Raw genomic sequence first — 55,456 nt, forward strand, 5'->3', positions numbered from 1 at the left:
GTCCGCGGACTGGGTGGCCGTGCGGCGGGCCGGTTTCGACCCGTCGATCGTGTCCATCTCGGTGTAATTCTTGAACCCGCGCCGGTAGTGCTGCCAGGTCTCGGGCGTCAGCTTGGCGGCCGCGCTCTTCGTCCTGGTCTCGTCGTCGGCGTCGGTGAAGAACGCGCCGTGCGAACAACAGCCGTCCTGCGCGCGGCCCGCGATGATGCCGTGACACGCGGACCCGAAGACGCAGGTCCAGCGGGACAGCAGCCAGGTCAGGTCGGCGCGGACCACGTGCTGGTCGTCGGCCGGGTCGGTGAACTCGATCCATTCGCGAGGGAAGTCGAGTTCGACCTCTCGGGCGCGGGCGGCGGCCGCGTCATCCATCACGATGCGAAGCTGGGTGCGGCGACTCACCTGGCACAGCGTACGCGCGTCTGCCCTGCACAACCGCGCAGCGGGGCCCTTCCGTGCAGGACAGTGGCGGTGGTGACTGACCGGACTACCCTTTGCTACGTGACTTCGGATGTCCCCGTGCTCCTGTCCAGTTCCTCGGTCTTCCCCGAGCCGACCTCGGCTGCGTTCGAGATGGCGGCCACGGTGGGTTACGACGGCGTGGAGGTCATGGTCTGGACCGACGCGGTCAGCCAGGACGCCGGTGCACTCCAGGGCCTGGCCAAGCACTACGGCGTGCCGGTGCTCTCGGTCCACGCGCCGTGCCTGCTGGTCACCCAGCGGGTCTGGAGCCCGGACCCGTGGGAACGGCTCAACCGCGCGGCCGAGCTCGCCGAGTCGCTCGAAGCCCCCACGGTCGTGGTGCACCCGCCGTTCAGCTGGCAGCGGGACTACGCGCGCAACTTCGAGCCGGGGCTGGCCAAGGTGCAGGCCCGGCATCCGGACATCACTTTCGCGATCGAGAACATGTTTCCCGTACGCATGGCGGGGCGGAATTTTGTGCCCTACACCCCGGGATGGGATCCGACGGAGGTCGGCTTCGACGCGTACACGCTGGATCTGTCGCACTGTGCGGCCGCGCGCATCGACTCGATGGAGCTGGCCGACCGGATGGGTGCCGGTCTCAAACACGTGCACCTCGGTGACGGCACCGGCGAGGGGCGCGACGAGCACCTGGTGCCCGGGCGCGGCACGCAGCCGTGCGCCGAGCTGCTGCAGTCGCTGTCGGCCCGCGGGTTCCGGGGCTCGGTGGCGCTCGAGGTCAGCACCCGCAAGGTGGCCAACCGCGAGGTTCGCGTTCAGGACCTGCGCGAGTCGCTCGAGTTTGCCCGGCGCCACCTCGCGCCGACCCCATCGGGAAGCCAGGCGTTCTCTAGGCCGGCGTGAGTGTTGCCGCGCGCTTACGGGCGCGGTGGGCGGCGACGTGGGAGCGGGTCGCGCAGCGCTCCGAGCAGAAGCGCCGGCAGTTGTTGGACGACGTGTCCAGATAGACGTTGCCGCAGCGCTCGTCCGCGCAGATGCCGAAGCGCGCGCTGCCGTATTCGCACAGCCACACCGACAGGCCCCAGACCGCGCCGGCCAGATATTCCGCGCTGACCAGGGCGCCGCGCCCGGTGACGTGCATGTGCCAGTCCCCGGCGTCGTGCCCGGAGATGCGGGGCTGCACCGGGTAGGCCTCGAGCAGGGAGTTGAGCTCGGTGACGGCCTCGGCGTCGCGGCCGCTCGTGCCGTACTCGAAGACGTCGCGCAGCCGTCGCTGGGCCCGGCGCAGCGCTGCCAGGTCCTTGTCAGTGACCTCGGCGCCCATCCAGGCCAGTTCCCCGTCGAACATCGCCTTGAGCCCATCGAGGTCGTCCAGGCCGGCGTTGACGAGGTCGACGGCCGTACGCGCGTACGCATCGAAGTTCACCCGACAACCGTAGCCGCCCCCATCCGTTACGAACACGGTCGAGACATGGTTACCGCGACCCGGAGCGGCCCGGGTTATACGCTCGGCACATGCTCCGATCCGTCTTTCTCGCCGCCGCCGGGTCGTCCCGGATGGAGCGGCTGATCTCCTCGGTCCCGGTCAGCAAGGGGATCGTCCAGCGGTTCGTCGCGGGGGCGGGGGCCGACGACGCGTTGCGGACCAGCCGGGTGCTCGCCGACGACGGCCTCGCGGTCAGCCTGGACCACCTCGGTGAGGACACCCTGACCGCCGAGCAGGCCGCCGCGACCAGGGATCAGTACCTGCTGCTGCTCGGCCGGCTCAAGAGCGCAGGACTGACCCCGGCGGCCGAGGTGAGCCTCAAACTCTCGGCGGTCGGCCAGAAACTCGACGACAAGATGGCGTACGAGTACGCGAGCGCGATCTGCGCCGCCGCGGCCGAGGCGGGAACCACGGTGACCCTCGACGCCGAGGACCACTCGACCACCGATTCGACGCTCGAGATCCTCTCCGAGCTGCGCAGGGACTACCCCAGCACCGGTGCTGTCCTGCAGGCCTACCTGCGGCGCACCGAGGGGGACTGCCGCGAGCTCGCCACCGCCGGGTCGCGGGTGCGGCTCTGCAAGGGCGCCTACGCCGAGCCCGAATCGGTCGCCTACCAGTCGGCGCTGGACGTCGACAAGGCGTATGTGCGCTGCCTCAACATCCTGATGTCCGGTGCGGGCTACCCGATGGTCGCCACGCACGACCCGCGGCTGATCGCGATCGCGGAGGACCGGGCACGCTGGTTCGACCGTCAGTCGGACGAGTTCGAGTTTCAACTGCTCTTCGGCGTACGCCCGGAGGAGCAGACGCGGCTCGCCGCGGCCGGCCACACCGTGCGGGTCTACGTACCCTACGGCGACCAGTGGTACGGCTACCTGATGCGCCGCCTCGCCGAGCGTCCCGCCAACGTCGCGTTCTTCGGCAGGGCCCTGACAAGCAAAAAGTGACCCCTTTGGGCGACTTCGTGCGCGTGGCGGCTTGACTTCTCGGGTGCGATTTCACGGAACGTAGCGCGATGGTCACAGAGGTCTCGATACCGTACTGATGACACGCGCGCCCGTCAGCCACGTCGCGACAGTCCAGCCGTGGTGAGGGCGCCTGCGAAAGGATCGGTGCGAGGAGATGACGGGTCCAGCAACCCAGACGGAGGAGCGCCTCGCTGAGGTGCGCTTCCTCACCGTCGCCGAGGTCGCCGCGCTCATGCGGGTCTCCAAGATGACCGTGTATCGGCTGGTGCACGGCGGCGAGCTCAGTGCGGTACGGGTGGGCCGGTCGTTCCGGGTGCCCGAACACGCGGTTCACACGTACCTGCGTGGGGCGTTCTCGCAAACCGCCTGAGGCGTGCCCGAGGGCGCTCAGCAGGGGCCGTGTTGGTCCCACGCGGGAGGGGCGGCTACGCTGGTGCGGTTCGCCCCGTGATAGCTCGTGTGCGTTTGGCGCCGCGGCTGAGGGGCAAACCGCTAGCAGTCCGGTCGGTGCGTGTTTTCACGCGCGCCGCGGCCGGCCCCACATGGTTTCGAGAGGCATGACGTATGGGCTCCGTGGTCAAGAAGCGTCGCAAGCGTATGGCGAAGAAGAAGCACCGTAAGCTGCTGCGCAAGACCCGCGTTCAGCGTCGCCGTCTGGGCAAGTGATGACCGGCCGGGCGATCTGCCCGGCCTGCTCACTTGCCGATCCCGGCTCGGCCGCACCGGTTGCCATCGGTGTTCCGGCAGAGCCGTCACCAGGCTGCGTTGCTGTCTAGGCACAGCCGTTCTCGACCGAAGCCGCACGTGAGAGGCGCGCCCGTGGTCTCGTCCGAAGCCGCGGCCCCGCCGCGGGTCGTCGTGGTCACCGGGGTCAGCCGCTTCCTCGGAGCCCGCGTCGCGTCCCGGCTCGCCGCCGACCCCCGGGTCGATCGCGTCATCGGCCTGGATCCGCACGAGCCGCCTGCTGCCCTCGCGGGCCTGCTGGCGGACGTCGAACTGATCCAGGCCGACGCGCGGGCCGCCACCGGGGTCGTCGCCGATCTCGGCGCTGAAGCGGTCGTGCATCTCGCGGTCACGAGCGCGCCCGACCCGCAGCACGGCGGTCGCGCGGCCATGAAAGAGCAGAACGTCATCGGGACGATGCAGCTGCTCGCGGCCGCGCAGAGTGCCGGTCGGCTGCGCAAGCTGGTCGTGCGCTCGTCCACGGCCGCCTATGGCGCGTCCTTTCGCGACCCGGCCGTCTTCACCGAGGACACCGAGCCCCGCGCGGTGCCGCGTGGCTCCTTCGCGCGCGACATCCTCGATATCGAGGGCTACGTGCGTGGCTTCCGGCGCCGCCGCCCCGAGGTGGCCGCCACCGTCCTGCGATTCGCGCCGTTCATCAGCGAGACCGCGGACACCACCCTCACCCGCTACTTCGCGCAGCCGATGGTGCCGACCGTGCTCGGTCGCGACGCCCGGCTCCAGTTCGTGCACGTCGACGATGCGCTGGAGATCCTGCACCGCTCGGTCATCGAGGACCATCCCGGCACGTTCAACGTCGCCGGTGCCGGGGTCCTCGCGCTCTCCCAGGCCGTTCGCAGGGCCGGTCGCATCTCCGTGCCGCTGCCCGAGGGCACGCTCTCCTCGCTCGCCGCGGTCGCCCGCTCGGTCGGTGTCGGCAAGATCGGCCTCGACCAGGTGGACCTCTTCGTGCACGGCCGGGTGGTCGACACGACCCGGCTCGTCAAGGAGTTCGGGTTCACACCACGCACGACCGCGGCAGCTTTCGACGACTTCATCAAGGGTCACAGCAACGGGTCGTCGCTGACCGCCGACCGGCTCGAGGCGGCCGAACGCGCCATCCTGGACGGCGTTCGGCAGCTCCGGGCGGCGGCGTCCTCCGGGGGTGCCGAGTCATGAGTCAGGACGAATACCACAAGGCGCTTCCCGGGCATGCCAACTTCGCGCTGCCCCGGGAGAAGCCCTACAAGCCCCTGAACGGCAAGCGCCCGATTCCCGAGAAGCCTTCGCCCGTCGTCGAGGAGCCCCCGGCGCCGGATCCGGTGGACGTGTGGGATCAACGGGTCGCCGGCGGGCTGGCCTTCCTGCGGCGGCGACTCGCGGGTGCGTACGAGGTGGACGAGTTCGGTTTCGACCGTGAACTCAACGACAGCGTCTTCCAGCCGATGCTGCGGGTGCTCTACCGCGACTGGTTCCGCACCGAGGTGTTCGGCGTCGAGAACATCCCCGACACCGGTGGCGGGCTCCTCGTCGGCAACCACTCAGGCACGCTGGCGCTCGACGCGCTGATGCTGACCACCGCCCTGCACGACAAGCACCCACGTCAGCGGCACCTGCGGCTGCTCGGTGCCGACCTGGTCTTCCGGATGCCGGTGCTGTCCGAGCTCGCCCGCAAGGCCGGCGCCACGGTGGCCTGCAATCCCGACGCCGAGCGCCTGATGAGCGATGGTGAGCTGGTCGGCGTCTTCCCCGAGGGCTTCAAGGGCATCGGCAAACGCTATTCGGAGCGCTACAAACTGCAGCGGTTCGGCCGGGGCGGCTTCGTCTCCGCGGCGCTGCGCACCGGCACCCCGATCACGCCGGTCGCCATCGTCGGTGCGGAGGAGATCTATCCGATCCTCGCCGACCTCAAGCCGCTGGCCCGCCTGCTCGGCATCCCGTACTTCCCGGTGACCCCGACGTTCCCGTGGCTCGGCCCGCTCGGGCTGGTCCCGCTGCCGAGCAAATGGCTGATCGAGTTCTGCGAGCCGATCCCGACCGCGCACCTCACCGAGTACGCCGACGACCCGATGGTGGTCTACAACCTCGCCGACCAGGTCCGCGAGACGATCCAGGCCACTCTGCACACATTGCTGGAAAAACGGCCGGATCCGTTCGGGCGCTAAACCGGTACAATAGACACTGAGGGGCGGCCCCGACTCTTGAAGTCGGCACCGCCCCTCGCCATGTTTTGGTGGGTGTGTCAGTCCTTGCCGAACAGGTTCCCTAACAGGCCACCGAGCAGACCCTTGTCCTCCGCCGCCGGCGGAGTGACGGGGTCCTCGGAGACCATCGGTTCCGGGTCGGCCGAGACGCTCTTGGACGGCTCGGCCTCTTCCGCTTCCTCGGCGACCGTGGCCTTGCCGCCGGTGGTCGCCGTCGGCTCAGCGGTCGGATCGTCGGTGGCCTTCGGGCCGGACTTGCTCTTCTTCTTGTCGTCCGTGGTGTCGCTGTCGCCCTTGGACGACGACGATTTGTTCTTCTCGCCACCGGTGCTCTGCGTCTGGGTCTGGCCCTGACGGCGTTCGCCCGAGGACGACGAGGTCTCGGAGCCCGCCTTGCAGGAGCTCAGCGAGGGCCCGAGGGGGTCGCTCGGCGCCAGTTCGGCGTCGCAGGCCAGGCCGTCCCGGATGTGCTCCGAACGGTCCTGGACCCGGTCGAGCAGATCCAGCGACGCCAGCGCCCGTTCCCGGTTGGCGTTGTCCAGCCGTTCGAGGGCCGGGGTCAGGACGCGGCGTTGGGTGTCCACGAACGAGTCGACGTAGTTGAGGCCGGTCGGGTCCTCACGGGTCACGGCCGAGGTCGTGAGCAGCTTGACCCCCTGCGTGGCGTCGGCGTCCATGTCGGCCAGCGCGGCCGGGAACTTCACGTTGTCCCCGTCCATCGAGACCGCCTCGGAGAGCCGGTTACGGGCGAACGTCAGCGACAACTGCCCACGGGTGATGTCCGAGCCGGCCATCGCCAGCTGGGCACGTTCGGTGGAGCGCTTGACGCCGTAGAGGGCATCACCCGGCGAGGCGTTCTCGCTCGCCGCGGAGATCCCCGAGACGGCCATCGCCCCGGCGGCGACACCGATGACGATCGCGCCGCGGGCCCGGATGCGTCGCCCGCCCTGCCCCAGCAGTTTGCGGACAGGTGCGGTGGCCTCGGGCTCGTCATCGGTGGTCGCCGCGCCCTCCCCGATCCCGTCGCGTTCTGCCGTGGCGACCAGCATGGCCCGCAGCCCCATCCGGAACTCCGGTTCCACCTGGACCCCGGGTCGTGGCGCGGAGAGGCGGTGCCCGATGGCGACCAGTTCGGCGAGCTGTTCGTCGGCCCGGCCCCGGGTGTGGTGGCGACGGCCCGCGCTCGTCTCGTCGAGAAGCTCCGCGAAGCGCTCGGCGCTCCGGCGATCCAGGAAATCGAACTTCACCGGGGGCACCCCCCTTCGCTCGTGACTGACCCGCCGACGACGGTGTCAGCGGGCGCGACAGAACTGGCGGACCGTTGGTCCACCACGGGTCGCACCCGGACAAACGCTTGACGGGCAGGGGCGGTTACGGGTGGAACCGGCGTCGTTGAGGCCGTAGAGATCGACAAGGTCAGGCTTCCCATCACCACTGGAACCCTTCGGGCAGCAGCCGGGCCAGCGCTCGGACGGCCCGGTACTGCAGGGCCTTGATGGCGCCTTCGTTCTTGCCCATGGTCTGTGCGGTCTCGGCGACGGAGAAGCCCTGCAGGAAACGGAGCACGATGCACTCCTGCTGCTCGGGATTGAGCTGCTTCACCGCCGTGAGCAGCGCCACGTTGGTGATGTGGTCGACGACGGCCGCCTCTGGGCTACCTTCTGGTCCACGATCTTCGCGATCGGCGTCGAGCACGTCGCCGGTGGTCACCTCGAGCCGGTAACGCCCCGACTTGAAGTGGTCGGCGACCAGGTTGCGGGCGATGGTGACCAGCCAGGCGCCCAGGTCACGGCCCTGCCAGGTGAAGCTGCCGATGCGTTTGAGCGCCCGCAGGAAGGTGTCGGAGGTCAGGTCCTCGGCGAGTTGGCGGTTGCCGACCCGGAAGTAGACGAAACGGAAGACGGTGTCGACGTAGCGGTCGTAGATCAGCCCGAAGGCGGCCGAGTCGCCGCCCTGGGCCCGCTCGACGAGTGCCCAGACCTCCGCGGCCGCGTCGCCGGGGTCGGGGCGGGCGGGATATTTCGGTGGTTCCGACTCGCTGGGCGGGCCGGTGGTGCTCTGGGTCGGGACGACGACGGTCTGATCGGCGTCGGTGGCGCTCGCCCGGCGCTCAGGCCCGGGTTGCTGCGGTGTTTGCGGCCGGCCGGGGGCGACTACACGGCCGCCCTTCGAGTTCCCGGTGCCGGGCAGATGCCGGCTCGGTGACTCGTTGATGTGGGGCCGGTTCCGGGTCCGCTTGGGTCCGTCGCCCCGGATGGCATTGGCGACGCCCTTGCCGAGCGCGCTCAGTTTCTCCGGCACGCTCGGATAAGCCGCGAAAATGTCGCGATTGAACGGATCGCCGGCGTACACATGACTCACTGCGCCTCCTTGACCCGGCGGGCCGTCGTTGAGGGGGTGGCCGAAAGGCCGTCCACAACAAAACGGGGTGAAGCGGCCAGGAACTTGGCAGGCCGACCTCACCCACGGATGTGGACTCCGTTACACAGGGGCGAAGTATTGCCGCATCTGTGCACACCAAGTCGCACAGTGTGTGCGTTGGCCGAAAATAGTACGAAGTGGCGCAGACCGGGCGGAGTGTCCGTCTGTCACGATGAACGACGCACTGGCGGCGGCCGCCGGCCGGATCTGCGTCACAGCCGGCGTCCGGGACATGTGCCAGACTCGGGCGTCGTGGGAGACCTCTCCGCGAGCCCGGCACCCGATCCGGTCCGGGCCGCCGCACGACAGACGCCCGACCGGCCCGCACTCATCGCCGGTGACACCGTTCTGACCTGGTCCGAGCTGGACGAACGCGTCGAAAGTGCGGCGCGGCACCTGGCCGTGGGCAGTGTGCCCGGCGATCGGATCGCGATCGTTCTGGGCAACACGCTCGGCTTCGCCATCGCCTACTTCGGCACGCTCAGGGCCGGGCGGGTGGCGGTTCCTTTGAATCCCGCGTACGCCGATGACGAGCTCGCATTCGCGCTTGCCGACAGCGGGGCGGTTCGCGTTGTCGTGGCGAACGCAGGACGGGATTTTGTGCGTTTGTCGGATGTGGAGCGCGTACGAGAAGAATCGCTGGAGCGGGGCGGACCGCCACTCGCGACGCCCGGGCCGGCCACCGATGATCTCGCGGTTCTGCTCTATACGTCCGGGACCAGTGGGCGGCCGAAGGGTGCCATGCTCACGCACCGGGCACTTTCCGCGAACAACGAGCAATTATCGCGTATCGAGCCGCCGGTTATCGGAGCCGACGACGTGGTGCTGCTCGCCATTCCGTTCTTTCATGCCTACGGCCTCAATACCGGGCTCGGCGCCGTTGCCCAGCATGGCGCCTGCGGTGTTCTGGCGGAGCGTTTCGATCCCGCCGAAACGCTCGCGCTGATCGCAGAACACCAGGTCACAGCAGTTATCGGGGTTCCTTCCATGTATGCGGCCTGGTCGTTGATGCCCGATGTCGACCTCAGTTCTGTGCGCACCGCTGTCTGTGGCGCGGCGCCGTTGGACCCGGCCGTGGCGGCGCGCTTCACTCTGGCGACGGGCAAGGGCATTCTCATCGGGTACGGCTTGACCGAAGCGGCGCCGGTCCTGACGACCACGGCAGTGAGCGACCGGGCGAAAGTCGGTTCGATCGGGCGTCCGTTGCCGGGCATTTCGCTGCTTCTCCGATCGGCGGACGGTGCGGTTCTGTGGCGCGACGGCGTCACCACCCCGGCGGAGGACGACGAACTGGAGCTCGACCTGGCTTCGGAGGGCACCGATCCCGGCGAGATCGTGGTGCGTGGCGCGAATCTCTTCTCGGGTTACTGGCCCGGCGGCGAGGACGGTCCTTCCTCCGACGGCTGGTGGGGGACCGGTGATATCGCCTATGCGGACGCCGGCGGTGACCTCGTCCTGGTCGACCGGATCGGCGAGCTGATCCTGATCAACGGCTTCAACGTGTATCCGGCCGAGATCGAGCGCGTCCTCGACGCCCATCCCGGAGTGCTCGAAGCCGCGGTGATCGCCGTGCCCGACGAGCGCACCGGCCAGGCGCCGTACGCATATGTAGTGCCCGCTCTCGACCCCGCACCCACCCCGGCCGAGCTGCACGCCTACCTCGGGACGCAGCTGGCCCGGTTCAAACTGCCGGCCGGCATCGAGCTGGTGAGTGAGTTGCCGCACTCCGCGATCGGCAAAGTACGCAAAGGAGCCCTCCGATGACCCCGTCCGACCACCCCGCCACCGCCCTTGACCGGACTGAAGCGCCCCCTCGTCTTACCTTGATCAGCCGCGCCGGCTGTCACCTCTGCGAGGAGGCCGAGCAGGTGCTCGACCGGATCGCGCCCGAGGGCTGGACTAGGGTGGAGGTCGAAGGCTCGATCGAGCTGGAGCGTGACTACGGCGACCGGGTGCCGGTGGTGATCCTCGACGGCAAGGAGCACGGCTACTGGCGGGTCGAGGAGGAGCGGTTGCTCCGGGATATGGCTAGACCTCCGGGTGCCCCTCGGCTGTAACGTCACGGCCGTGGCTCGAAATCATCTTGTCTGGGACTGGAACGGCACCCTGCTCGACGACCTCTCGCTGGTCGTCGCCTCCACCAATGAGACGTTCGCCAGAGTCGGCGGCCGCAGCGTGGACTCCGACGAGCATCGCTCGCGGTTCCGTCGCCCGGTCGCCGAGTTCTACGCCGAGATCCTCGAGCGGGCGATCAGCGACGACGAGTTCGAGGAGCTCGACCGGATCTTCCACGACGCCTACCGGCTCGGCCTGACCACCATCCCGCTCGCGGCCGACGCCGAGGCGGCGATCAAGGCCTGGGAGGGCACCCAGTCGCTGCTGTCGATGTGGTTCCACAGCGAGCTGATCCCGGCGGTCGAGTCCCGTGGCCTGGCCGGCGTCTTCGCCCGCATCGACGGCCGCCCCACCGAGGTCGACGGCGGTCTCAAGGCGGCCCATCTGGCCCGGCACCTCGCCGAGCTGAAGATCCAGGGCCCGGATTGTGTGCTGATCGGGGATTCCATCGATGACGCGGACGCCGCGGTATCGGTCGGCGCGGCCGCCGTGCTCTATACCGGCGGTTTCACCGACCCGAATCGGCTGCGCGCATCGGGCGTTCCGGTCGCGGACTCGTTAATGGAAGCGGTGTTGATCGCCAAGGCACTGTGATACTCGTCGTCGGCATCGCGACGTTGTTGGCAGTGGGGCCTCGGAAGCGGTAATACTCGGAGGGATGTCGGCGTGCGAGTAGCACGCTGACTCGATCTTTGTCCAGTTCCGCTATCAAGATCGCGATTTGTGCACGCCTTCACAAGCGCCTACTCTGTGACTCCGACGAGCCCCGCTACCACAGCCGGTCAATCCGGGCCACAGAGGGCTCACCGCAGGTTCGCCACCTTGTCGGCACGGAGTCAGATGAGTCAGCAGCGTCATGGAAACACGCCCGGCAACGCCGGCGCAGTGCCCGCCTTCCCGGATCTGCCGGAAGCGACGATCGCGCGACTGCCGGAGTACCTTCGCGCTCTGCACAACCTCGCGGAAGCCGGCTCCGACACGATCTCCAGCGAGGGTCTCGCCGCCGCGGCGGGAGTCAACTCGGCCAAGCTCCGCAAAGACCTGTCCCACCTCGGGTCCTATGGCACCCGTGGCGTCGGTTACGACGTCACCCTGCTGATCGACCAGATCGAATACATCCTCGGCCTCGACCAGCGCCGCGCCGTCGCCCTCGTGGGCGTCGGAAACCTGGGCCACGCGCTGGCCGGCTACGACGGTTTCGCCAGTCGCGGGTTCCGCATAGTCGCTCTCTTCGACGCCGATCTCGAGCAGGTCGGCAAAGCGATCAACGGGCTGACCGTGCGGCACGTCGGCGAGCTGCGCCGTGCCGTCGTCGAGGACGGCATCACCATCGGGGTCATCTCGACCCCGCCGAGCGCCGCGCAGGGCGTCGCCGACGATCTGGTGGCCGCGGGGGTCACCAGCATCCTCAACTTCGCACCCTGCGTGCTGTCGGTCCCGGCCGGTGTCGACGTCCGCAAGGTGGATCTCGCCATCGAGCTGCAGATCCTGTCGTTCCACGAACACCGCAAGGCCTCGCTGACCGCCCTGCCTGGCGGGCTGGTCGGCGAGGGCGGTAACCAGGAGGCGGTCGGATCGTGAACCTGCTCAGCGTCGGCGCGTCCCACAAGACAGCCGGAGTCGGCACCCTCGAGCGTCTCTCGATAGCCGGCCCGGACATTCCCGCCATCCTGCAGAAACTCGTCGCCCAGCCGTATGTCGGCGAGGCGGTCGTCCTCTCCACCTGCAACCGGGTGGAGGTCTACGCGGCGGTCACCGGCTTCCACGGCGGTCTCGGCGACGTCTGCAATGTGCTCGCCGAGGAGTCCGGCATCGGGGCCAACGAGCTCGCGAGCCATCTCTACGTGCACTACGACGAGGCGGCCGTGCGCCACTCGTTCCGGGTCTCCTCCGGGCTCGACTCGATGGTCGTCGGCGAGGCACAGATCCTCGGCCAGCTGCGTGACGCCTACCACGCGGCGACCGAGGCCGACTCCGCCGGCAGGCTCCTGCACGAGCTCATGCAGCAGACGCTGCGGGTCGGCAAGCGCGCACACGCCGAGACCGGCATCGACAAGGCCGGTCAGAGCGTGGTCAGCGCTGCCCTCGAGGTCGCGGCCGACGCGTTCGGCGGTGACCTGAGCGGTCGCAAGGGTCTCGTGATCGGTGCCGGCGCGATGGGTGCCCTCTCCGTGGCGACCCTCACCCGCTCCGGCGTCGGCCCGCTGAAGATCACCAACCGCGGCGCCGACCGCGCCGCCCGGCTCGCCGAGGCATATGGCGCCACCGCGGTCCCCTTCGACTCCCTCGACGAGGCGCTGGACGAGGCCGACCTGGTGGTTTGCGCCACAGCGTCGACCGAGCCGGTGCTCACCGCGGAGCGCCTCGCGGGCCGCTCACGGCAGCTCGTCGTGCTCGACCTGGCGGTGCCGCGCGACGTCTCACCAGAGGTCGCCGCGCTGCCCAATGTGACCGTCGTCGACATGGACGGGCTCGCCGCCAGCCGCCGCGCGCTGCCGGCCGCCGCTGACACCGCCGCGGTCGAACAGATCGTGAGTTCCGAGGTAGATCAGTTCCTGGGCTGGCTGCGCGGTGCCGAGATCGCGCCGACCGTCGCCGCCCTGCGCACCCGCGCCGACGAGGTCGTCAGCGCCGAGCTGCGCAAGCTGTCCTCGCGCCGTCCGGAGTTCACCGACGAGCAGCGCTCCGACGTGGCCCGCACCCTGCACCGCGTCGTCCAGCAACTGCTGCATTCGCCCACCGTCCGGGTCCGGCAACTTGCGGCGGAGCCCGGCGGCGACCAGTATGCGGCCCTGTTGCGTGAGTTGTTCGACCTCGACGTCCCGCATGCGACCCAGGCGGACGCCGTGCCGGAGATCGGAGGGAAAGCGTGACCACCCCGCTACGTCTCGGCACCCGTGGCAGCAAGCTCGCACTCGCCCAGAGCCAGATGGTGGCCGACGAGCTGACCAAGCGCACCGGCACCCCGGTCGAGCTGGTCCGCATCATCACCGCCGGTGACCGCTCGGCCGCTCCGGTTGCGGAGCTGGGCGTCGGAGTGTTCGTCTCCGCGCTGCGCGACGCGCTGCTCAACAATGAAATCGACTTCGCGGTCCACTCGTACAAGGACCTGCCGACCGCGTTACTGCCCAGCCTGCACATCGCGGCTGTGCCCGAGCGGGAGGACCCGCGCGACGCGCTCGTCGCCCGTGACGGCAAGACCCTCACGGAGCTCTTCGCGGGGTCGACCATCGGCACGGGTGCGGTGCGCCGAATCGCGCAATTGCATGCCTTGGGCCTACAGTTGCAGGTCACGCCGATTCGCGGCAACATCGACAGCCGAATCGCGCGGGTGCTCGGCCCTGAGGCCGACCTCGACGCGGTCGTCCTGGCGAGGGCCGGCGTGATGCGTCTCGGCAGGGCCGCCGAGATCACAGAGACGCTGGATCCGATGCTCATGCTGCCCGCACCCGCCCAGGGTGCGTTGGCCGTCGAGTGCCTGTCCGGCAACACTGACCTGGTCGAGCTGCTGGGGGCACTCGACCACGCACCGTCCCGCTTCGCCGTCACGGCGGAACGGGCGATGCTCGCCAAGCTCGAGGCCGGGTGCTCCGCCCCGGTCGCGGCACACGCCGAGCTCGCCGAAGGTGAGCAAGGCGACGAGATCTACCTGCGCGGTGCGGTGATCAGCCCGGACGGGACCCGAGCTGTCCGGTTGTCGCGCACCGGTACGCCCGCCGCCGCGGCGGAGATCGGCAAGGCGCTCGCCGCCGATCTCCTCGAGGCCGGCGCCGACACCCTGATGGGGAGCACAGAATGACCACCCGCACCGCCCGCAACCGCGCCGGACGCATCGCGTTCGTCGGCGCCGGACCCGGCGACCCGGGGCTGCTGACGCGCCGGGCCCACGACACCCTCGCCGAGGCCGACCAGGTCGTGTACGACCGAGGTGTGCCCGAGTCGCTGCTCGCGGCGATCAAGGCGGAGGCCAAGGACGACACCCAGTTCAGCCCGGCCGAAGGGGCACCCGGCGACGTCGCCAAGGTGCTCCTCTCAGCCGCGAAGTCCGGGCTGTCCGCCGTCCACCTCGTGGCCGGCGACCCCTTCGGCCACGAGTCCGTGGTCCACGAGGTGCAGGCCGTCGCCCGCACCGCGGTGCACTTCGAGGTCGTGCCGGGCCTCGGCCAGGCGGAGGGCGTCGCCACCTACGCGGGCGTCCCGCTGCCGGCCGTGCGCACCGTCGCCGACGTCGACGACGTCACCGCCCTCGACTTCGACGCCCTCGCCGCGGCCGCCCTCAAGGGCTCCTTCGCGGTAGCCGTGGACGCCGGCGACCTCGCCGCCGTCCGCGACGGCCTCCTCGCCTCGGGCGTCGAGCCGGGCACCCCCGTCGGCGTCACCGGCGACGGCACCGGCGAAACGCAGTACACCACCACCTCCACGGTCGACAGCTTCGTCGCCGCAGCCCTCGGCTTCACCGGCCGCGTCGTCCTCACCGTCGGCGGCGACGTCGCCGAGCGCGACAAGCTCAGCTGGTGGGAGAACCGCCCGCTCTACGGCTGGAAGGTCCTCGTCCCGCGCACCAAGGAGCAGGCAGGCGCGATGAGCGCCCGGCTCCGCGCGTACGGCGCCATCCCGTGCGAGGTCCCCACCATCGCCGTCGAACCCCCGCGCACCCCCGCGCAGATGGAACGAGCGGTCAAGGGCCTCGTCGACGGCCGCTACGCCTGGGTCGTCTTCACCTCGGTCAACGCCGTTCGCGCAGTCTGGGAGAAGTTCGCCGAGCACGGCCTCGACGCCCGCCACTTCGGCGGCGTCAAGATCGCCTGCATCGGCGAAGCCACCGCCGACGCCGTCCGCGACTTCGGCATCCAGCCCGAACTCATCCCCGCCGACGACCAGTCCAGCGAAGGCCTCCTCGCCGAGTTCTCGCCCCACGACGAGATCCTCGACCCGGTAGGCCGCGTCCTGCTCCCCCGAGCCGACATCGCCACCGAAACCCTCGCCGCCGGCCTCATCGAACGAGGCTGGGAAGTCGACGACGTCACGGCCTACCGCACCGTCCGCGCCGCCCCGCCGCCGGCCGACATCCGCGACGCCATCAAGTCAGGCGGCTTCGACGCGGTCCTCTTCACCTCATCCTCCACGGTCCGCAACCTCGTCGGCATCGCAGGCAAGCCCCACGCCCGCACCGTCGTCGCGGTCATCGGCCCGAAAACGGCCGAAACAGCCACAGAATTCGGCCTCCGCGTCGACGTCCAGCCTCAGCACGCCTCGGTCCCCGACCTCGTCGAAGCCCTCGCTTCGTACGCGGTGGAGCTCCGCGAGAAGCTCGCAGCAATGCCCGCCAAGCAGCGCCGCGGCTCAAAGGTCCAGGGCCCCACAGCCCTCCGCTTCCGCTGACGGTTTCGCCTGACCGTTTCGTCTGATCGTTTCGCCTGACCGTTTCGTCTGATCGTCGTCCGCTGGGCGATCGGGCGATGGCATGATCTGCGGTCCCGCCTCGGCGGGCCGCTGAACGGCTGAACCGGGCTGGTGTCTGTTCGCACCGGCCCATTCCCGGGCTGGTGTCTGTTCGCACCGGCCCATTCCCGGGCTGGTGTCTGTTCGCGCCAGCTCGGCCCGGGCTGGCGCTCTTCGTGCCAACCCATCCCCGGGCTGGTGTTCTTCGCACCGGCCCGGCCCGTCGGGCAGCTCGCCGGGTTCTTCGGTTTCTTCGGGTGAGCTCGCTGGTCTGCCGGCCTTGCGCGCGGCAGACTTTGCTGGTCCGGTCGTCAGCCTTCACTGGCGACCTGGTTTGTCGCCGACCTGCTGGGGCCGGTTTGGTTTATCGCCGACCTGCTGGGGCCGGTTTGATGCTTCGCCGGCCCACTGCGGCCGACCTGGCTGAGGGAGAGAGCATGTCGTACCCCGACATTCGCCCGCGCCGGCTTCGGCGTTCGGCTGCCATGCGCCGCCTGGTGGAAGAGACCCGCGTCTCGCCCGCCGAACTGGTGCTCCCGGTCTTCATCAAGGAAGGTCTCGCCGAGCCCCGCCCGATCTCCTCCATGCCCGGCGTCGTGCAGCACTCGCGTGATTCGTTGCGCAAGGCCGCGCACGAGGCCGTCCGGGCCGGTGTCGGCGGGATCATGCTTTTCGGCGTGCCGAAGAACGAGAACAAGGACGAGACCGGCTCGGGTGGCATCGACCCGGACGGCATTCTCAACGTGGCCATCCGCGACGTTGTGGCCGAGGTCGGCGATTCCACGATCGTCATGGGCGATCTGTGTCTTGATGAGTTCACCTCCCACGGTCACTGCGGCGTGCTCACCGCTGACGGCACGGTGGACAACGACGCCACCCTTGATCTTTACGCCCAGATGGGCATCGCCCAGGCCGAGGCCGGCGCCCATGTGGTCGGCCCCTCCGGAATGATGGATGGCCAGGTCGGCGTGATCCGCCGAGCCCTCGACAAGGCAGGTCACCAGGACACTGCTGTCCTCGCCTACGCGGTGAAGTACGCGGGTGCCTTCTACGGCCCCTTCCGTGAGGCCGTGGAGTCGACCCTGCAGGGCGACCGCCGTACCTACCAGCAGAGCCCCGGCAACATCCGTGAAGCTCTGCGCGAGGTCGACCTCGATGTCGCCGAGGGCGCGGACATGGTCATGGTCAAGCCCGCGCTGCCCTACCTCGACGTGGTGGCAGCCGTCCGTGACCGCGTAGACGTCCCGGTCGCGGCCTACCAGGTCTCCGGTGAGTACGCGATGGTCGAAGCCGCCGCCGCGAACGGCTGGATCGACCGCCAGGGCGTGATGCTGGAGACCCTCACGTCGATCAAGCGTGCGGGTGCTCAGATCATGCTCACCTACTGGGCCACCGAGGCGGCCCAGCTCCTCCGCGATCGTTACTGAGCCATTCACTGCGGCCCGTGTGCCGGGTTTCATGCAGCCAACGTACTCGGCTGTCGAGCCCGGATTCGGGTTATCCACAACGCGCCTCTGTCCACAGGGTGCGCAGTGTCGATCCGCTGATTCGTGCACTCTGGCCGGGTGCTCAGAGGCGTACTGAACGAAGGAGCCCACGGATCCGGCCCGCGGCCGTCAGTCCGTGGGCTCCAACCGCTGCACCAGTTGCGCGACGTCGGCCGCGTATTCGTACCAGTCGCGGTCCGACTGGAATCCCAGCTCAGCGTTGACCTTCAGCATCGACTCGTTGTGCTGCGCATTCCACGTCTGCACCTGCCGCAGGGTGGGCTCGGCCGTCCGCAGCTCGAAGAGCATCCGGGCCTTGATAGCCCGGTCGATGCCGTAACCGCGGTGCTTGCGCACGACGATGGTGTCGTACTGGTCGGCGCGCTCCGGGTGCTGCGCCGGCACGACCAGCTCGGTGAGACCCGCGACCTCGCCGGTCTCCTCGTGGATCGCCAGCACGACGTAGGGCTTGAGGCCCCTGCGGTGCAGCGTGTCGAGGCTGTCCCGCAGACGCTGCGGGTCCGCGGAGCTCGGGCGGCTGTCGGGATCGTTCTCGTCGCCGTCCTGTGCCTCGAGCTTGGCCTGGGCGTATGCCTCCAGCAGCGGCTGCGACGGGCCGCCCGGGTGATACTCGACCCGGTAACCCGGGCTGATCCCGCTCGCCATGGCGCTCAGCGAGCTCCAATCCACGCTGGACAGGTTGAGCACGCTGCGTGTCTCGACATAGTCCTTCGAGAAGCTCATCGACTCGTAGAAAGCGATCGCGGACGTGCCACCGATCGCCTCGACGCTGATAGTGGAGAAGCCCTCGAGGTAGGCACGGCGCGCGGCGACCGCCACCAACTGCTGGCCGAGGCCACGGCGACGCAGATTCGGGTGCACGAGCACCTCGAGCACGCCGTCGTTGCCGAGCAGCAGCAGCGTCACATGCCCGAAAACCTGGCTCTCACCCTCGGGGAGACGGTCGTCCTCAGCTACCCAGCTGATCCGGCGCTCGCCTGGCATCGTCTCGGCCAGGTATTCCCTGACCTGGATCTCCTGCCATGGTGGATCTTCCGGAAGGTCTGTGGCCAGCACCTTGTTCAACGTCTCCACGAGCGATCGGATCTCCTCGTCCGACGCAGACCGGGGATCCCATTCACGCACCCTCACGAGTACAGCTTGCCGGTATCTCGACCATCAGGGAAGTGCCAGCCCGGCAAATGTACGCGAACCATCACTGTCGGTTGCGGATTAGCCCCGGCTCAGCTGCCCATATTGGTTGGCCATCCGGTAGACCTCCTGGGCGTACGGGCGGACCGCGTTGTAGGTCAAAATGGCCTCCCACCAGGCGTCCGGCTTGGACATGTCGCGTCCGCCCTTGCACAGGTAGGTGGCTGTCGCGAGTGCCGCGTCGTCAATGTCGTTCGGGTTCGAAATTCCGTCATTGTCGGCGTCCACAGCGTTACCCACTGCGAGCTCGTTCCAGGTCTGTGGGATGAACTGCATCGGCCCGACCGCCCGATCCCACGTTGTGTCCTTGTCGAGCAGGCCCTGATCGGTGTCCCGGATGGCCTGTCGGCCGCCTTCACCGTTGAGCTGCAGGCCGAAGATGTCCGGGGACACCGTGCCGTCGGTGTTGAGCACCGAGTTCCCGGTGCTGCCATGATCCGACTCGACCTTGCCGATCGCGGCGACCGTGGTCCAACTGAGATTGCAGGTCGGTGTCCGACGAGCAGCGACAAGCTGGGCGTAGCCGTACGCCTGGACGGCGACGACCGGGATGCCGGCGCGAGTGCCGGTCTCCTGAGCCCACCCGGCGAGGGCATCGGCGGGCCGTGCCCCGGTCACTGCGCCCGGGGTTGTGGCCGTGGGGACCCCCGTCGGCAGTGCGGGCGGAGTAATCACCCCGGCGCCGGTGCTCAGGCTGGGCAACGGCGCGGCGGAAGCCGATGTCGCCGGCACTCCCGCATCCTGACCGAAGCCTGGGGTCACGCTGGGCGTGGGCGCCGACTCCAGAGCCTGCGGAACGAGGTACGCCCCGGCTGTCCCCGCGGCGCCGAGCAACAGCACAGTGACGACGGCCGGGAGAATGAACCTGCCGGTAGGACGCTTCGCCCACTCGGAGGTACTACGGGCCATCCGAGCAGGGTTGGCCTTCCGCAGGCCCCGAGAGGCGGACCCACGGGAGGACGGCGCCCGGGAGGCGAGCGCGAGAGCGGTCACCGAGGGCGGAGCCATGCTTCCGACATACGAGCCCTTGTTCGGGCCGCCCTTGCCAGCCTTCTCCCCAGCAGCCGACTTGGCATCCTTGCCTGCGTCGCTCTTGCTTGCGTCGCTCTTGCTTGCGTCGCTCTTTCTCGGGGTCGTCTTGTCGGTCGGCGTGGCCTTGGCTGCCGTCAGGGGGGCATCGGTGGCGGTGGCGTCGGCTCCGGGTTTTGTAGCTGGGGAGGCAGCCTGCTTGGCAGGTGCTTCTTCCTTGGGCTCGTCAGCTCCGGTCTTTTCGGTCGCTTTGGGTTCGCTCGCTTCGAGGCCCTCACGCTTCGGCTCCGGGGCGGAGCGACTCGGGGTCGCGGGCTCTGTAGCTGTGGCCGTTACGTCTTGGGTGGGCTTGGGCTCAGGGGTCTCACGAGAACTCGGCACCGTTTCACCTGCGGGCACCGTTCCGCCCGTAGATCCGGTCCCGCCCGTAGATCCTGTCTCGCTCGTAGATCCGGTCTCGCCCACAGGCATCGTTCCGCCCGCGGACATCGTGTCTTCCTCGGGCGCCGCGCCGGAGCTGCCGAGGGGGCCTCCGAGGTGCGGTGCCGCCGGACGATGAGGAGGTTTTTTCTGCCCGTCAGCCACCCGCAAGAGAGTACCGGGCGAACGCTTGGACGCAGGTTATGGATCAGACTCGATGGAGGTTTCCGACAACCGCGCAACTGCGTTGCAGCGGATCACCGCGTCGAGCCCCTACCCTGTGCGGATGCCGCGATACGACTTCCGGTGCCGCGCCTGCGGCGACACGTTCGAGATCAATCGACCGATGGCAGAGTCCGCCGCGCCGGCAACCTGCCCGCAGGGCCACGCCGACACTGTCAAGCTCCTCTCCACCGTCGCCGTCACAGGCCGAGGTGGCGGAACTTCGCCGACCCCGATGGCGGGAGCCACCGGCGGCGGTGGCTGTTGCGGCGGCGCCTGCGGCTGTTAACCCTGTGGGCTCCGGCCATGACCTTGCCTCCGGTTGACAGGCCTCCGGGACCAAGGTCACCACCTCATCTCGCGCGGCGCATTGCCATCGGACCGCGCACCGCGGATATCTCGTCTGCGCGGCAGGCGAAGCCAGACTGCTTTCCTACTGTCAACGCGTCTCGCCGGGCGGCGTCTCGCCGGGCTGCTGACGGTGCGCTGCTGGCCTTTGTGTCCGGTGCGGTGCTTGTCCCTGAGCAACCCTTGGGCTTGATCCTGAACATGGAACTGGGTCTGGTTCTGCCGCGAGATCCTGACTCGGTCTTCGGGGCCGCGTCGAGGCTCGAGTCTGGGCTCCGAGGCTGCGCTGACGCTCGGGCTGGTCTCCGGGGGTGCACCGGGGCTTGGGCTCGGTGTCCGGGGCGCCTCGATGGGCTTTCTGTCCGGGGCTGCACCGAGGGATGGGCTTGGTCACCGGGGGCCGCATGGGGCGGGTGGCTTGGTCTCCGGAGCCGCTCACAGACCGGGCTTGGTCTCTGGCCCACGACGAGACGGGCCTGATCTCCGGGCCTCACCAGGACTGGGCCTGGCCCCTGTGCCGTACCAACCTCGGGCGCTAGTCCCTGGTCCGTACCAACCTTGGGCCCTGGTCCCTGGTCCGCACCGACCTCGGGCGCTAGTCCCTGGTCCGTACCAAGACTGGTGAGCCTGGTCTCCGGAAGCCGCACCGGCACCGGGGGCATGGGCCAGGGCCGTGGCACGGGCGTGGGGGCGGGGGCATGGACCGGGGCGTGGGGCGGGGGCATGGCTTGGGCGTGGGGGCATGGGCAGGGTCACGTCGGCGGAATGGCCTGGGTTGCATTCGGGGGGTCGCGTGACTGTTCTCGGGTTTTTGTGTTGCGGGGATTGCTGTGGCTGTTTGGGGCGGAGGGCTTCGTTGCGTTGGGTTACGGATCTACGACGCGGATGGCTGATGTTGCGCGGCGTTACCGGGGTGATGGGTGGTTGGTTCGGTGTTCTTGCGGTGGTGATGTGGGGTGGGCGGGGTGGGGTGGCGGGCACGGAAGGGTCCACCTAATGGGTGGCGCTTGTGGTTGACGGGCAGCTGTTGGGCGGGCAAGGCGAGGCTGCATCGGCTTGTTGCAGAGAAGTGGCATGGGTGCGCGGTGAGCAGGCGGGTCGCAAGATCGATACGGTCGGATCTGGTTGACGGCTGTGGTGAATGTGGTCTGAACTGGGCGGGTTCGAGTTGGGGGCGGCCGGTGGGGGTTGGGTTGGTTGCCGCAACCTTTGGGGCTTGCTCTGCGTTCGGCTTGGGGCGGGCCCTGTGGTGGGGCTGTCCAGCGAGGGCGATCTCTTTGGTGATCGGGTGGTGACCATGTGGAGTCGCACAGGTAATCGCACTGGGCGACCCTTGTGGGGACGTACGTTCGGGTCGGCGGAAGTGGCCGACTACCGCGTGACTGGAATATGAACCGCGTCGTTACGTCACTCGTAGTGCCGTACGAGGTATCGACAGCTCGTCCGCAGGTCGGCCTTCACGGGGTGGCTGTGGTGGGTTGATGGTTACCGAACGTTTCTACGATGTCCGGCGTGATTGCGGTGCGGCAGCATGAAACGCGACTTCCCGAGGGGGCGGAGGTTCATACCGTGTTGGGACGGACCGAGCTGCCGAGTGGGCTGGTGACCTTCGTGTTCACCGATATCGAGGGCTCGACGCGTTTGGCCCGGATGCTCGGCGAGGGGTACGGCAGCGTGCTCAATGCTCATCGAGAGCTGCTTCGAGAAGCTCTGCGTAATCACTCCGGTGTGGAGCTTTTTACGGAGGGTGACTCCTTCTTTGTGGCCTTCGGCGATGCCACAGACGCGGTTGCTGCTTGCGTAGCGTCACAACGGGTGCTCGACGCGTACCCGTGGCCTAGTCCTGATGCGGCGCCTCGGGTGCGCATGGGTATCCATACGGGGTGGGCGACACCGCGTGCCGGCGAATACACGAGCACCGAAGTGCACCGTGCCGCTCGGGTGGCGGCGGCGGCCCATGGCGGCCAGATTCTGTGCTCGGAACCGACGGCCCTCGCGGTGACAACGTGGTCGGAGACACTCCAGCCCGACAGGCACGCCGAATCCGCGAAGGCGTCCGATGTGCGCGCTGAATCTGCGAAGGCGCTGGATGCGCAGGACGAGCCCGGAACCGGAACCTTCGACGGGGCGCGTGCGGCAGGGACCGTCATGACCGATGTTCCGGTCGTCGGGCGCGGCGAGCGGGACGACATTCTGGTCTCGCTCGACCTGCTTGACCTCGGGCTGCACGTGCTTCGCGGGTTCGACGACTCCGAGCGGCTCTTTCAGGTCGTCGCGCCGGGACTCGAGCGTTCTTTTCCGCGGCCCAGGACGCCGGGGGCGCCGGTGCACAACATTCCTTCGGCGGTTACTCCGTTCATCGGGCGGCAGCCGGAGGTGGCTGAGCTTCGTGGGGTGATCGGGCGGCACCGGATCGTCACTGTCGCGGGGAGTGGCGGGGCGGGGAAGACTCGGGTTGCGCTTGAGGCTGCTCGGGACGTGCTGACGGCGTACCCGGATGGGGTCTGGGTTGTCGATCTTGTTGATGGGAGTCCGGAGCGGGCGCTCGCTGCTGCGATGGGGGTTCGCTCCGAGCCGGCGCGGCCGATCATCGAGTCGATTGTCGAGCGGTGCGGGAACGGGCGGATTCTCGTTGTTCTCGACACTTGTGATGCTCAGCCGGCCGAGGCGAAGCGGCTGGTGCGACGGTTACTTGCGGCCTGCCCGCGCCTCGATGTGCTGGCGACGTCGCGGGCGCCGGTTGGCGTACCAGGCGAAATGATCTGGCGTCTTCCCGGGTTGGCGCCGGCCGATGCCTATGCCCTGCTCGCGGAGCGCGCCGAGACGGCACGCGGTGGCCGGCCCGGACCGCACGACGAGCCTGCCGATCTGGCACGGGTCGCCTCGAAGCTGGACGGGCATCCGCTGGCCATCGAGCTTGCTGCTGACCGGCTCCGGCTGTTTTCGGCGGCGCAGCTTGCGCCCCGCTTGGATGATCCGATCGCAGCTCTGGACGCCGGCCGCCCTGGTGCGGGCCTTGGCAGCGGACGATTCGGTCGGGCACTTGACGCCGGCCGCACCGACGCGGGTTTTGACGCCGGCCACGCTGATGCGGTTCTGGACGCCGGCCGCGGCGATGCGGTTCTCGGCGCTGGCCGCGGTGATGCGGTTCTGGACGCTGGCCGCGGCGATGCGGTTCTGGGCGCCAGCCGCGGCGATGTGGTTTTGGAGGCCGGGCGTGCCGATGCGGGGTTTCATGTCGGGCGAGTCGGTGGGGTTCTTGATTCCCGGCGTTCCGGTGCGGTTGTTGACGTTGATCGTGCGGGGGCGTCCTTTGATCTGAGGCGTTCGGGTGCGGCTCTGGATGGCGGAGGTTCTGGCTCTGCTCTTGGTATCGGCCGGCCGGGTGTTGCCGATACGGAATCGGTCGGCGGCAGGGCCTTGGCGCGAATGTCCGGCGCGGGCACTCGGCGAGCGGCTGCCGAGGGACGAGCGGAGGGCCCAGCGGCGGCCGAGGGCCCAGCAGCGGCCGAGGGGCGAGCGGCGGCCGAGGGGCGAGCAGAAATCCGAGAAGCGGCAGAAGTCCGAGTAGCGGCTAAAGGGCGAGCGGCGGCTGAAGGGCGAGCGGCGGCTGAAGGGCAAGCGGCGACTGAAGGGCGAGCGGCTTCGGATGGGTGGCTTGGTTCGGGTGGGCGGCTCGGGATTGAGCGGGCGAGGGCTGATGTGGTGGGCGTGTGGGATGCGCGGGCTCGTCACGACAGTTTGACCGCGAACCTTGATTGGTCGTATCGGGGGCTTTCGGGGCCGGCTGCTGCGTTGCTCCGGCGGTTGGCGGTGTTTGCGAATCCGGTTGAGCTTTCCACTGTCGAGTGGTCCGGGGACGATGGGTTCGGGGCGCTTTCGGAGTTGGCTGATCGGTCGTTCGTCGACATTGTCAGCGGGCCTCGGTATCGGTTGTCGGAGCAGGTGAGGTCGTACGCTTCCCGGCGGCTCAGCGGTGCGGGGGAGGAGCGGGCTGCGCGGGAGCGTCATGTGTTGTGGTCGCTGCACATCCTTGACGGGGTTGTGGTTGACACGGATGGGCAGCCGCGGACGGTTTCGTTGACGGAGCTGTCGCCGTACGTGAAGGAGTGGGAGGCTGCGCTCCGGTGGTCGGTCACCGCGGGCAGTGTGCGGGCGGGACTGCGGCTTGTTGGTGCCCTCGACCCGTGGTGGCGTGAACACGGTGGTGCCCGCGACGGACGGGACCTGCTCTACCGCCTGTACGGCCGGGTGCCCCACGGCAGTGGCGCGCCCCGGCGGATCAGTGGCGACCCCGGTCAGCCGTTCACCGATGACGACCCCGATGGCATCAGTGCTGACGAGCTGGCTTCCGCGTACCTCATGCATGCGGGTCTGGCAGCCGACCGGGAGGAACGGACCCGATTTCTGAAACGGGCCGAGGCTCTTGCGCGGCAGGCAGGCAATTCTGCTCTGCTCGTACGCGCGATGGCCGGTCACCACGTCTCGCTCCTCGAAGCGGGACTGGTCGACGAAGCCGAGCAACTGTGCCGTGACGTCATCGCGCACGCCGAACGGTCCGGGGTGGCCGGCGCGGCCCTGCCCGTGGTGGTCGCGCTCGCTGAGCTGCTCTGGCGCCGGGACGCCCTGGACGGGGCCGCGGAGACGCTCGGCGGCGCCCGGGTGCTGGAGGCTGGGCGGCCCGAGGACCGCGGACGGCGTACGGTCGACTGGCTTCTGGGCATGGTCGCGTTGCGCCGCGGTGACCTGGTCGCCGCGCACGATCATCTCGTGGTGGCGCTCCGATCGCGGCTGCGGCACGGGTTCCGGGGCGCGGCGGCGGACGCTGTGGCGGCTATCGCTGTCCGGTGCGCGCTCGGCGGCGATGCGACGACCGCGACTCTGCTGTTCGGTGGTGCGGAATCCGTTCGCGGGGCTCGGCGGGCAACCCAGTTCGGGAGCTTCTGGGCCGCGCAGCAGGCAGCCCTGCGGCGAACCCTCGGCGACGCCGCCTTCGACGCGGCCTACGCGGACGGCGCGGACAGCGGCTTCACCACAGCGGTCGCCACCGCCCTCGCGGTCGAACACCCCGACATGGAACACCCCGCCGCCCGCTTCGCCCAGACCCTGCGCTGACAAAGGCCCGGCAAGGCAAGTCCGGGGCGCACCTCACAAAAGGGCGCAGGAAGAAGGCGCCCGGCTCCTCAGGGAAGCCGGGCGCCGCGAGAAAAGGCCGGCTACCCGATGAGGGCCTCGGCGCGGTCCACATCCGAGGGGTTGACCGCCTCGAGGGAGCCGAAGATGCTGACCGCCTGGTAGTAGGTCCAGGCGAGGGAGAGGCACGCCGGCCGGACGAGGCTGGAATACGTGGCGCACTTTCGCTTCAGTTCGGCGTAAAACATGTTGTCCAGGCGGGCCTTGTTCGCGTCGAAGGTCCCGATTTCTTTGTAGTTGCGGTAGCCGAAGTCGTGGTGCCAGCAGGCGAGGGTGAAATCGAAGCCGAGGGGATTGTCCGGGCTCGATGAGCAGTAGTCGGTCGTCCAGTTGAAACCGTACGACGTCCACGCGGCCTGGTTGAGGCGGGCGGAATTCCAGCTTGCGGTGCTTGCCTCGGTGGTCTGGGTCCACGTCGACAGGACCTCGGCCTTGGTCGGGGCGGCGGCCTGAGCGGCGACGGCCGCTGGGGCGAGTAGGGCGAAGGCCGTGAACGTGACGATGAGCGAGCGGCGGAGCAACCGAACCATGCGGGGCCTCCAAGCGAGAACGTTTACGGTCAACAGTCTTGGAGAGACGGGTTGCAAAATACAAGGCGATCAATGGATTTTCCCTTAACGATGTCTCAACTCGGTGCGCGGTATTCCTTCGCTCCCGCGCGCCGTGCTGTCATGAAAAGCGGTGTGGGATCGGGCAGCTATGGTGTGATCGTGCAGGCGACCGCTCCATGATCCGATTACCGCTGGTCCGACAGGGACCGTTGAAGGCTCTGGCTGTTCGGGTCCTGGCCGCGGTGGTGCTCGTGCTCCTCACCGTCACGGTCATCTACGTGGATCGGGACGGTTACCGGGACATCAACGAGGATGGCCTGACGCTGCTCGACTGCTTCTACTACGCGGTCGTGTCGCTCTCGACCACCGGTTACGGCGACATCACCCCGGTGACGGCGCACGCCCGGCTGGTCAACATCCTGTTCATCACCCCAGCGCGGGTGCTCTTCCTGATCATCCTGGTCGGCACGACCCTCGAGGTGCTGACCGACCAGTACCGGAACAGCCTCCGGGTGAACCGGTGGAGGCGAAAGTTGAAGGACCACATCATCGTCTGCGGCTACGGCACCAAGGGCCGGGCCGCGGTCGCCGCTCTATTGGAGACCGGCTACGACAAGACCCGGATCATCGTCGTGGAGAGCCGGGACGAGGCATTGCGCCAGGCCGCCGCGAACGGTCTGGTCGCGGTCGAGGGCAATGCGACCCGCTCGGCCGTGCTACTCGAGGCCGACGTCAAGAACTGCAAAGCCGTGATCATCGCGACGGACAGCGACGAGGCCTCCGTACTCATCTCGTTGACGGTCAGGCAGTTGACCGCCGGGCAGGTGCGGATCATCGCCTCGGTCCGCGAGCAGGAGAACGCCGCACTGCTCAAGCAGAGCGGCGCCCATCACGTCATTGTCTCGTCGGCCACGGCCGGCCGCCTGCTCGGCCTCACCACCACCACGCCACCGCTGATCGACGTGGTCGAGGATCTGCTCACCCCCGGTCAGGGCATGGCCCTCGCGATGCGCTCGGCCGAACGCGCCGAGGTCGGCCAGAACCCCCGGTCGCTCCAGACCCTGGTCGTCGCCCTGATCCGCCGCGGCAAGGTCGTCCCGCTCGGCGGCGAGCAGGCCCTCACCATCGAAACCGGCGACATGCTCATCTACATCCGCGACGAGGACAACAGCGCCGTCGTCGGGGCGTGAGCAGGCGTAATCAAAAGCAAGATCAAGATCTGGCTGTCGTAGCTGGTTGCCGATAACTGACCGTCGCTCCCGCCGAGGCCGGGCCCGGAGCTCCAGGAGCTGGCGCTCCAGAACGGATCTCCGGACCCTTCATTCTGCGTGCGCGCAAGGTCAAGAGCACCAGGTCAAAAGCGGGCCAGGTCAAAACAGGGCCAGGTCAAAAGCCGCCGGGTGAACGGCGGGCCGGGTCAACGGTGGGCTGGTCAGAGGATTGTCCAGGTGTCGCCGGAGGTGAGGAGGTCGCTGAGCATGGCTTCGGGCGTACCCGTGGATTGGGCTTTGGCGTCGAGAAGTTGTTTCTGGATGAGCTCGTCGTAGGACGGTCGCTGGACGTTGCGGAAGATGCCGATCGGGGTCGTGTTGAGATCGGAACCGGACAGCCGGCTGAGCGCGAAGGCATAGGCCGGATCGTCGACCGTCGCGTCGTGCACCACCGGGGTCTCGGTGCCGAGGTCGGCTGACGGAAGGACCGAAAGGCCGAAGCTTCCGCCGGGGTGCACCACCGAGAACTGCTGGTCGGTGCCGAAGGTGATCGGCTGGCCCTGCTCGAGCCGGATCAGGTGCTCGTCGCGGGTGCCGGGGTCCTTGATGAGGTCGAAGGCGCCGTCGTTGAAGATGTTGCAGTTCTGGTAGATCTCCACGAACGCCGAACCCTCGTGCTCGGCCGCCGCGCGCAGCACGGACTGCAGGTGCTTGCGATCGGAGTCGATCGTGCGGGCCACGAACGTCGCTTCGGCACCCAGCGCGAGAGACAGCGGGTTGAACGGCGCGTCGGCCGAACCCACGGGCGTCGACTTGGTGACCTTGCCGATCTCCGAGGTGGGTGAGTACTGCCCCTTGGTCAGGCCGTAGATCCGGTTGTTGAACAGCAGGATCTTCAGGTTGACGTTGCGGCGCAGCGCGTGGATCAGATGGTTCCCGCCGATCGACAGCGCGTCACCGTCGCCGGTCACGACCCACACCGACAGGTCCGGGCGGGACACGGACAGGCCGGTCGCGATCGCCGGGGCCCGCCCGTGGATCGAATGCAGACCGTACGTGTTCATGTAATACGGGAAGCGCGACGAGCAGCCGATCCCCGAGACGAAGACGGTGTTCTCCCGCGCGATGCCCAGCTCCGGCATGAAGCTCTGCACCGCGGCCAGGATCGCGTAGTCACCGCAGCCGGGACACCAGCGGACCTCCTGATCGGACTTGAAGTCCTTGGTCGTCAGCTTGACCGGGGTGAGCGGGATGCTAACCATTTTTGACCACGTCCTCGAGCGTGTTCTCCAACGTCGCGGCCGTGAACGGAAGACCGCTGACCTGGTTGAATGCGACCGCGTCGATCAGATATCGGGCCCGGATGACATGCGCGAGCTGACCCAGATTCATTTCCGGAACAACTACCTTGTCGTACGCGGAAAGCACGGCACCCAGGTTCGCCGGCAATGGTGCGAGGTGGCGGAGATGGGCCTGGGCGATCGGTAGTCCGCGCTGACGCAAGGCCCGGCACGCCGCCCCGATCGGTCCGTACGTGGAGCCCCAGCCGAGAACGAGCACGCGCGCGTTCTCGTCCGGATCCTCGACCTCGACATCGGGCACCGGGATGTTCTCGATCCGTGCCGCGCGGGTGCGGACCATGAATTCGTGGTTCGCCGGGTCGTACGAGATGTCCCCGGTCTTGTCGGCTTTTTCCAGACCGCCGATGCGGTGCTCGAGGCCCGCGGTGCCCGGGATCGCCCACGGCCGCGCCATGGTCTGGGGATCGCGCAGGTAGGGCAGGAACCGGCCGTCGTCACCGTTCGGCTCGGTGGTGAAGGCGACCGAGATGTCGGGCAGGTCGGCAACCTCGGGAAGCAGCCACGGCTCGGACCCGTTCGCCACGTAGTTGTCGGAGAGCAGGATGACCGGGGTCCGGTATTTCAGGGCTATCCGGGCCGCTTCGATCGCCGCGTGGAAACAGTCGGACGGCGACCTCGGCGCGATCACGGCCAGTGGCGCCTCGCCGTGCCGGCCGTACAGAGCCATGTTCAGATCGGCCTGTTCGGTCTTGGTCGGCATGCCCGTGGACGGCCCGGCCCGCTGCACATCGATGATCACCAGCGGCAGCTCCAGGGCGATCGCGAGGGAGATCGTCTCGCCCTTGAGTGCCACACCCGGGCCTGAGGTGGTGGTGACCCCGAGCGCCCCACCGTACGAGGCTCCGAGCGCGGCGCCGATCGCCGCGATCTCATCCTCGGCCTGCAACGTCGTGACACCGAACCGTTTGTGCTTGCTCAGCTCGTGCAGGATGTCCGACGCCGGCGTGATCGGATAGGCGCCCAGAAACACCGGCAGCTTCGCCCGGACTCCCGCGGCGACCAGGCCGAGCGCCAGCGCTGCGTTGCCGGTGATGTTGCGATAGGTGCCCGCCGCCATCCTGGCCGGCTTGACCTCGTAACGGACGGCGAAGTCCTCGGTTGTCTCGCCGAAATTCCAGCCCGCGAGGAACGCGGCCTTGTTCGCCGCCACCAGCTCGGGACGCTTGGCGAACTTGCGCTCCAGAAAGCGCAGCGTCGACTCGTAGGGCCGCGAATACATCCAGCTCAGCAGGCCGAGGGCGAACATGTTCTTCGCACGCTCGGCGTCCTTCTTCGACAGCCCGGAGCCGGCCAGCGCCCCCACGGTCATCGACGTCAGCGCGACCGGATGCACCGCCCATTGCGACAGGGTGCCGTCGTCGAGGGGGCTGACCGCCCACCCCACTTTGGCCAGGTTTCGTTTGGTGAACTCGTCGGTGTTGACGATGATGTCCGCGCCGGGCGGCAGATCGGCGAGGTTGGCCTTGAGCGCGGCCGGATTCATCGCCACCAGCACATTGGGGGAGTCGCCGGGGGTCAGGATGTCGAAGTCAGCAAAATGGACCTGAAAACTCGACACACCGGGCAGCGTCCCCGCGGGCGCACGGATCTCGGCGGGAAAGTTGGGCAACGTCGAGATGTCGTTGCCGAGCTGGGCTGTCTCCGAGGTGAAACGGTCACCGGTCAGCTGCATGCCGTCCCCGGAGTCGCCCGCGAACCGGATGACAACGCGATCGAGCTGCTCGACAGGCTTAGCGGGAACCGTCACGTGTCCAACCTCCTGAGTGTGCAGGTCGGCGGGTACGCACGTCGCTGAGGCGACCCGCGTTCGTCACTTCCAGACTACGACGGTGCCCCTTACATTTCTGCCCGGTGCCGTCGCGTTTCGGTGCTGTCGCTGCTGGGCTCTGCCGGTCCAGAACCACCTTGCCAGGCGAGTCCAGCCTGGGCCACTCAAGTTCGGCTCGAGGTTCGCTAGGCTGCGCCCGTGGACGGGTATCTGGGTTCTTACGCACTGCTGGGCCTCGTGCTGGCGGCGGGAGCTCTGGTCTTCGTGCTCGCGTTCGGGGCGAACAGGCTGCTCCGGCCCGCGAATCCCGCCGAACCTGCGGGCAAACGGATCGCCTACGAGAGCGGCATCGACCCGGTCGGCGGGGACTGGGCGCAGGCACAGATCCGGTATTATGTCTATGCGTACCTATATGTACTTTTCGCGGTAGAGGCAGTATTTCTCTTTCCGTGGGCCGTCATCTTCGACCGGCCCGGCTTCGGAGCGGTGAGCATCGCCGAGATGGGCATCTTCGTCGCCGTCCTCGCGCTGGGCATCGTCTACGCCTGGCGCAAGAAGATTCTGACCTGGACGTGATCCGCCTCATCGGCCCAGCTCACAAGATCGACGCCTGAGCGTTTCCCCAGAGCCGGGGTGGCGGGCTCGCCAGGCCGCAGCGCGCGTGCCACGATCGTGCGCATGGGTCAGCTTCTCCTCTTCATCGTCGTGGCACTGGTGGTCGCGGCGATCGTCTTCGGCGTGACCGTCATGGTCAGCGGCAGCGACACCGGATTGACGCCGGTCGAACCCGACGGAAAATCACTCCCGCTGCCGAGCGACCGGCCCCTGGGCGAGGAGGACATCTTCCGGACCCGCTTCGACATGGCCTTCCGCGGCTACCGCATGGGCCAGGTCGACCAGGCCCTGCAGCGCGCCGCGTACGACATCGGCTACAAATCCGAACTGATCGGCGTCCTCGAAGCCGAGGTCACCGCCCTGCGCGACGGCCGCACCGAAGACGCCGACGTCCTCCGCCGCGCCCGCGAGGCCGCCGTAGCCCCGCCACCCGCCACAGAATCCGCGCCGATCGCCCAGCAGATCCCCGCCGCCCAGCAGGTCCCGGTCGCGGCCGGCGGAGTGCCATCCGCGTTCGCCGCGAGTCCCGCCGCCTCAACCGGCACCACGGCGACATCAGACGGCCCCACGGCGACATCAGACGGCCCCACGGCGACATCAGACGGTCCCGGGGTGGCATCGCACGGCCCTACGGTGACATCGCACGGCCCTACGGTGACATCAGACGGCCCTGCGGTGGCATCGGACGGTCCCGCGGTGGCTGGGCACGCTCCTGAGGCTGTGCGGTCCGACGTGGCGACGGCACCCACCGCGCCCGCTGCTGAGCCTGCTGACCTGCCCGCGCCTGACCAGGCCGCCGCAGACCAGCCTGCCGTCGCCAAGCCTGCCGGGTCATCCGATCGGCCCGAGCCCACAACGACCGCAGAGCCCGACGCGACGTCCGACCCCAAGGCCGGCCTGAAGCCCGACGCGACGTCCGACCCTAAGTCTGACGCGACGTCCGACCCGAAGTCCGGCCTCAAGGTTGACGCGATGGCTGGCCCGGAGCCCGACCTGAAGTCGGATGCGACGTCGGGTGCGAAGCGAGCCGGAGATACCACCGCCAAGGCTGATTCCGGCCCGGATGACCCGGCCGAAGACGGAGCGTCGGCGGAACGCCGATGAGCCAGACCGGCCCGCAGGGTGGCCTGGGCGACGCCGCCCAGCCCGGGACCGGCGAGGTGACGGCGACGGTCATCGTCAACGCCCCCGCTGCCCGGGTCTTCGCGGCGTTCATGTCGTGGGAGCGCCAGGGCGACTGGATTCCGTTCACCAAGGTGCGCGTGGTCGAGGGCGACGGCGGGGAGGGCAGCCTGGTCGAGGCGATCACCGCGATCGGCCCGGCGGCCCTGCGCGACGAGCTCCGCGTGGTCCGCGTCGACGCGCCCTACGAGGTCCGGGTCGTGCACTGCGGCAAGGTCCTGCGCGGTCCCGGCTCGATGCGCTGCACGGCGATGGGCGGCGACCGGACCCAGGTGGTCCTGCACGAGTGGTTCCACCTGCCCGGGGGCGCCGCGGGGAAGCTCGCGTGGCCGGTCATGTGGCCGGGTTCCAAACTCAGTTTCAAGGGTGCGCTGAAGAAGTTCGGCCGGCTGGTCGAAGAGGGCAAGCTCCCCTGATTTTGTGTCAGAGGTGGCGCCTACCGTGGTGCCATGACGCAAGACATCGTGATCGGTGAGGACGGGCTGGCCCGCTGCTCCTGGGGTGCGAGCACCCCTGACTACGCGGTCTACCACGACACCGAGTGGGGCCGCCCGCTCCACGGCGACGACGCCCTCTTCGAGCGGATGTGCCTCGAGGCGTTCCAGTCGGGCCTCTCCTGGATCACCATCCTGCGCAAACGTCCGGCCTTCCGCGCCGCCTTCGCAGGTTTCGCGATCAAAGAGGTGGCGACCTTCGGCGAGACCGACGCCACCCGCCTCATGGCCGACCCGGGCATCGTCCGCAATCGCATGAAGGTCGACGCCGCCCTGCACAACGCCCGCGTCGCCATCGACCTCCAGACGGGCCTGAGCGACCTGTTGTGGTCCTACGCACCTCCACCCCGCCCCCGGCCCGCAACCCGCGCGGAGGTGCCCGCCACGACCCCCGAATCCATCGCCATGGCCAAGGACATGAAGAAGCGCGGCTTCAAGTTCATCGGCCCCACGACTGCCTACGCCCTCATGCAGGCAACCGGCATGGTCGACGACCACCTCGCCGGCTGCTTCGTCCCACCCCTCGCCAACTGACCCACGCCAGAAACCAGCCGCCAGCCGCCCGGAAGAACGACCGCCCGCCGCCGGGAAACCGGCCCACCGCCGCCCGGGAAGAAGCCCCGATCCGGCTCGTGATGTCATAGTGCGCATGGCTCACTGGGCGGTGATTATTCCGGCGGATCGATGGGCGACCGAGCGGTTGTTCCATCACGACACCTTGACGGTGGCGGGGTCGGCAGGGGTCAAACCCGCGGCCGGTGACGAGGTGCTGCTGGTCGCCGGTGACGAGGTGCCGCACGTGGTGGGGCTCGGCGTCGTGGCGGAGCAGGAGACGCGGCGGCGGGGCGCGCACGGGGTTCCCGAGGTGGAGATCGTCTACTCGCGGCGTTCCTTCGATGAGCCGGTGCCCGCCGAGGGGCTGACCCTGGACGAGGCCGTGGCTGCGATCGGCGAGGACGTGTTCCGTGGGCTGGCGGCCAAGCTCGGTGGCGACCGGGACAAGCAGACGTGGCTGGTCAGCCTGGATCTGCCCATCGAGGCGGCGAGCCCCGCGGAGGCGGTGCGCCAGTTCTGGTCGTACGTGCTGGAGCTCGGCCCTTCGGAGCTGCCCACCTTCGTGTCGCCGTCCGGTGACGAGCTGGCGATGCAGGCTTTCGTCCTCGGCGAAGAGGCCAACCTGGACCCCGAGGAAGACGAGGAAGACTGAAAACAGGCCCCGGAGTCGAGGACTCCGGGGCCAGAAGTTCAGAAACTAGCCGCCCAGCGAGGTCGCAGCCGAGCGGATGTTCGCGGAGAAGTAGCTGACCTGGCTGTAGACGCCCGGCTTGTTCGGACGGGCACAGCCGTCGCCCCAGCTGACGATGCCGACCTGGATCCAGGCGTTGGCGGAGTCGCGGCGGAACATCGGGCCGCCGGAGTCGCCCTGGCAGGTGTCGACGCCACCGGCGGTGTAGCCGGCGCAGATCTCGTCGGTGGCGATGACCTCGCCGCCGTACATGGCCGACGAGTTGCAGGTGGTGTCGCTGACGAACGGGACCGTGGCCTTGCGCAGGTAGCGCTGCTGCGCGCCGCCCTCGGTGGCCGCGCCCCAGCCTGCGATGGTGAAGGTGCCGGTGTCGTAGGTCGAGGTGGTCGCGATCGGCAGGGTCGCGAGGGTGGTCACCGGGCTGGCGAGGCGGATCAGCGCCCAGTCCTTGCCCGCGCCGGTGTAGCCCGGTGCCCGGTAGACGTAGTTGGACTTCCGCGTGATCTTGCTCGTGGAGTTGAGGTCCACGACGCCGAGGGTGGCGGTGATGGACGTGTTGGTGCCGGTGCTGCCGACGCAGTGCGCGGCGGTGAGCACCAGGTTCGGGCTGTAGAGCGCGCCGCCGCAACCCATCGACAGGCGGACCATGAACGGGAATTCGCCCTGCGTGGCGGTGCTGCCACCGACGACGCGCTGCGGACCCGGGTCGGCGGCCGCCGCCGGTTGTGCGTTGAGCACGGCGCCCATCGAGGCGACCGTGATCGCGGCGGCGACCGTACCCAGGACTCTGCGGAACCGGAACCTGACCATCCAGACCTCCCTGACTGAAGCTTTACAGGGAGTTAAACATTGATCAGGGTGGATTCTACTATCCCGGAATGCTCATATCAGCGGCCCTCGTAGACCGGCTTCTGCTTGGCGACGAAGGACTCCACCGCGTTCTTGTGGTCGGCGGTGGCACCGCAGATCGCCTGCGCCTGGGCCTCCGCGGCCAGCGCGTCGGAGAGCGACCCCGCCGTGCCGATGGAGAGCTCCCGCTTGATCGCGGCATAGGCCACCGTCGGGCCGGCGGCGAGCCGTGCCGCGAATTCCTGGGCCCTGGGCAGGACCTGCTCGTCGTCGTCCGCCAGCTCGGTGAGCAGCCCGTATTCGAGCGACTGCTGGGCGCGCACCGGCTGGGCCAGCAGCAGCAGCTCCAGGGCCCGGGCGCGGCCGACGATGTGCGGCAGTGACCACGAGATGCCCGAGTCACCGGCCAGCGCGACGTTGGCGAACGCCATCAGGAACATCGTCGACGGGCCGCCGACCCGGAAGTCGGCGAGCAGTGCCAGCGATGCCCCGGCGCCGGCCGCATTCCCGCGCACGGCTGCGACCACCGGCTTCGGCAGGCTCGCCAGCCGCAGCGCGATCGGGTTGTAGTGCTGCCGGACCGTGTCGAGCTCGGTGGAGCCACCGCCGAGGATCTTGGCGTGCTCGCGCAGATCCTGGCCGACGCAGAATGCCCGGCCCGCCCCCGCGAGCACCACCGCCCGGATCGACCGGTCGCTCTCGATCTGCGCGAGCTGGTCGCGCAGGGCTTCCTTGAGCTCGACATCGAGAGCGTTCATGGCGTCGGGGCGGTTGAGGGTCAGCGTGACGACGGCGTCGGTGCGGTCGACGAGCAGCGAGTCGGTCATGGCTCCGAGAATCCCACACGTGCGCTCCGGGAGGCCGACGTGAGGCAGCGTTCGACGAATCGGTCGGCGGCCGGGCGCAGGCGGGTGGAATGCCGGTCGAAGAAGTTCGCGGCGGTCACCCCCGGCCAGCGCGCCGGAAGCAGCGACGGGGGCAGCTGCGGGTCACGGAAGAGAAACGATCTCCAGGCGTGAACCAGCTGAAAACGGGCGGCGTACGCCTCCTCGTCCGAACTTCGCACGGTGATAGCGGTCACTGCCGGGCGCTGTTCAGCGATGAATTCCTCATAGGCGGACGCGATCGCCGTCAAATTCCAGGCTCGCCCGACCACGTCCGCGGCGCCCCGGGAACCGGCGGCGTGACTGGCGCTGAACCGCTCGTAGGGGACGGCGGCCTCGAGCAGTACCGCGTCGATCTCCTCGGCTGCCCGGGGCGCTACCCAGGTCTGTTCGCCCAGCATCCCGTACCCCAGGAAGGTCAGTTTCTGGCTCTCCCGGCGCGCGAGCGGGGCGCTGAGCATGACCAGATCGAACCGGCCGTCCCAACTAATGCGCCCGGTGCGGTAGACCCGGGCGGCAGCGTCGTCGAGTCTGCGGGCAGCTTTCGGAGTGAGCAGATAGCCGGGACCTGACATCAGACGCAGCGGATGCAGCCATCCCTGACGGACCATTCGGGAGATTGCCGTACGCACGGCGGGCGGTGCGATTCCCAGCGGCGCAAGCAGTTTGACCAGGGCTGCAACGGGCGCACGGCCGCCTCTCGGGCGAAGATAGTCGCCGTAGAGGTCGAAGAGTGCCGACCGCGCCTGCATGACCGCACATTGTGACAGCCCAAAAGACGTTATGCTAGACGCTGTCACATCCGTCCGGGCTGGGTTTGGGTTCGCCGGTGTTCATCAGGGAAAATGTTTGATCGGCACGGTGGTCCACGTCGGGTGACCTTGACGCGGTCCGCAACGCTGCGGTCTCGGGTCGGTCCAGTGGGGGCGACTCCGCCGGTCGGAAACGAGGCACGGCGCGCCGTGGGGCTGAGCACGGAGCGTTGACGCTGGGCTGTTCGAAATGCAAGTGGCTGTGGGGTAACCCACCGACCCTGATGTAGGTCTGAGGGGAGACAAGATGGCGGCGATGAAGCCGCGGACGGGCGATGGTCCGCTGGAGGTCACCAAGGAAGGGCGCGGCATCGTCATGCGCGTCCCGCTGGAGGGTGGTGGCCGTCTCGTCGTTGAGATGACTCCGGACGAGGCCAACGCGCTGGGTGACGCGTTGAAGGCGATCGCCGGCTGACGTTTCACGTGGCCCGCCGGTACGGTACCTGCCGTACCGGCGGGCTTTCCACGTCTCCAGGAAAGGTCATCCTCCAGTGTTCGCGATTCGCCTGGTAGACGTTCCGGGCGCCGGCACGCACGTGCTGCCGACAGACAATTCCGGGGTTCTGGCCGGCGGTGACGACGAGACCACTGAGCTGGTCCGGAGCGCCGACGAGCCCGGTGCCGCGGGTGCGGTGCAGGTTCTGCCGCGCCCACTGCGTACCCCCGCCAAGATTTTGATCGTCGGGGTCGGCTCCGGTGGTGAGGCGGGCTGGCGTGCTGCCGGTGCCGCCGCCGTCCGAGCCGTGAAAACCGACGAGCCGTTCACCGTCGTGCTGCCCGAAGGGGTCGAGCCGGCTGCTGTCCGTGGCCTGGCCGAGGGCATCTGGCTCGCGGCCTACCGGTTCCGCGAGGCCGTCGAGGGCCCCAGGTCCGTCGAGGTCACGCTCCAGACAGCCAACCCTGATGGGTACGCCCGGAGCGTCGCCGAAGCGCGCGCGACCGCCGGGGCAACCTGGCTGGCCCGCGACCTCACAAATACCCCTTCGTCGCTCAAAAACCCCGAATGGTTCGCCGCGCAGGTGCTCGCCGAGGCCGCGACACGCCCGGGAATTACCGTTGGTGTACGCGAGCCGGAGCAGCTGCGCGCGGAGGGCTTCGGCGGCATCCTGGCCGTCGGCGGCGGTTCCGCGACCCCGCCGCGCCTGGTCGAGCTGAGCTGGAACCCCGATGGCGCCACCCGGCACGTCGTCCTGGTCGGTAAGGGCATCACCTTCGACACCGGCGGTCTGTCGATCAAGACCCGCGACGGCATGAAGCTGATGAAGAAGGACATGGGCGGGGCCGCTGCGATCGTCGCGGCCACGCTGGCCGCAGCAGACCTGAATCTTCCCGTACGCATCACCGCGCTGGCGCCGCTCGCTGAGAACGCCGTGAGCGGCTCGGCCTACCGCCCGGGCGACGTGATCACCCAGTGGGACGGCACGACGACCGAGACCACGAACTCCGACGCGGAGGGGCGACTGGTCCTCGCCGACGTCCTGGCCTACGCCGTGGCCCGGCTCGCACCCGATGTGGTGATCGACCTGGCCACGCTGACCGGCGCGAACGCCGTCGCCCTGGGCAAGCGGATGGCGGCGCTCTACAGCCACGACGACGCGCTCGCGGGCGATCTCGCACGGGCCGGCGACGCGGCCGGTGAAAGGATGTGGCGGCTGCCGCTGCCCACCGACTACGTGGAGTACCTCGACAGCGACATCGCCGACCGGCACAGCTCCCCGACCAAGGGAGCGGGCTCGGTGGTGGCAGCCCTGTTCCTCGCCGAGTTCCTGGGCGGCAAGGTGGGCAGCTGGGCCCACCTCGACATGTCGGCTCCGAGCTGGATCGAGAAGCACGAGGCGGAGCTCACGAAGGGCGCGACCGGCTGGGGCGTGCGGACGCTGGTGCGATACCTCAGCGCTTGACGGCGACCAGCATCCCGGAGCCCGCGGGGATGAGCGCGGGGGTCCAGTCCTCGGACTCCCGCACCGCCTTCACGGTCTCGCGGATGGTGATGGTGTCGACGTCACGGGCCGCCGGGTCGCTGATCCGGCCGCCCGCGAGCGCACCGTTGACGATCAGCACCCCACCCGTACGCAGCAGCCGTAGCGCCGCCTCCGCACACGCCCCGAACTCAGTGGCGTCCGCGTCGACGAAAACCAGGTCGTAGACGCCGTCCGCGAGCCGGGGCAGCACGTCCAGCGCCCGGCCCGTGATGATCCGGGTCCGGGACGCCGCGAAGCCCGCCTCCTGGAAGATGCGCCGGGCGATGCGCTGGTGCTCGTTCTCGACGTCGATGGTGGTCAGGACCCCGTCGGCGCGCATGCCGCGCAGCAACCAGACACCGCTCACGCCCGTGCCGGTGCCGATCTCGACGACGGCCTTGGCGCTGCCGGCGGCGGCGAGCAGGCTCAGCACGGAACCCGCACCCGGGGTCACGGAGGTCAGGCCGACCTCCTGGGCCAGGCTGCGAGCGGTCTGGAGCACGACGTCCTCGGCGGCGTACGCCTCCGTGAACTGGATCGACTGAGAGGTGGGTGTGCCGAGCTGGCGGGCTGCGGTGACGATGACGACCTCCGTGCTCAAGGGACGCGCGTACCGGAACCGGTGCACATCGGGTATGAGCGTAGAGCGACCGCTCGCCCCCGGAAAGCGCCGGGCAGACCTTCGAGCCTCCCACTGAGCGGATGATCCCCGCCGATCCGTGTCATCCTGGAGGGGCACGCTGGACGACGAGTGGAGGCCCCGACGTGACCGACGGCTGGAACTGGCGCCAGCCTCAGACACCGCCGGCCCCGACGCCTCCCGCGTCGCAAGGTTCGCCGTGGTGGTCCGATGCTCTCTCCGACCCGTGGCGTGATCCTTACTCGCCCTCGGCAGTCGTCATCCCGAGCGCCCCGGTGGGCACCGGCCCCGCACCCGAGCCGGTCACCGACCCGGCCGCGCCCAAGCCCCCGATGACCCGGATCCTGATGATCTGCCTGGTCACAGCGCTGCTGGCGGGCGGTCTGGGCGGCACGCTCGGCTATGTCTTCGCCGTCCGGAACGGCGTCGGCGGCGGCACCCAGCTCGGTGGCACCCCGCTCGCGGCCCCGAGCGCGGCCCAGCGCGCCCCCGAATCGAGCGCGGGCGTGGTCGCCAAGGTCCTGCCCAGCGTGGTCACGGTCCGGGTCACCGGCGCCATCGGCTCCGGCTTCGTGATCAGCGCGGACGGCTACGCGATCACCAACGACCACGTCGTCGAGGGTTCCGACGGGACCATGTCGGTCCTCTTCAGCGACGGCTCCACGGCCGACGCGAAGCTCGTGGGCCGCGATCCCGAGTCCGACATCGCAGTGATCAAGATCTCCAGGACCAACCTCACACCGATCCAGTTCGGCGACTCGGACTCCATCGCGATCGGCGATCCGGTCTTCGCCTTCGGCTCCCCGTTCGCCCTCAACAACACGGTGACCCAGGGCATCGTCAGCTCCCTCGACCGCACCCTGCAACAGAGCGAGTCGGGCGGCCCCACCCGCTACTACGCCGCCATCCAGACCGACGCCGCCGTCAACCAGGGCAACTCAGGCGGCCCCCTGGTCGACGCGGCCGGCCGGGTCATCGGCGTCAACTCGGTGATCCGATCGGTCGGCAACACCGAAGAAGGCGCCGGCAACATCGGCCTCGCCTTCGCCATCCCCTTCAACCAGGCCCGCCGCCTGGCCGAGGACATCATCGACACCGGCAAGGCCCGGCGTACGGTTATCGGCGCGGAGGTCGCCACCAGCGGCTCCACGAGCTCCAGCAGCGCCGCCGGAGCCCGCCTGCGCTCCGTCGAACCAGCCGGCCCCGCCGCCGTCGCCGGCCTCAAATCCGGCGACGTCATCACCAAACTGGGCGGCCACCCCCTCGACGACGGCGTCGACCTGATCGCCATGGTCCGCAAGTACGCCCCCGGAGCCACCGTCCCCATCGAGTACCGCCGGGGCACCACAACACAGACAGCGTCAGTAACCTTGGCAGCCGACGCGAATTGAGAGGCCCGCACGGGCAAGGAAGGCGGCCGCCATGTTCGAGAACCTGAACTGGTGGGAAATAGGCGCACTACTGATGCTCGCCCTCCTCATCTTCGGCGAGCGGCTACCCAAGGTCATCGGCGACGGCCTCAAAATGCTCCGAGGCCTGCGCAACATGGCCCAGAACGCCACCACGGACCTCAGCCGCGAGCTGGGCACCGACATCCAGCTCCAGGACCTCCACCCCAAAGCCTTCATCCGCAAACACCTCCTCAGCGAAGAGGACGAGGCCGCCATCCGCCAGCCTCTTCAAGGCCTCTTCAACGACGTAAAAACAGACCTCAACGGCGTCAAGGACGACCTCACCGCCGTGAAGTCCAACATCAGCGAAGCCGCCAAGCCCCAATCCGCCTCCATGGCCCCTGCCACCCCCAAACCGGCCGTCGCCCCCGCCGCCTTCGACATCGACGCCACATAGTGCTCACCCGTGGCCCGGCCTGATCTGTGGGCCGGCCTCGACCGCGTCGCCTGATCTCGGTGGATCGTGCGGGCACGGCCCGTCCCGGCCCGACCCGCACCTGGCCTTGGTCGGCCGCAACTGCTTCAGGTCGGGGCGCAGTGGTTGTCGACGGTCGGCCTGGTGGGTGGGATGCTGGTTTCGCTCATCCGCGCTCGAGTGCGGGTCGTCGGGCGGGGATGTCGAGGACGGCGGCGACGGATTGTGTGCAGCGGCGGCCGTGCCCGGTCCGGTCCGGTCCGGTCTGCGTATGTTCCGCTGCCGGATCGGCCTGCCGGGCGGGTGTTTGCGGACCGGGCATCGTTTGCTCAGCTCAATCGCGCGTTGCCACCAACTTGTTCAGCTCGGCGTTGTCCGCAGGCCCCCGCGCCTTGCTTTTCAGCACCAGCTGCCAGTCCAGACGGGCCTCGTGGGCGAAGGACCTGCCGCGTCTTGCTTTCTGCCGCGCCTTGCCTTCGGCCGTGCGTGCCCGCAGGCTGCTGCGCTTTGCGACCGCCCGGTTCAGCTTGGCGTTGTCCGTAGGTCGCACGTCCAGCCGTAAGCTGTGGCCCTGCCGGGCTGTACGTCTTACCGCAAGCCGCGCGCCTTGCCTATCGCCACGCTCCCGCCGCCGGTCGCGTCTTGCCGCTTATGACGAGAATGTCGCTTGTCTCCGCCGCCCTGACGCCGCCCGCGGGATCCCACGTTGGCTTTCGGCTCAATTGTGGCCCGTCTTCGCATACCGCGACCGCTCTGCCCGCGACCGCTCTGCCCGCGACCGCTCTGCCCGCGACCGCTCCGCCCGCTGCTCCGCCTCGGCACGCTCCGACGACACGATCTCCTCCACGGGCTCCTGTACCCGGTACGTCGACCAGCGCCGCATGCCACGAGCCGGGCCTTCCACAGCCGATTCCAACCGCTGCACTCCGGCAGCCGTCATTACAAAGCCGCCTGCTCACGGCCGCCTGCCCACAGCCGGGGAGTGGCCGGCCCTCAGCTCGCGTCGTTCAACTCGTGTAACCGAACCTTCGCGACTGCGAAGTCTTCGTGCGCCGCGACCGCTCCGTCTTCGCGCGGCGCGACCGACCCGCCCTCTTGACAGCCTGAAGCCTCAACAGCAAAAGGGGGCCGCAAAGGCCCCCTCCAACCACAGCTGCTTCAGGCCGAGAATGCCCCAAGGGCGACATCCCCCGCCAAAAAATCACCGCCGAGCGTTGACCATCAACCCCAGCGGCTTCCCCACCAGTGACTCCCGTCGAATAGCCAACCGATCAGCGACAGCGTCCAGAGCGACAGCAGCAGGCGAAGTCGGATCTGCCAGCACGATGGGAACCCCGGCGTCCCCAGCCTCGCGAACCCGGGTGTCCAACGGAATCTGCCCCAGCAGTGGCACCGAGGCGCCGACGGTGGTGGTCAGTGATGATGCGACGGTTTGGCCGCCGCCGGAGCCGAAGACCTCCATGCGGGAGCCGTCCGGGAGTTCGAGCCAGGACATGTTTTCGACGACGCCGACGAGGCGCTGGTGGGTCTGGAGGGCGATGGCGCCGGCTCGCTCGGCGACCTCAGCGGCAGCCATCTGGGGCGTGGTGACGACGAGGATTTCGGCGTTGGGCAGGAGCTGGGCGAGTGAGATGGCGACGTCTCCGGTGCCCGGCGGCAGGTCCAGGAGGAGGACGTCGAGGTCTCCCCAGAAGACGTCGGCGAGGAACTGCTGCAGGGCTCGGTGCAGCATGGGGCCGCGCCAGACCACTGCGGCGTTGCCCGAGGTGAACATGCCGATGGAGATGACCTTTACGCCGTGGGACTGGGGCGGCATGATCATTTCTTCGACTCGGGTGGGGCGGCCTTCTACGCCGAGCATGCGGGGGATGGAGTGGCCGTAGATGTCCGCGTCGACCACGCCGACGTTGAGGCCGCGTTTGGCGAGGGAGGCGGCGAGGTTGACCGTGACGCTGGATTTGCCGACGCCGCCCTTGCCGCTGGCGACCGCGTAGACGCGGGTTTTGGAGCCGGGCTGGGCGAACGGGATGACGGGTTCGGCGGCCTGGCCGGCGGCGCCGCCGCGCAGCTGGACCTGGAGGGCCTTGCGCTGTTCCTCGGTCATGACGCCGAAGTCGATGTCGACGGTTTCGATGCCCGGGATGCGGGTGAGGGCACCGGTGATGTCGGTGGTGAGCTTGTCCCGCAGCGGGCAACCGGCCACGGTGAGCAGCAGCTCGACGGTGACCTTGCCGGCCGCGACGGTGAATCCCTTGACCATGCCGAGCTCGGTGATCGGCTTGCGGATCTCGGGGTCGTCAACCGTGGCGAGGGCTGCCTGAATGGCGTCCTCGATGGTGGGGGCGGGTGCGGACATGGGCACCAGCTTACGTCGGTGTCAGGAGTGCTCTTCCTCCCACTCCTTGCGGTCGAGCTTCTGCCGACGGGTTGCCGCCTCGTCCAGCTCGTCGGCGAGCCGGGTGAGTTCGGAGCGCAGGAAGTCGCGGGTGGCTACTTCGCCGAGTGCGATACGCAGGGAGGCGATTTCCCTGGCCAGGTACTCCGTGTCGGCCTTCTGCATGGCGGCGCGGCGACGATCCTCGTCCATGGCGAGGCGGTCGCGGTCGGTCTGCCTGTTCTGGGCGAGCAGGATCAGCGGCGCGGCATAGGAGGCCTGCAGGGACAGGATCAAGGTCAGGAACGTGAAGGTGTACGGATCGAAGCGCATGCTCGCCGGCGCCAGGGTGTTCCACCCGAACCAGGCGGCGATGACGATCGTCATGTAGACGATGAACTTGGCGGTGCCCATGTAGCGGGCGATGTTCTCCGACCATTGGCCGAAGGCTTCGGGGTCGAAGCGGGGCAGGCGGACCCGGCCGGGCTCGACGGGCTGGTCGAGACGGTCCAGCGGGGGGCGGCGCAGATCGCTCATCGGCGGGAACCACCGTTCGGGCCGGGCATGATCGGGGCCGGGGCCGGGGCCGGCTCGAGCGCGTAGCCGTCCTCGTCGCGCAGGGCGTCACCGGCGGCGTCGTCCGCGGCATCGTCGGAGGCGTCCCGGTCACGCCAGTCGCGGGGCAGGGAGTGATCCAGGACGTCGTCGACGGTCACCGCGCCCACCAGCCGGTAGGTGCTGTCGACGACGGGCATGGCCACCATGTCGTACGTAGCCATCCGCCGGGTGATCTCGGTGAGGCCGGTCTCGGGTCGCAGCGGGTCGAGGTCCTTCTCGATCAGGCCCCCGAGGATCGCGGCGGGCGGCTCGCGGAGCAGGCGCTGGAAGTGGACCATGCCCAGATACTTCCCACTGGGCGTTGCCGAAGGTGCCCGGGCGACAAAGACCTGGGCGGCGACGACGGGGGACAGCTCCGGCTCGCGGATCCGGGCCAGCGCCTCGGCGACCGTGGCGTCCGGCGGCATGATCACCGGTTCCGAGGTCATCACCGAGCCGGCGGTGCCCGGGGTGTAGCTCATGAGCTGCCGGACCGGGGCCGCTTCCTCGGGCTCCATCAGGTCGAGCAGGATCGTCTGTTCCGCCTTCGGCAGCTCGGCGAGCAGGTCGGCGGCGTCGTCCGGGTCCATCCGTTCGAGCACGTCGGCGGCGCGTTCCCGGTCGAGCCGGATCAGGATCTCGACCTGGTCGTGCTCGGGCAGCTCCTCGAGCACGTCGGCGAGCGTACGGTCGCTGAGCGCCGCGGCGACCTCGTTGCGCCGTTCGTCCGGCAGGTCCTGCAGGGCGTTCGCCATGTCGGCCGGGCGCATCTGTTCCAGCAGGGCGACCAGGTTGGCACTGCCCTGCGTGTCGGTGGGCCCGACCAGGCCCTTCACCCGGTCATATTCGACCTGGTACGTGTGCCCGCGCCGGGTCAGCCTTCCGGTGTTCTGCCGCACGGCGACCCGGGTGATCAGCCATTCGTTGTTGCGGTTGAGCTCCATGCCCAGGTCGACGACGATGGCGTTGTCCGCCGGCCCGTCGCCGCTCTCCGGGGTGATGGTGACCCGCCGGTCGAGCAGGTCTTCGAGCACGAGCAGCTCGTTGGGGCGTTTCTCGAAGCGGCGCAGGTTGAGCGTGCCGGTGCTGAGCACGACGGCATCCGCGTCCATCGACGTGACCCGGCCGATCGGCAGGAAGATCCGCCGGCGCAGCGCCATCTCGGCAACCAGCCCCACGACCTGCGGCGGCCGGTTCGTCGTGCGCAGCCGCACGACGGCGTCCCGCACCCGCCCCACCCGGTCTCCGTTGGGGTCGAACACGGGGAGCGCGGCAAGGCGCGCCAGATAAACCTTCGTCCCCATGGTCACCAACTAAGCCTAGGTTAGCGTCGAGTCATGTCTACTCTGGCGTACGAGATCGTCGACGTGTTCACGGACCGTCCTTTCGCGGGAAACCCGCTTGCGGTCGTCTTCGGGGCCGAGGCGCTCGCGGGCGATCAGATGCAGGCGCTGGCCCGTGAGTTCAACCTGTCGGAGACGGTGTTCGTGCTGCCGCCGACGGAGATCGAGGCGACGTACCGGGCCCGGATCTTCACCCCGGAGACCGAGCTGCCGTTCGCCGGTCACCCCAGCGTCGGTGCGGCAGTTGTCTCAGTACGCCGTGGGCTCGCGGCCTCGGGTCACCTGGTGCAGGAGTGCGGCGCGGGACTGCTGCCGATCGTGGTTTCGGACAAGGACTCGGCGACCCTGACCGGGGGCACTCCCACGCTGGGGGACGCGTTCGACCCTGCGGTGCTGCTGGACGTGACCGGGCTGGCCGGGGATGACTTCGCCGGGCCGAAGACCACGCCGTCGGCGGCCGGGTGCGGGCTGGAGTTCGTGTTCCTGCCGGTCGAGCGTCGCGCGCTGGTGCGGGCGTGGGCCGATCCGGCGCGGGCGGCCGCGGCGGGTGTCTCGCAGATCGACGTCTTCGCGTGGGACAGCGACACGAACACGGCGTTCTCGCGGGTCTTCTGCCCGGGGGTGTCGGTGCCCGAGGATCCGGCGACCGGTTCGGCGGCGCTGGGGCTGGGTGTGTGGCTGGTCGCGAACGGTTGGCTGCCGGGTGACGGCACTTCCGCGTACACCGTGCATCAGGGTTTTGAAATGCATCGCCCGTCGCTGTTGACCTGCACCGTCACTGCCTCGAAGGGCGTGGCGACCTCGGCAACGGTGTCCGGCCACGTGGTGCCGGTGGCGAAGGGCGAGATCGCGGTTCCACCCTTCGTGGGGTGACTCGAAGGCAAAAGATCAGCGCTTCTTGCGTACGCGATGAAGGCGGAACGGTCGACGCACCGCGACCTTCGCCGGGGTCTCCCGAGTCGGAGCCGCACCTGAATCGTCCGGAAGGTCCGGAGCGGCGACGGGTGCGGTTTCCGCCGGGGTGAGCCGGGCCACGACGCAGCCGGTCTGTGCCCATCGCGCCACGACCTCGTCGGCGGTGCCCGAGGCGTTGAGCCGCTTGTTGGCCAGCGGCAGCGCGACCTCGTCCCAGGCTTCGCTGCCGGGCGTGATCCGTTCGACCCGCGTCTCGACCACGAGAATGAGTCCGCCGTTGTCGCCCCGCAGGCGTACCTGGGCGGTGCTGGCCTCCGCGAGGCCGGGCGAGACCTGCTCGCCGGGGCCGCTCAGCACGATCAGCGTCCCGTCGAGCGGCATGACCCACAGGCCGCGGGCGGGGCCGCCGTCGGCGCTGATCCACGCGATGCCGGCCTTCTTGATGGCCTCGGCCACCAGCTCCGTCGTCACCGGGACATCCTCTCAGCCATTCGGCCTCAATTGAGGGCGGGGACCCGGTCGACGAGGCCGAGCACCGCGGAGAGTGAGGTGATGCTGCGCCCGGCGAAGTCGTCGTCGCGGTCGAAGACGAGGTGATCGGCCAGGTCGGGGGCGTTGAGCCGGACCGCGGTCATACCCACCGACGCGGCGCCGGTGAGCTCGCGGCTGCCGCCGTCGCCGATGTAAAGGCAGTCCTCCGGCGCGACCCGCAGCCGCCAGCAGGCCTCCAGGTAGATCATCGGGTCCGGCTTGCACCGGCCGACCTCGACCGAGAAGACACTGACATCCAGCAGGGGTGCGATGGGCATGCTCGGCAGGAAGGCCGGCAGCTCGTGGGTGCAGTCGCTGATCAGTCCGGTACGCATCCCGCGCTGTTTGAGCGCGCGCAGCACACTCTCGGCATCGGTCCGGAGCTCGGTGTCGGCCCGCAGCGCGTCGACCCGCGCGGGCACCGCGGCCTGCAGCTGGGCCTGTCGCGGGCTGCCGCCGGCCTGCTCGGTGACCCACCGTAGGGTGGCCTCGGCGGAGCCGAACTGGCCCCGGGCCCGTACCTGGAAGGTCCGGTCCAGGACGCTCAGGACGGCGTCGGGGTCGCAGCCCAGCGCCCGGGCGATGGCGGCATGTTGCGGACCGCGCTGCACGGAGCGGGTCAGCGTGCCGAAGAAATCGAATAGCACCGCTTGATACGCGGGCATGGAAAACCACTCTCCAGGGGCATTGACCGATGGCTAAACGCGGTGAGCGTAACGACAGTCTTACTTTCCGCTCAACTTTGGTCGACAAACTGTGACCCGCCCATCGGCAAGAAGTGACGGCATGGCGTTCACCACGGCCGCATTGATCCTCGCCGTTCTCGCGGTCTCCTCCTCGGCGCCGCTGATCGCCTTCGCGGCGGCACCCGCCCTGGCCGTGGCCTTCTGGCGCAACGGCCTGGCCTTCGCGGCGCTCACCCCGATCAGCGCCGGCCCGCGCCGGGCGGAGGTCCGGTCACTGCCGGCGACCGGTGGCATCTTTTGCGTACTCGCCGGAATCGCACTCGCCGTGCACTTCGCGACCTGGATGCCGGCGGTCAAGCTCGGCTCGGTGGCCACCGCGACCGCGCTGGTCGCCACCCAGCCGGTCTGGCAGGGCCTGCTGGCCGCCGCGCTCCCGGGGCAGACCGGTCCGTCCCGGCTCAGCTGGGCGGGCATCGCCCTCGCGGTGGTCGGCGTCGCCTGGGCCACCGGGGTCGACATCGGCGTCTCCAGCCAGGCGGTCCTCTCCGACGTCCTCGCGGTGATCGGCGCGATCGCGGCCGCGGTCTACACGGCGTTCGGTGAACGGGCCCGGGTCCGGATCAGCACCACGACGTACACATGGACCTGTTATGGAACCTGCGCGGTCCTGCTTCTCGCGGTGTGCCTGATCGCCCGGGTCCCGATGACCGGCTACGACAAGCAGACCTGGCTGGCGATCCTGGCCCTCGTGGTCGGCGCCCAGCTGCTCGGGCATTCGATGTTCAACTACGCGTTGCAGAAGGTCCCCGCCACCACGGTCAGCGTGCTCATCCTGCTCGAAGTCCCCGGCGCCGCGCTGCTGGCCTGGCTCTGGCTCGGTCAGACACCCTCCACGGCAGCCCTGCCGGGCCTTGCCGTCCTGGTCGCAGGCGTCGCAGTTGTCATCCTCGGTGCTCGTACGACCCCCGCTCAGGTGCCCGTCGACGCGCCCTGACAGCTGCCGATCTCGTTGATCCCTGGCGTACGGCGGTCCGGCGCGGTAGAGAGGGTGGATGCGATGCGTCGATATCGATGTCTGTTCCTCTGCCTGGCGGTGCTCCTCATGACCGGCGCCTGCGGAGAACCCGAGATTCCCGAGGTGGGGATCATCGGGGGCTGGACCACGGCGGGCTGCGAGTTCTCGCGTACCCCGGAAAGCGTCGATGTCGGCGGCCGCACCTGGCCGGTCACCCCAAAGCCGCTGGAAGCGGCCATCGGCCGCATCGACGAGGCCGGCCGCACACAGCACAAATCCAGCTACGCGGGCATCGAGGTCGACCAGCAACGGGTACGAGCCATCGTCTACCGCGTCCCGTCAGCGGCCTTCGACGACTTCATCCGCAACGCCGCCGAGAACACCTGCATCTTCGTCCGCGACGCCCGTTACGGCATGCACGAACTGGCCACCTGGCACGACAGGTTGCGAGCGGACATCCCCGCCTGGCAGGCCCGCGGCATCTTCATCTCGACGATCTCCGCGCGGCACGACGGGGTCGGCCTGGAGATCGGCACCCCGGACGTCGACCAGGCCCGGGAGCAGCTGCCTCGGCAGTACGGCCGCAAGGCCCCCCTGATCTTCATCGAGGAGGGCCCCGTCATGCCGCTGGCAGGAACCGGGATCCCCACCGCGCCCCAACCCGGCGGCTGACCCTCGTTTCTGAACGGCGCCTTCGTTCTAGGACGTGTCGGCCCTCGTTCTGAGCCGTGCCTGCGTTCTAGAACGTGCCGGTGCTGTCGGGGGTGTTCGCCATCGAAACGCCGATCGCGATCGCAGCGATGATGGCGATGCCGGCGACGACCCAGCCGGTGATGATGCCCGCGAGCGCCATGCCGTTGCCGCTCGCCCCCGACCTGCGGATGCGACGGCGGGCGACGTGTCCGAAGATCGCGCCGAGAATGCCCAGCAGCCCACCGACATAGAACCCGCACAGGCCCGGAACCGCGACGCAGGAGATCACCAGGGAGGCGATCGCGAGGCCGTCCGTCGGGCGGCGCATCGCGGTGTACGGCGAGTACGCATACGGGCTGCCCGGGTTGCCGTAGTCGTAGGGCTGCTGCGCGTATGGGTTCGCCGGCTGGGCGTACGGGTTCGTCGTCGGACCGTACGGGTCGTAGACCGGTGGCTGCTGGACCGGCGGGATCTCGTATGGCGAGGGGAGTGGCTGCTGCTGCGGCGCGGGTTGGTATTGCGCCGGCGGCTGGTACTGGGCCCCTGGCTGATACTGGGCCCCTGGCTGATACTGGGCCCCTGGCTGGTACTGGGCCCCCGGCTGGTACTGCTGGTAGGGCTGGACCGGTGGGTCCGGGGGCGGCGGGTTGGTGCCGTCGGGGTTCTGCGTCGGTGGGTAGGTCAAGGAACTGCCTCCGTCCGGCGCCTGCGCTGCTCGATGTCTGGGACCAGCGTAGAAGGGTCTGTCACCCCGGCGCAGCCCCGTTACTGCTCTGTGGCCGGGTCGCTGTGGTTTTGCGGCTCCGCGCTCCGGGCGTACCGAAAAACGGTTTGAGATTTCGCCACGATCGGACCGATGTTTGCCCCCGTGCGCGGGAGCGGGCAGGATCGCCGCATGGCCTACGACGCCCAGCCCGAGTTCGTTCCCGGTGAGCCCTCTGCCATCGCCGAGGCGGTGCACCTGGAATTGGCGGCCACACCCGGCCCCGAGGAAGCGCCCGTCACGTTGCGCTTGGACGGAAAGGTCGCCCTGGTCACGGGTGCGGGCAGCCCGGACGGCATCGGGTACGCAACCGCGCGCCGCCTGCGCGATCTGGGCGCCCGGGTCGCCATCGTCTCCACGACCCGCCGCATCCACGAACGCGCCACCGAGCTCGGCGTCACCGGCTTTGTGGCCGACCTCACCGACGAAGCCGAGGTCGGCGCCCTCGCGGACGCCATCGTCGACCAGCTCGGCGACGTCCAGGTCCTGGTCAACAACGCCGGCCTCGCCAGCCGCACCAGCCCCGAGGTCCTCCGCCCGGTCGCCCAGCTCACCTATGACGAGTGGCGCGCCGAAATCGACCGCAACCTGAGCACGGCCTTCCTGTGCAGTCGAGCCTTCGTCGGCGGCATGTCCGAGGGAGGCTGGGGCCGCATCGTCAACCTCGCCGCCACCGCCGGCCCGATCAACGCCCTCCCCACCGAAGCCGCCTACGCCGCCGCCAAATCCGGCGTCGTCGGCCTCACCAGAGCACTCGCCATGGAACTCGTCGCCGACGGCATCAACGTCAACTGCGTCGCCCCCGGCACGATCTACACCGCCGCCTCCACGGTCACCGAGATCAAACAGGGCCTCGGCACCCCGATCGGCCGCCCCGGCACCCCCGACGAGGTCGCCGCCGCCATCGCCTTCCTGTGCTCCCCGGCCGCGTCGTACATCACCGGCCAGATGCTGGTCGTCGACGGCGGCAACAGCGTCCGCGAGGCCGAATTCCGCTGAGCCTGCTCGGCTTTTGTCGCCAGCTTTGGGCGCGGTGGCCTTTTGGGTCTGGTGGTCTTTGGGTCTGGCGGCTTTGGAGTGCTGGCGGTCTCCGGGTTGCGCCCCGAGATGGGCGTCGTCTTCATCTCCGACCTGCCCAAGGACTTTGCGGTCTTTGGTGCTGGCAGCTTTGGGGCGCCGAGCCTCTGGGCGGTTTGCAGCGCTTGAGGTCGTATATGCGTTCCGGAGCCTTTGGGTCCGTTGGTTTGATCTTCCGGGCTGTTGGACCGCTGGCCGGGATGCTTCCGGGCCTTTGGGGCGCCGGTCGGGATGATTCCAGGCCGCTGGGCCGTCGGCCGGGTTGCTTCCGGCGCGTTAGGCCGCTGCCCGGTGGAACGGTGTCCACCGGGCGTTGTCCGTGAGCGTCAGTAGCTCGAGGTGCCGCCGGAGTTGATCGCGAACACCACGGCCACCACGTAGAACGCACAGATCAGCAAGTAGACGCTGGTGAAGATGTAACCCAGCCACAGCCCCGCCGTCGCCAGCCCGTCACCGGACTCGTGGGTCTGCCGGATCTGCTTCTTCGCCACGTGACCCATCACGATCGCCGCCGGCGCGAACACAAAGGCGAACACCAGACTCAGGATCGCCATCGTGTTGGTCGGCGCCGCGGCCTGGTAACCCGGCTGTGCGTACGGTTGCCCGTAGCCCGGCTGTCCATAGCCCGGCTGCCCGTAAGGCTGGCCGCTCGTCGGCGCGCCGTAAGGCGACTGGCCGTAAGGGTCACTAGCCGGTCCCCCGCTGGCCGGAGCCCCGTACGGCGGTGGCTGCTGCCCGTACGAAGGCTGCCCACTCGCCGGCGCCCCACTCTGCGGAGCACCGTACGGGTCCTGCGTGTACGGCGTCGTCGGGTCAAACGACGGCTGCTGCCCGTAAGGCTGCTGGGGCTGATATGGGTCCTGCGAACCACCCGATGGCGGGTATGTCATCTCAAGGTCCTCCTCGTTCACCCGGCACCGTACTAGCCGGGAAGAAAATAGGGGCACCCCGATACAGCGTGTCTAGCCACCCCATCGCACGTCACGCCGCCTGGAACAGCCCCAACACCCAGCCCGCCCGTCCCCCCGAAGAGCACGACCCGAACCGCTGGATTCCCCCGAACGGATTCATAGTCGCGGATCAGGACAACCTCCATCCACCCCCAGCCGTCCCCAGAAGATCCCAAGTCCATCACAACGATCAAATCAACCGCCCAAAACCCACTCAACCCCCATATTCCGTCACCGGCGTCTCCCCGCATCCCGCCCCCCGTCCACGGGCCCGGACCTGCCAAAACTGCCCGCCCGCACCGAGAGACCTGCCCACGCCGCTCCGACCGCCAACGCCGCCCCAACCGCCAAGCGCCGCCCCGACCGCCAAGCGCCGCCCCGACCGCCAAGCGCCGCCCCGAGTGCCAGCGCCGCCACCAAGCTCGGCAAGTCTGAGTTCGCCTCCCGGCGGCGACCTGAGCTGGGCCCGGCTCGAAATCAAGGGTGGCCCAGAACCCGCCGGATCACGCTCCAGCCCTTCCGCGCCAGGAACCGGACATGGCCCAAAGCTGAACGCGGCCCCGCGCTGGGGTAGGCCCGAAGCTGGGGTAGGCCCGAAGCTGGGGTAAGCCCGAAGCTGGGGTAAGCCGAAAGCTGAAACCCCGTCCAAAGCTGGAGTAGGCCTCGGGCCTGAAGTCCGGTCTAAAGCAGGAGTAGGCAGGGGGCTTGAAGCCCGGCCCGGAGCTGGAGTAGGCCCGGGGCCTCAGGTTCAGCCCAAAGCTGTGATCGGCCCGGGCCCGGAGTTTGGGCCCAAGCCGTGGTTGTTCCACGGCTGGGATTAGCCCCAAGCTGGACGCAGATCTGGTCAAAACGTGGCGCAGGGTCGGACCTGGACCGACTTCGGCCGTCGTCCTCTAACCGAGCCCACCACTGCCGGTTCCAGCCCGCTCCGGTCTGGCCCACCCGGTCCGCCCAGGCCTATTACGCCGCGCCCAACCTGCCTGGTCTGGCCGCCCTGGTCTGGCCGCACGGGTCTGGCCCGCCTTGCGCTGGCCTTGCCTGGTCTGGTCCACGCCGGATCTTGCCCTGCAGACCAAAACGGATGACGAAGTCCGATTCATCAGCCCGTCAGGCGCCAAAGCACTCGCGGACCACCGCCCGACGGATACCTCCCATCACCCGGCCCCGCGCAACGGCGAGTAAGCACGGCTCAGGGTGGACGGCCGAGGGGCCGAGGGCTGAGAGCAGCGCGGAGAGCGAGGGCTGACGGCGAGGGCAAGCCGGTCCCGCGGCCAAGAGCGAGCGTCAGGGCAGTTTCGACAGGTTGGCTACTGCTCGTTCGACGGCCAGGCAGCGGTCTTCGACGTAGTCCAGGCCGGCTTCTGTTGCGAGGCGGCGGCCTTCGGGGGAGGTGATGCCGGATTGGAGCCAGATGGCTGGGGCGGCCTTGGTGGCGATGGCTTGGCGGATTACCTCCAGGGCGTCGGCGGAGGGGCGGAAGATGTTGACGAGGTCGACTGGTTCGGGGAGGTCGGCGAGGGTGGGGACTGTTTTGAGGCCGTAGATCTCGTCGGTGAACGGGTTGACCGGGATGATTTTCCAGCCGTGGCGCAGCATTTGGAATGGGACGGTGTGGGCGGGCTTGGCGGGGTTGCCGGAGGCTCCGACAACGGCGATGACCTGGGATTCTGCGAGGATTTGCGTTGTTGTTCGCATGGGTCGACTTTATCGATGCCGGGGGCGTTGGCCAGGCCAAGTTTGCTGGCTGTGGATAACCCTGGGGATAAGTCGTTCTAGAGCAGCGTGAGCTGTTCGGTGTCGGAGCGGGCCGGGGTGGTGGGGGAGGCCTGGCGGGCTTCGCCGGGGGTGGCTCGGTGCAGGTTGTGGCGGCGGGCGGCCAGGCGGACGCGGGCGCCGATTTCGTTCTGGTAGGTCTGCGGCAGGTAGGAGCCGTCGCGGTAGAGGTCGCGGTAGCGCGGGGCCAGGGCGGGGTGTTCGCGGGTGAGCCAGGCGGCGTACCACTCGCGGGCGCCGGGGCGCAGGTGGAGGGCGAGCGCGGTTACGCCGGATGCGCCCGCGGCGGCGATCGCGGCGACGGTTTCTTCGATGGATTCGTCCGTGTCGGTGAGGCCCGGGAGGATCGGTGCCATCAGGACGGTGACCGCGAAGCCCGCGTCGGTGAGGCGCCGCACCGCGTCGAGGCGGCGTCGGGGGCTCGGGGTGCCTGATTCGACGGCGCGCCACATGGCCTCGTCGAGGAAGCCGACGGAGAAGGACAGGCCGACGTCGGTGACGGTAGCGGCCTGTCGGAGCAGCTCGAGGTCGCGCAGGATGAGCGTGCCCTTGGTGAGGATCGAGAACGGGTTGGCGTGGTCGCGCAGTGCCGTCAGGATCTCCGGCATCAGGCGGTAACGGCCCTCGGCGCGCTGGTAGACGTCGACGTTGGTGCCCATCGCGACCGGGCTGCCCGTCCAGTGTGGGGAGGACAGCTCGCGGCGGACGAGTTCACCGGCGTTGACCTTGACGATGACCTTGGAGTCGAAGTCGTGGCCGGCGTCGAGGTCGAGGTAGGTGTGGGTGTTGCGGGCGAAGCAGTTGTGGCTGACGACTCCGTCGGCGATGAAGTCGCCGGTGCCCGTGGTGATGTCGTAGAGCGGCAGGGTCAGGCCGAGCTCCTCGATGTCGGCCACGGTCAGCTGGGGGTCGCTGCGGACCCCGACCCCGGAGGCGTCGAGCGGCGCCTCGACGGTCCCGGTGAGGTGGCGGAACCGGAGCGCGGCCCACAGGTCGCGGGTGATCTCCACCGAGCCGACACCGCCGAGCTGGGGGTGCGGCGGGCGGCGGCTGGGCAGGCCGAGGTAGGTCAGCGCCTCGGTGACCCGGGAGAGGAAGCCCTGGTCCCGGCTGGTGAAGACGATCGCGAGGCGGTCCGCGACACCGGTCGCGCCGAAGGCCCCCGCCAGGAAGCCTCTGTACCACCCGCTGGTCGGCATCTCCGGCCAGCGGAGTGCCTCGTGCATCGGGACGTCCTCGAGGTAACCGTCGGCGCGGATCCAGGCGTCGCCCTCGCGCGGGCTGGCCGTGAGCGGGGCGCCGGCGTCGCCGCGGATCAGGCCGCACAGGTAGCCGGCCTGGTAGTCGGGTGACTCCTTGGGCGGGTCGGCGAAGTGCCCGACGCCGGACATGCGGTCGCCGACGGCCAGGGCGGGCAGGTGCGGCTCGGCGGGGCTGACGTGCCGCCACCCGCGGTCGGTCAGGAAACGGTGGTCACCGCTGGCCACGAGCCGGGTGCCGTCGGCGAGCGTGACCCGGAAGGCCGGCTTCGACGTGCTCCAGTGGTCGAGCACCGTCGTTGTCTCGTACCTCCGGTGGGGGCCGGCGCCGGTCGTGCCGAGCACCG

Annotated in this window: 53 protein-coding genes and 3 pseudogenes (2 of these 56 only partly in view); 32 read left to right on the forward strand and 24 right to left on the reverse strand. The window is 69.0% G+C overall.

Annotated features, from left to right (window positions below):
• Window positions 1-369, reverse strand: partial view of a DUF3109 family protein gene (locus tag Aco04nite_RS29370; protein WP_213000618.1) — the 5' end (the start) only. Its footprint begins 471 nt before the window's first position; only the first 369 of its 840 coding nucleotides appear in the window; the start codon lies at window positions 367-369; its stop codon lies off the left edge, out of view.
• Between the two features lie 129 nt (window positions 370-498).
• Between Aco04nite_RS29370 and Aco04nite_RS29375 the strand changes: the two genes are divergently transcribed.
• A complete protein-coding gene (locus Aco04nite_RS29375) occupies window positions 499-1,323 on the forward strand; it encodes a sugar phosphate isomerase/epimerase family protein (RefSeq protein WP_213000483.1) in 825 nt (274 codons plus the stop codon).
• On the opposite strand, the gene Aco04nite_RS29380 is transcribed toward Aco04nite_RS29375, so the two are convergent.
• The gene (locus Aco04nite_RS29380; RefSeq protein ID WP_213000484.1) at window positions 1,310-1,846 is read right to left on the reverse strand and encodes a CGNR zinc finger domain-containing protein; all 537 of its coding nucleotides are present in this window, start codon (window positions 1,844-1,846) and stop codon (window positions 1,310-1,312) included. The genes Aco04nite_RS29375 and Aco04nite_RS29380 overlap by 14 nt on opposite strands.
• Window positions 1,847-1,935: 89 nt before the next feature.
• Here Aco04nite_RS29380 and Aco04nite_RS29385 point away from each other — a divergent pair, with 89 nt between their 5' ends.
• The 5 genes from Aco04nite_RS29385 (at window position 1,936) to Aco04nite_RS29405 (ending at window position 5,765) form a co-directional block, all read left to right on the forward strand.
• The gene (locus Aco04nite_RS29385) at window positions 1,936-2,856 is read left to right on the forward strand and encodes a proline dehydrogenase family protein (protein WP_213000485.1); all 921 of its coding nucleotides are present in this window, start codon (window positions 1,936-1,938) and stop codon (window positions 2,854-2,856) included.
• A gap of 175 nt (window positions 2,857-3,031) precedes the next feature.
• Window positions 3,032-3,247, forward strand: a complete 216-nt coding sequence (locus Aco04nite_RS29390; protein ID WP_203838164.1) for a helix-turn-helix domain-containing protein — start codon at window positions 3,032-3,034, stop codon at window positions 3,245-3,247.
• A gap of 194 nt (window positions 3,248-3,441) precedes the next feature.
• Window positions 3,442-3,543 carry a 30S ribosomal protein bS22 gene (locus Aco04nite_RS29395; RefSeq protein ID WP_007465623.1) on the forward strand — a complete coding sequence of 34 codons (102 nt, stop codon included), beginning with the start codon at window positions 3,442-3,444 and terminating at the stop codon, window positions 3,541-3,543.
• Window positions 3,544-3,696: 153 nt separating this feature from the next.
• Window positions 3,697-4,779, forward strand: a complete 1,083-nt coding sequence (locus Aco04nite_RS29400) for an NAD-dependent epimerase/dehydratase family protein (protein ID WP_213000486.1) — start codon at window positions 3,697-3,699, stop codon at window positions 4,777-4,779.
• Window positions 4,776-5,765, forward strand: a complete 990-nt coding sequence (locus Aco04nite_RS29405; protein ID WP_213000487.1) for a lysophospholipid acyltransferase family protein — start codon at window positions 4,776-4,778, stop codon at window positions 5,763-5,765. The genes Aco04nite_RS29400 and Aco04nite_RS29405 overlap by 4 nt, the downstream gene beginning before the upstream one ends.
• A gap of 77 nt (window positions 5,766-5,842) precedes the next feature.
• On the opposite strand, the gene Aco04nite_RS29410 is transcribed toward Aco04nite_RS29405, so the two are convergent.
• Window positions 5,843-7,051, reverse strand: coding sequence for a DUF5667 domain-containing protein (locus Aco04nite_RS29410; protein WP_244876388.1), 1,209 nt, complete (start codon window positions 7,049-7,051; stop codon window positions 5,843-5,845).
• Between the two features lie 181 nt (window positions 7,052-7,232).
• Window positions 7,233-8,156 (reverse strand): sigma-70 family RNA polymerase sigma factor, encoded by a 924-nt coding sequence (locus Aco04nite_RS29415; protein WP_438874953.1) that lies wholly within the window; start codon window positions 8,154-8,156, stop codon window positions 7,233-7,235.
• 321 nt (window positions 8,157-8,477) lie between these two features.
• On the opposite strand from Aco04nite_RS29415, the gene Aco04nite_RS29420 reads away from it, so the two are divergent.
• From Aco04nite_RS29420 to hemB, 8 genes are all read left to right on the forward strand, one after another.
• Window positions 8,478-9,989 (forward strand): AMP-binding protein, encoded by a 1,512-nt coding sequence (locus tag Aco04nite_RS29420; protein WP_213000490.1) that lies wholly within the window; start codon window positions 8,478-8,480, stop codon window positions 9,987-9,989.
• A complete protein-coding gene (locus Aco04nite_RS29425) occupies window positions 9,986-10,282 on the forward strand; it encodes a glutaredoxin family protein (RefSeq protein WP_213000491.1) in 297 nt (98 codons plus the stop codon). The genes Aco04nite_RS29420 and Aco04nite_RS29425 overlap by 4 nt, the downstream gene beginning before the upstream one ends.
• Window positions 10,283-10,292: 10 nt before the next feature.
• Window positions 10,293-10,934, forward strand: coding sequence for an HAD family hydrolase (locus tag Aco04nite_RS29430; protein WP_213000492.1), 642 nt, complete (start codon window positions 10,293-10,295; stop codon window positions 10,932-10,934).
• Between the two features lie 246 nt (window positions 10,935-11,180).
• A complete protein-coding gene (locus Aco04nite_RS29435) occupies window positions 11,181-11,921 on the forward strand; it encodes a redox-sensing transcriptional repressor Rex (RefSeq protein ID WP_213000493.1) in 741 nt (246 codons plus the stop codon).
• Entirely contained in the window at window positions 11,918-13,213 is a 1,296-nt protein-coding gene (locus Aco04nite_RS29440) for a glutamyl-tRNA reductase (protein WP_213000494.1), read from the forward strand. Before Aco04nite_RS29435 ends, Aco04nite_RS29440 begins: the two co-directional genes overlap by 4 nt.
• Window positions 13,210-14,139, forward strand: a complete 930-nt coding sequence (gene hemC / locus Aco04nite_RS29445) for a hydroxymethylbilane synthase (protein WP_213000495.1) — start codon at window positions 13,210-13,212, stop codon at window positions 14,137-14,139. The genes Aco04nite_RS29440 and hemC overlap by 4 nt, the downstream gene beginning before the upstream one ends.
• A complete protein-coding gene (locus Aco04nite_RS29450; RefSeq protein ID WP_213000496.1) occupies window positions 14,136-15,722 on the forward strand; it encodes a bifunctional uroporphyrinogen-III C-methyltransferase/uroporphyrinogen-III synthase in 1,587 nt (528 codons plus the stop codon). Before hemC ends, Aco04nite_RS29450 begins: the two co-directional genes overlap by 4 nt.
• A gap of 497 nt (window positions 15,723-16,219) precedes the next feature.
• Window positions 16,220-17,209, forward strand: a complete 990-nt coding sequence (gene hemB / locus Aco04nite_RS29455) for a porphobilinogen synthase (RefSeq protein ID WP_213000497.1) — start codon at window positions 16,220-16,222, stop codon at window positions 17,207-17,209.
• 189 nt (window positions 17,210-17,398) lie between these two features.
• On the opposite strand, the gene Aco04nite_RS29460 is transcribed toward hemB, so the two are convergent.
• Window positions 17,399-18,421: a GNAT family N-acetyltransferase gene (locus Aco04nite_RS29460; protein ID WP_213000498.1), complete on the reverse strand. Its 1,023-nt coding sequence runs from the start codon at window positions 18,419-18,421 to the stop codon at window positions 17,399-17,401.
• An 81-nt stretch (window positions 18,422-18,502) separates the two neighbouring features.
• Window positions 18,503-19,390, reverse strand: a complete 888-nt coding sequence (locus Aco04nite_RS29465) for a lysozyme family protein (RefSeq protein WP_213000499.1) — start codon at window positions 19,388-19,390, stop codon at window positions 18,503-18,505.
• An 826-nt stretch (window positions 19,391-20,216) separates the two neighbouring features.
• On the opposite strand from Aco04nite_RS29465, the gene Aco04nite_RS29470 reads away from it, so the two are divergent.
• On the forward strand, window positions 20,217-20,441 hold the full coding sequence (locus Aco04nite_RS29470; RefSeq protein ID WP_213000500.1) for an FmdB family zinc ribbon protein: 225 nt from the start codon (window positions 20,217-20,219) through the stop codon (window positions 20,439-20,441).
• A gap of 1,562 nt (window positions 20,442-22,003) precedes the next feature.
• A pseudogene (locus Aco04nite_RS50270) lies at window positions 22,004-22,978 on the forward strand (adenylate/guanylate cyclase domain-containing protein); the annotation flags it as partial.
• Window positions 22,979-23,188: 210 nt separating this feature from the next.
• Here the strand turns inward: Aco04nite_RS50270 and Aco04nite_RS50275 are convergent.
• Entirely contained in the window at window positions 23,189-24,121 is a 933-nt protein-coding gene (locus Aco04nite_RS50275; RefSeq protein ID WP_213000633.1) for a YdhT family protein, read from the reverse strand.
• 90 nt (window positions 24,122-24,211) lie between these two features.
• On the opposite strand from Aco04nite_RS50275, the pseudogene Aco04nite_RS50380 reads away from it, so the two are divergent.
• Window positions 24,212-24,460: pseudogene (locus Aco04nite_RS50380) on the forward strand (winged helix-turn-helix domain-containing protein); the annotation flags it as partial.
• A 120-nt stretch (window positions 24,461-24,580) separates the two neighbouring features.
• Window positions 24,581-25,615, forward strand: a complete 1,035-nt coding sequence (locus tag Aco04nite_RS29485) for a hypothetical protein (protein ID WP_244876407.1) — start codon at window positions 24,581-24,583, stop codon at window positions 25,613-25,615.
• A gap of 101 nt (window positions 25,616-25,716) precedes the next feature.
• Here the strand turns inward: Aco04nite_RS29485 and Aco04nite_RS29490 are convergent, their stop codons facing one another.
• On the reverse strand, window positions 25,717-26,223 hold the full coding sequence (locus tag Aco04nite_RS29490) for a phospholipase (protein WP_213000501.1): 507 nt from the start codon (window positions 26,221-26,223) through the stop codon (window positions 25,717-25,719).
• Window positions 26,224-26,420: 197 nt separating this feature from the next.
• Between Aco04nite_RS29490 and Aco04nite_RS29495 the strand changes: the two genes are divergently transcribed.
• A complete protein-coding gene (locus tag Aco04nite_RS29495; protein ID WP_213000502.1) occupies window positions 26,421-27,434 on the forward strand; it encodes a potassium channel family protein in 1,014 nt (337 codons plus the stop codon).
• 242 nt (window positions 27,435-27,676) lie between these two features.
• On the opposite strand, the gene Aco04nite_RS29500 is transcribed toward Aco04nite_RS29495, so the two are convergent.
• Together Aco04nite_RS29500 and Aco04nite_RS29505 are read right to left on the reverse strand one after the other, a co-directional pair.
• Complete coding sequence (locus tag Aco04nite_RS29500) at window positions 27,677-28,717, reverse strand: 2-oxoacid:ferredoxin oxidoreductase subunit beta (protein WP_213000503.1); 1,041 nt, start codon at window positions 28,715-28,717, stop codon at window positions 27,677-27,679.
• Window positions 28,710-30,488 carry a 2-oxoacid:acceptor oxidoreductase subunit alpha gene (locus Aco04nite_RS29505; RefSeq protein ID WP_244876402.1) on the reverse strand — a complete coding sequence of 593 codons (1,779 nt, stop codon included), beginning with the start codon at window positions 30,486-30,488 and terminating at the stop codon, window positions 28,710-28,712. Before Aco04nite_RS29505 ends, Aco04nite_RS29500 begins: the two co-directional genes overlap by 8 nt.
• A 294-nt stretch (window positions 30,489-30,782) precedes the next feature.
• On the opposite strand from Aco04nite_RS29505, the gene ndhC reads away from it, so the two are divergent.
• The 5 genes and pseudogenes from ndhC to Aco04nite_RS29530 all read left to right on the forward strand — a co-directional run bounded on the left by ndhC (window position 30,783) and on the right by Aco04nite_RS29530 (window position 34,082).
• Entirely contained in the window at window positions 30,783-31,160 is a 378-nt protein-coding gene (gene ndhC, locus Aco04nite_RS29510) for an NADH-quinone oxidoreductase subunit A (RefSeq protein WP_213000505.1), read from the forward strand.
• A 102-nt stretch (window positions 31,161-31,262) separates the two neighbouring features.
• Window positions 31,263-31,937: pseudogene (locus tag Aco04nite_RS50280) on the forward strand (DivIVA domain-containing protein); the annotation flags it as partial.
• Between the two features lie 362 nt (window positions 31,938-32,299).
• The gene (locus Aco04nite_RS29520) at window positions 32,300-32,797 is read left to right on the forward strand and encodes an SRPBCC family protein (RefSeq protein ID WP_213000506.1); all 498 of its coding nucleotides are present in this window, start codon (window positions 32,300-32,302) and stop codon (window positions 32,795-32,797) included.
• A 33-nt stretch (window positions 32,798-32,830) separates the two neighbouring features.
• On the forward strand, window positions 32,831-33,409 hold the full coding sequence (locus Aco04nite_RS29525) for a DNA-3-methyladenine glycosylase I (RefSeq protein ID WP_213000507.1): 579 nt from the start codon (window positions 32,831-32,833) through the stop codon (window positions 33,407-33,409).
• A gap of 115 nt (window positions 33,410-33,524) precedes the next feature.
• The gene (locus Aco04nite_RS29530) at window positions 33,525-34,082 is read left to right on the forward strand and encodes a hypothetical protein (protein WP_213000508.1); all 558 of its coding nucleotides are present in this window, start codon (window positions 33,525-33,527) and stop codon (window positions 34,080-34,082) included.
• Between the two features lie 45 nt (window positions 34,083-34,127).
• On the opposite strand, the gene Aco04nite_RS29535 is transcribed toward Aco04nite_RS29530, so the two are convergent.
• The 3 genes from Aco04nite_RS29535 to Aco04nite_RS29545 all read right to left on the reverse strand — a co-directional run bounded on the left by Aco04nite_RS29535 (window position 34,128) and on the right by Aco04nite_RS29545 (window position 36,606).
• Window positions 34,128-34,931 (reverse strand): S1 family peptidase, encoded by an 804-nt coding sequence (locus Aco04nite_RS29535; protein WP_203838202.1) that lies wholly within the window; start codon window positions 34,929-34,931, stop codon window positions 34,128-34,130.
• A 77-nt stretch (window positions 34,932-35,008) separates the two neighbouring features.
• Window positions 35,009-35,797, reverse strand: a complete 789-nt coding sequence (locus Aco04nite_RS29540) for an enoyl-CoA hydratase-related protein (RefSeq protein ID WP_213000509.1) — start codon at window positions 35,795-35,797, stop codon at window positions 35,009-35,011.
• Window positions 35,794-36,606: a PaaX family transcriptional regulator gene (locus Aco04nite_RS29545; protein ID WP_213000510.1), complete on the reverse strand. Its 813-nt coding sequence runs from the start codon at window positions 36,604-36,606 to the stop codon at window positions 35,794-35,796. The genes Aco04nite_RS29540 and Aco04nite_RS29545 overlap by 4 nt, the downstream gene beginning before the upstream one ends.
• 307 nt (window positions 36,607-36,913) lie before the next feature.
• Here Aco04nite_RS29545 and Aco04nite_RS29550 point away from each other — a divergent pair, with 307 nt between their 5' ends.
• Both Aco04nite_RS29550 and Aco04nite_RS29555 read left to right on the forward strand, forming a co-directional pair.
• Window positions 36,914-37,081: a DUF3117 domain-containing protein gene (locus Aco04nite_RS29550; RefSeq protein WP_015625691.1), complete on the forward strand. Its 168-nt coding sequence runs from the start codon at window positions 36,914-36,916 to the stop codon at window positions 37,079-37,081.
• Window positions 37,082-37,202: 121 nt separating this feature from the next.
• On the forward strand, window positions 37,203-38,567 hold the full coding sequence (locus Aco04nite_RS29555; protein ID WP_438874954.1) for a leucyl aminopeptidase family protein: 1,365 nt from the start codon (window positions 37,203-37,205) through the stop codon (window positions 38,565-38,567).
• Here Aco04nite_RS29555 and Aco04nite_RS29560 read toward each other — a convergent pair.
• Complete coding sequence (locus Aco04nite_RS29560; RefSeq protein WP_213000619.1) at window positions 38,557-39,165, reverse strand: O-methyltransferase; 609 nt, start codon at window positions 39,163-39,165, stop codon at window positions 38,557-38,559. The two genes, Aco04nite_RS29555 and Aco04nite_RS29560, sit on opposite strands and share 11 nt — an antisense overlap.
• Window positions 39,166-39,392: 227 nt before the next feature.
• Between Aco04nite_RS29560 and Aco04nite_RS29565 the strand changes: the two genes are divergently transcribed.
• Together Aco04nite_RS29565 and Aco04nite_RS29570 are read left to right on the forward strand one after the other, a co-directional pair.
• The gene (locus tag Aco04nite_RS29565; RefSeq protein WP_213000511.1) at window positions 39,393-40,658 is read left to right on the forward strand and encodes a S1C family serine protease; all 1,266 of its coding nucleotides are present in this window, start codon (window positions 39,393-39,395) and stop codon (window positions 40,656-40,658) included.
• Window positions 40,659-40,689: 31 nt separating this feature from the next.
• Window positions 40,690-41,115, forward strand: coding sequence for a twin-arginine translocase TatA/TatE family subunit (locus tag Aco04nite_RS29570; RefSeq protein ID WP_213000512.1), 426 nt, complete (start codon window positions 40,690-40,692; stop codon window positions 41,113-41,115).
• Window positions 41,116-41,467: 352 nt separating this feature from the next.
• Here Aco04nite_RS29570 and Aco04nite_RS29575 read toward each other — a convergent pair whose 3' ends face one another.
• From Aco04nite_RS29575 to Aco04nite_RS29590, 4 genes are all read right to left on the reverse strand, one after another.
• Entirely contained in the window at window positions 41,468-41,683 is a 216-nt protein-coding gene (locus Aco04nite_RS29575) for a hypothetical protein (protein WP_213000513.1), read from the reverse strand.
• A gap of 651 nt (window positions 41,684-42,334) precedes the next feature.
• On the reverse strand, window positions 42,335-43,489 hold the full coding sequence (locus Aco04nite_RS29580; RefSeq protein WP_213000514.1) for an Mrp/NBP35 family ATP-binding protein: 1,155 nt from the start codon (window positions 43,487-43,489) through the stop codon (window positions 42,335-42,337).
• A gap of 21 nt (window positions 43,490-43,510) precedes the next feature.
• Complete coding sequence (locus Aco04nite_RS29585) at window positions 43,511-44,044, reverse strand: DUF1003 domain-containing protein (RefSeq protein WP_213000515.1); 534 nt, start codon at window positions 44,042-44,044, stop codon at window positions 43,511-43,513.
• Window positions 44,041-45,408 carry a magnesium transporter MgtE N-terminal domain-containing protein gene (locus Aco04nite_RS29590; protein ID WP_438874955.1) on the reverse strand — a complete coding sequence of 456 codons (1,368 nt, stop codon included), beginning with the start codon at window positions 45,406-45,408 and terminating at the stop codon, window positions 44,041-44,043. The genes Aco04nite_RS29585 and Aco04nite_RS29590 overlap by 4 nt, the downstream gene beginning before the upstream one ends.
• Window positions 45,409-45,441: 33 nt before the next feature.
• Between Aco04nite_RS29590 and Aco04nite_RS29595 the strand changes: the two genes are divergently transcribed.
• A complete protein-coding gene (locus Aco04nite_RS29595) occupies window positions 45,442-46,320 on the forward strand; it encodes a PhzF family phenazine biosynthesis protein (protein ID WP_213000516.1) in 879 nt (292 codons plus the stop codon).
• Window positions 46,321-46,335: 15 nt separating this feature from the next.
• On the opposite strand, the gene Aco04nite_RS29600 is transcribed toward Aco04nite_RS29595, so the two are convergent.
• Both Aco04nite_RS29600 and Aco04nite_RS29605 read right to left on the reverse strand, forming a co-directional pair.
• A complete protein-coding gene (locus Aco04nite_RS29600) occupies window positions 46,336-46,833 on the reverse strand; it encodes a hypothetical protein (RefSeq protein WP_213000517.1) in 498 nt (165 codons plus the stop codon).
• Window positions 46,834-46,859: 26 nt separating this feature from the next.
• Complete coding sequence (locus Aco04nite_RS29605; protein WP_213000518.1) at window positions 46,860-47,558, reverse strand: HAD family hydrolase; 699 nt, start codon at window positions 47,556-47,558, stop codon at window positions 46,860-46,862.
• 121 nt (window positions 47,559-47,679) lie between these two features.
• Here Aco04nite_RS29605 and Aco04nite_RS29610 point away from each other — a divergent pair, with 121 nt between their 5' ends.
• Window positions 47,680-48,573 (forward strand): DMT family transporter, encoded by an 894-nt coding sequence (locus Aco04nite_RS29610; protein ID WP_213000519.1) that lies wholly within the window; start codon window positions 47,680-47,682, stop codon window positions 48,571-48,573.
• 63 nt (window positions 48,574-48,636) lie between these two features.
• Window positions 48,637-49,266, forward strand: a complete 630-nt coding sequence (locus Aco04nite_RS29615; protein ID WP_213000520.1) for a hypothetical protein — start codon at window positions 48,637-48,639, stop codon at window positions 49,264-49,266.
• Between the two features lie 67 nt (window positions 49,267-49,333).
• On the opposite strand, the gene Aco04nite_RS29620 is transcribed toward Aco04nite_RS29615, so the two are convergent.
• A complete protein-coding gene (locus Aco04nite_RS29620; RefSeq protein ID WP_213000521.1) occupies window positions 49,334-49,972 on the reverse strand; it encodes a DUF4190 domain-containing protein in 639 nt (212 codons plus the stop codon).
• A gap of 210 nt (window positions 49,973-50,182) precedes the next feature.
• On the opposite strand from Aco04nite_RS29620, the gene Aco04nite_RS29625 reads away from it, so the two are divergent.
• Window positions 50,183-51,049, forward strand: a complete 867-nt coding sequence (locus Aco04nite_RS29625) for an SDR family NAD(P)-dependent oxidoreductase (protein ID WP_244876391.1) — start codon at window positions 50,183-50,185, stop codon at window positions 51,047-51,049.
• Window positions 51,050-51,453: 404 nt separating this feature from the next.
• Here Aco04nite_RS29625 and Aco04nite_RS49960 read toward each other — a convergent pair whose 3' ends face one another.
• The 3 genes from Aco04nite_RS49960 to Aco04nite_RS29640 form a co-directional block, all read right to left on the reverse strand.
• Complete coding sequence (locus Aco04nite_RS49960; protein ID WP_213000522.1) at window positions 51,454-52,017, reverse strand: DUF4190 domain-containing protein; 564 nt, start codon at window positions 52,015-52,017, stop codon at window positions 51,454-51,456.
• Between the two features lie 1,344 nt (window positions 52,018-53,361).
• Window positions 53,362-53,772, reverse strand: a complete 411-nt coding sequence (locus Aco04nite_RS29635) for a CoA-binding protein (protein WP_213000523.1) — start codon at window positions 53,770-53,772, stop codon at window positions 53,362-53,364.
• A gap of 77 nt (window positions 53,773-53,849) precedes the next feature.
• Window positions 53,850-55,456 carry the 3' portion of an intein-containing Rv2578c family radical SAM protein gene (locus tag Aco04nite_RS29640; RefSeq protein ID WP_213000524.1) on the reverse strand. The gene runs 325 nt beyond the window's last position, so only the last 1,607 of its 1,932 coding nucleotides appear in the window; its start codon lies beyond the right edge, outside the window — the gene reads right to left on this strand; the stop codon is at window positions 53,850-53,852.

Origin of the sequence: Winogradskya consettensis (genome assembly GCF_018332715.1) — a bacterium.
Classification (GTDB): domain Bacteria; phylum Actinomycetota; class Actinomycetes; order Mycobacteriales; family Micromonosporaceae; genus Actinoplanes; species Actinoplanes consettensis.

Bases quoted from the DNA above. Each gene is read 5' to 3' on its own strand.
- Aco04nite_RS29385 (WP_213000485.1), top strand. From the start codon at position 1,936: ATGCTCCGATCCGTCTTTCTCGCCGCCGCCGGGTCGTCCCGGATGGAG.
- Aco04nite_RS29390 (WP_203838164.1), top strand. From the start codon at position 3,032: ATGACGGGTCCAGCAACCCAGACGGAGGAGCGCCTCGCTGAGGTGCGC.
- Aco04nite_RS29395 (WP_007465623.1), top strand. From the start codon at position 3,442: ATGGGCTCCGTGGTCAAGAAGCGTCGCAAGCGTATGGCGAAGAAGAAG.
- Aco04nite_RS29405 (WP_213000487.1), top strand. From the start codon at position 4,776: ATGAGTCAGGACGAATACCACAAGGCGCTTCCCGGGCATGCCAACTTC.
- Aco04nite_RS29425 (WP_213000491.1), top strand. From the start codon at position 9,986: ATGACCCCGTCCGACCACCCCGCCACCGCCCTTGACCGGACTGAAGCG.
- Aco04nite_RS29435 (WP_213000493.1), top strand. From the start codon at position 11,181: ATGAGTCAGCAGCGTCATGGAAACACGCCCGGCAACGCCGGCGCAGTG.
- Aco04nite_RS29450 (WP_213000496.1), top strand. From the start codon at position 14,136: ATGACCACCCGCACCGCCCGCAACCGCGCCGGACGCATCGCGTTCGTC.
- hemB (WP_213000497.1), top strand. From the start codon at position 16,220: ATGTCGTACCCCGACATTCGCCCGCGCCGGCTTCGGCGTTCGGCTGCC.
- Aco04nite_RS29465 (WP_213000499.1), bottom strand. From the start codon at position 19,390: ATGGCCCGTAGTACCTCCGAGTGGGCGAAGCGTCCTACCGGCAGGTTC.
- Aco04nite_RS29470 (WP_213000500.1), top strand. From the start codon at position 20,217: ATGCCGCGATACGACTTCCGGTGCCGCGCCTGCGGCGACACGTTCGAG.
- Aco04nite_RS29490 (WP_213000501.1), bottom strand. From the start codon at position 26,223: ATGGTTCGGTTGCTCCGCCGCTCGCTCATCGTCACGTTCACGGCCTTC.
- Aco04nite_RS29495 (WP_213000502.1), top strand. From the start codon at position 26,421: ATGATCCGATTACCGCTGGTCCGACAGGGACCGTTGAAGGCTCTGGCT.
- Aco04nite_RS29500 (WP_213000503.1), bottom strand. From the start codon at position 28,717: ATGGTTAGCATCCCGCTCACCCCGGTCAAGCTGACGACCAAGGACTTC.
- Aco04nite_RS29505 (WP_244876402.1), bottom strand. From the start codon at position 30,488: ATGCAGCTGACCGGTGACCGTTTCACCTCGGAGACAGCCCAGCTCGGC.
- Aco04nite_RS29520 (WP_213000506.1), top strand. From the start codon at position 32,300: ATGAGCCAGACCGGCCCGCAGGGTGGCCTGGGCGACGCCGCCCAGCCC.
- Aco04nite_RS29525 (WP_213000507.1), top strand. From the start codon at position 32,831: ATGACGCAAGACATCGTGATCGGTGAGGACGGGCTGGCCCGCTGCTCC.
- Aco04nite_RS29530 (WP_213000508.1), top strand. From the start codon at position 33,525: ATGGCTCACTGGGCGGTGATTATTCCGGCGGATCGATGGGCGACCGAG.
- Aco04nite_RS29535 (WP_203838202.1), bottom strand. From the start codon at position 34,931: ATGGTCAGGTTCCGGTTCCGCAGAGTCCTGGGTACGGTCGCCGCCGCG.
- Aco04nite_RS29540 (WP_213000509.1), bottom strand. From the start codon at position 35,797: ATGACCGACTCGCTGCTCGTCGACCGCACCGACGCCGTCGTCACGCTG.
- Aco04nite_RS29545 (WP_213000510.1), bottom strand. From the start codon at position 36,606: ATGCAGGCGCGGTCGGCACTCTTCGACCTCTACGGCGACTATCTTCGC.
- Aco04nite_RS29550 (WP_015625691.1), top strand. From the start codon at position 36,914: ATGGCGGCGATGAAGCCGCGGACGGGCGATGGTCCGCTGGAGGTCACC.
- Aco04nite_RS29570 (WP_213000512.1), top strand. From the start codon at position 40,690: ATGTTCGAGAACCTGAACTGGTGGGAAATAGGCGCACTACTGATGCTC.
- Aco04nite_RS29580 (WP_213000514.1), bottom strand. From the start codon at position 43,489: ATGTCCGCACCCGCCCCCACCATCGAGGACGCCATTCAGGCAGCCCTC.
- Aco04nite_RS29585 (WP_213000515.1), bottom strand. From the start codon at position 44,044: ATGAGCGATCTGCGCCGCCCCCCGCTGGACCGTCTCGACCAGCCCGTC.
- Aco04nite_RS29590 (WP_438874955.1), bottom strand. From the start codon at position 45,408: ATGGGGACGAAGGTTTATCTGGCGCGCCTTGCCGCGCTCCCCGTGTTC.
- Aco04nite_RS29595 (WP_213000516.1), top strand. From the start codon at position 45,442: ATGTCTACTCTGGCGTACGAGATCGTCGACGTGTTCACGGACCGTCCT.
- Aco04nite_RS29605 (WP_213000518.1), bottom strand. From the start codon at position 47,558: ATGCCCGCGTATCAAGCGGTGCTATTCGATTTCTTCGGCACGCTGACC.
- Aco04nite_RS29610 (WP_213000519.1), top strand. From the start codon at position 47,680: ATGGCGTTCACCACGGCCGCATTGATCCTCGCCGTTCTCGCGGTCTCC.
- Aco04nite_RS29615 (WP_213000520.1), top strand. From the start codon at position 48,637: ATGCGTCGATATCGATGTCTGTTCCTCTGCCTGGCGGTGCTCCTCATG.
- Aco04nite_RS29625 (WP_244876391.1), top strand. From the start codon at position 50,183: ATGGCCTACGACGCCCAGCCCGAGTTCGTTCCCGGTGAGCCCTCTGCC.
- Aco04nite_RS49960 (WP_213000522.1), bottom strand. From the start codon at position 52,017: ATGACATACCCGCCATCGGGTGGTTCGCAGGACCCATATCAGCCCCAG.
- Aco04nite_RS29635 (WP_213000523.1), bottom strand. From the start codon at position 53,772: ATGCGAACAACAACGCAAATCCTCGCAGAATCCCAGGTCATCGCCGTT.